Consider the following 57,671-nt stretch of genomic DNA (forward strand, 5'->3'; position numbering starts at 1 on the left):
CAGTAGTCCGAACAATCCCTTGCCTCTGAAGTTAAAACCTTAGAAGGGTGAACGGCGCACTTGAGATAAAAGTTATTGTTAAAAAAATGACACTTAGTGCAGGGAACTTGGCGATCGCGTTTTGCAGTCGTTGATTGTTCGTCAAACGCTTTTAAAAACATCAATCGTTTGAGTAAGACCGCGACTAACGCAATGGTAAAAACAATCGAGATGGCTAACAAGCCGCTAGAAATCAATAAGATTCCGCTATTATTAGTGCGATCGGCGCTTGGTTTTCCATTAGTCGGAATCTCAGTTTGTAGTGACTGATTTGAGTAAGCATCACCTCGATAGGCAGCTAAAAAGTTTTGTTCTTTCACCACTGGTTGATATAAGTATTCTTCAGCATCCATATCATTTATCTCCGAGCAGAAACTCCTGAAAAGTTCAACGCTAGGCAAGCTTCGAGCGAGAGGATCGTTCTCAACTGAGACTTGCACCTACGCTTCGCTCCACTCCACAAGGGAATTCATTCCCTTGCTCGGTTGCAACAGTCCTCGCCTATAGAACTAAATGATGACTAGATAAGACTTTCAGTCCATTTTAATGGACTTATGCTCTTAGCCAAGAAATTGATTTCTTGGCGAGATTTTAATGTTTACTGGTTCTGGTTCTGATGCAAGATCTAAGTCAATCAATACTGAATCGGCAGACTCGATCGCCAGTGATTCTCCTTCGCTTGTCTTCTTTTTTTAAGCTCGTGCTGCCGCTACTCCTGCAATCTTGCGATATTCTTCTGCTGCTTGACGACAAGCTCTTGCGCATTTCTGGCAATGTTCGTCTTTGTGTTTTTCGCATTCTTTTGCACAAGCATCGCAAATTTCGGCACAAGCTTTGGCTAGATGGGGAATAAAGCGCGAGCCGCGTACCATATAAATTGCGATCGTGCGGCAAGTTTCTACACAGTCGAGACAAGTGCGAGCGCACCCTAACATTTCTGGATCTCCCATGCAGGCTTTGGCGCAATGTTCGCACTCGACGACACAATACATGGCAGTATCAAAACTGGATTGATATTCTTTGCTAACTAAAAGCATTGGAATTTTCCTCTCTTTTATTTTTAATATGTAAAAATTTTCTGAACAAAATATCATCTCTCTGTTGAAAGAAAGCGGATTTCTTGCTATAGACAGAGCAAGATTTCATCTCAATTCCGTTTTTTAGTAGTTCGTAAGTAATAGTTACTAAAAAAATATCTACTAACCACTAACTATTAACTATCTATTAACTATTAACTTTCTATGCAGGTCGAACTACTGGCAAATTGGCAGCCTTCCAAACTATCTAATAGCCAGGAATTATTGATGACGCGCGCGATCGCATTCATACTTTAGCAAAAAACTGGCGGCAATGGAGACGCGATAGCCGCTGTTACGCCTGCTCGATTGTCGTCCGCTAGGTTTGTTCTAATCTTCTAATAATATCTAATATTAGTACCATTGCTAAGGTTTTTTTCTATGATAGTTTTTCTTTAAAAACCTAGCAATAAAACTAATAATTTTTCTTCACTCCTTAGTAATACCTTTAGCTGACAAGACTGGCTTTATCTTCTATCTTAAGATAGAGTTAATTTTAGGATTTCAAAACAACTGTTTTTTTTGTAAATATTTACATACCGATCGACTTATCTAGAAACTGTTAGTAAAATCAAGAAAAATTCTCTCGTGGACAACTAGGCTCTTAATTTTGCCGATCGGCAGAGAAAAATAAGACTGGAAACCAACTGCGACGTAGCAAGTCTCTCGCAAAACAGGGAACGGCTAACTCTAGCCAATCGGGTTGACGGTCAGTTGCGATCGCGATCGCGCTGATATCAAAATACAGCGCAGCATCGAGAATTTCTAGCAAAGGATTTCCCTGTCGTACCTCAGTATTGACTTCCAATCCCAGTGCTTCTAATTCAGCTTTGACGGATTCTAGTTTTTTCTGAGCTTCTTGCAGGCGATTAGTTATCAGCACCTTTTCGCGCAATCCATCGCTAACAACCCAAACGAGCATGCATTGTTTTAGATGCTTTTCTGGTTGTTTCTTGGCATACTCTTTGATTCGTTCGATTAAATAGCGAGCCGCTTTCCCATCATTGTAAGGAATTAACAAATAACGCCAAAGATGCCGACAGCGCAAGGATAATTCTTCGCGAGTATAAGTGGTAATTAGTTCGGGACGGAGAACGATGAGGGGTGTTGACATCAATTTCGTCAATGCCGCGCTCGTACTGCCCAAGATTTTTTCTTCCAGCAAACTGCGAATTGGCGTGCCCACAAAAACGACATCGATTTGATAGGTTTCTACTGCTCGAAGGATTTTTTCAACCGGACGACCTAACGCAACTTCTACCTTGACTTCTACTCCTTCTGGCACGGAGGTGAGAGCGGCTGAGAGGCGTTCTTTAGCTGCTGCGACTTGCTCTTCGTCTATTCTAGAACCTCTTCCGTCTTGCCAAACCGAAATAATATGTAAAAAAACAATCCGTTTTAGACCGCTACTTGCTAAATCGGGAACAAAATCAGTCAATCGATGCAAGCCGTCGGAAAAGTTCGTGCAGATTAAACAGTGTTGAAACATAACTTAAAATCGTCGCTCGCGCCAATATTAGTATATTTAAAAACATCTACGTTCCGTAAAGTATGAAATAGCGATCGCTGTCGGTTTTAGATTGTTGGGCTACGCTTCGATCGACTCATAAATAGCAAGACTTATGTCGAACTAACCGTCGATCGGGCAAATCAACTTCTGATTCGGTCTCAATGAACTTGATACATTTATACATATCAGCAAAGTATTATTCTCTGCCGTTGGAAAGATTTCTTCTAAACCAACCCTATTTCACTAACCCCGTTTGGCGTAATAAGTCGATCGCTTTTTCTTTGTGTTTTGCTTCAATTTCTATCCAATCGATGTTGCGATAGGCACTGGGCATTGCGGTAATCAAATCGCTATGTTTGGGATCGCGAAAAGAGGTGCTTCCATTAGAAATGTGAACTAGCTGCCATTCGGGAGGTTTCCGAGTCGTGCGAGCTGCCAAAACCATTTCTGCAATGCTAGGGTCTTCATAACTATCAAGCTGTTCGTGAATGACGTGGTGATGGGCATCAAACACCATCGGAATTTCCGCAGCCTGGCAGATTTCTAAAATGTCGCTCGCACTGTAAGTGTATTCGTCATTCTCCAATGTTAAACGCAGTCGAATCGACTCTGGCAAATTGCGGATCGTATCGATTAGGTGCATGGAACGATCGCCCCTGCCGCCATGTATATTTATTAATGCCCAAGGCGATTGCAGTAATCTTAGCATATCAAAAATACGAGCGTGAGTAGCAAGAATTTTAATGCTGTTTTCGATAACTTCTGGGCGATCCGAATTTAACACTACCTATCGATCCGGATGCACGACTAAGCAAATTCCTAACTCTGTCGCGCGAGTTCCTATTTTTGAAATCGGTTCGGCAAGCTCACCTAAAACTTCTTCAAACAATACTTTTCTACTTACCTTCTATTTTTTTACGGAAAGCCCATCGAACACATCTGTTTCTGACTTTCGATTGGCAAATCTCCAACTTGGTTTGAGAAACAGCCAGCAAACGAACAAAAAAGCAGCGATCGCGATTTGCATAAGATCGATTGCAGATACATAGCCATCGGCAAAAGCAGCGAGGCTTCGGTCAATCGTTCCAAATAACCAAGCAGCAATTCCTAAAAACCAAGCTAAAGTTCGGTAAATGTGAGAAAACTCTTCAGATTGTGATTTTTTTCTGAGATGCCCTGATAAGTCGCTGTTAGCCATAGTTATCTATTCCTAAGAAATGCGAACCGAAAAATTTAGCTCCGACCTACATACATCGTAACAATTCTTTACAGATCGGTTGAATGATTACTGGGCTGAGGATGGAGGCAGTTGAGCAGAGAGTTCGCTCGAACCATATAAATCGACAAATCTTTTATATAACCAGAGGGTGTTGCAATCTGAACCCTTATGCGACTTGAATAAGCGATCGATATTTCTTTGGGCTAGTTTGCGCAGATAAGGCAAATCTTCAAACAGAGTCACAATGGCAGCGATATGCAAAGGGAATTGCAATAAAGGTTTAGGCCACTCTAACTCGGTGTAAATATCGATAAAGAACTTATGTGCGCCTTGATTGAGAGGAACGGCATTAAACAAGACAATTATATGTTTGCCGTTATAAACTGGGATGCTGAGTTCGACTGTATAGGGAGTAAGCAGGGTTAAGTTGACATCGACTAGCGGTTGTCGCCAAATTCTTAAAACATTGAATGGCGAATCCAAAACGGTTTGAAACCTAATTTTTCCTCCATTATGCGTAGACTCGAACTGACTGACTCCAACAATTTTTAAGTTATTGAGGCTGAAACTGTGAATGGTTTCCAAATGCTTCAAATTGAGCAAATGATAGATTTGGCAGAGATAGGGAAAAGATAAAGTATACTCTTGACTAATCGCGTGTTGTTCTTGCAACTGAAGCATTCGGTTGGCAACGATACCTTTGTAAACTTCAAGCCGCTCCGCATCGATATCGAGCTGATGGTTTTGCTTGTCTTCATCGGCGCTTTCCGAACTCGGTTCTGGCTTTAAATAAAGCCAAGTAACAAAGAAAAACACGATTGTCAGGATTTGTACGAATTCTAGGACAGATAAATGACCTTTGGTAAAAATAGCAAGGGCGCGATCGCAAATTGCAAACAGCCAAGCGGGAATCCCAACAAACCAAATAAGGCTTTTGACTGCATGTAGAAAAGATGTAGTTTTGCTCGTTTGCTCTTTCTGTTGTGGGATAACTTGGTAATCTTTTATCGCCACTGTTTTGTTAGACATAGGCACTCAACCCTCGCCTGTAAAGACGTATACATTTGCATAAATTTTTCAAGTTACTAAAAATTAAATTTAGTTGACTGAGGACATTCTTTATGCTTATAGCTAATATAACAACCCAAAAAATTTTTTTCTTCTATCACAAGTTCAAGTTAAACTCTCTACCCAAATGATGAGAGGAACGAACGCAGCAAAGCCGAATCCATAAAGGTTTTCCCGCGCGATCGAGAAGTCCTGAGAAAGCGATCGCCATCTTTAGAGAAAACACGCTAAAATAAGAGTGAAACCCGCTCCGAATCAATACTCTTCATTCAATCTAGCGCGAGTGAGAATAGAGATAAGTCAAAGAAAAATGCTTTGTTAAATGAGAATACAGCCATCGGTTCTAGTACATCTGGGCTTTGGTAAGTATGTGCGCTCAGACCAAGTAACAGCAGTTATCCCCATCGAGGAAGGTCGCGGACCGGGACGGCGTACTTTGATATACCTACAAGGACAAACCGAACCTATCGTTGCCTCTCGTGCTGAAGACTCAATCGCGCGCGACCTCCTACAAGAGCCGCGCGAGATCGTTCAGGCACGGCAACAGCAGGAGATTCTAAGCGATTTACTCATGGATTTGCACAACGTCAATCCAACTATCCGTCGGATCGTTCGCGACGAAAGCGGTCTCGATCTCGAACGTTTGGAGCAGCGTATCCGCGAAGTAATCGAGGATGAGTTAGTAGCGAGAGCGTAACGCTAATGTAGGAGACGTTCCAGGGAAAGTCTCTAGCAACCTTCCCTAATTACTTCCTAAGATTGATGAGCCAAAAAGATCTTTCCAATCAGCTCGACTTCCGAATTCAACTATGAAGTGAGTTGGCGATCGAGACATTGTACTTCTTCAGGCGACAGTCGAACCTCGATCGCCCTTACAGAATCTTCAATACTAGAAATTTTACTAGCGCCGGGGATGGGGATGATGCAAGGAGATTTAGCAACTAACCACGCCAACACGATCTGATAGACAGACGCGCCTTTTTCTTTGGCTAGCTGGGCAATAGTCGGAATATCTTGCAGGCGACTAACGCGACTACTCCCTCCCAGAGGACTCCAAGGCAAGAAAGTTAGCCCCTCTCGTTCGCAATATTCTAGTACCCCATCAAATTCAGGCTGACGGTACCAAGGATTGTACTGATTTTGGACGGAGACAATCTCAACTACGTCGCGAGCGCGTTTAATCTGTTCTACCGAAAAATTAGAAACGCCTACAAATCGAATTAACCCTGCTGCGACAGCTTCTTTGGCTGGGGCGAGTGACTCCTCAATCGTATAGTTAGGATCGGGCGCATGGTATTGCCAAACATCGATGGGTTTTTCGCCCCCAAGCGCTTCATAACTTTGGCGAATCGTCTGGCGCAGATGGTCGGGATTGCCATTGCGAATCCAGTTGCCATTGGGACGCATTAAGCCTCCTTTAGTAGCAACAATAACATGGCTCGTATCCTCATGGTATTTTTGAAGTGCAGTAGCAATCAGGCGCTCGTTGTGGTGTTTGTCGGATTCATCTTGACAGTAGAATCAGCCGTGTCAATCAGGGTGACTCCAAGATCGATCGCTCTATGAATGACTTCAATTGCCACCGATTGAGGCGGACGACCGTTTAAAGACATTGGCATTCCTCCCAAACCAATGGCGCTGACGGTCGTATCGGTATTGCCAAGTTTTTTGGTTTTCATGAATAAGCTGGGTTGTTGCATTATCTTTTGCTTTCTCTCTATTTAGCCAAAAAAATGAGAGAAGGGTCGTCTATCTAGAGACAAGTTAATTTTTTCCTCGTAAAGCCTCGATAATTTTGGTATTGGCTTTCGGAAAGGGAAAGCGATCGATTTCTTCTAATGTTACCCAGCGAATTTCTTCGCATTGAATGGGTTTTGGTTCGCCTCCTAAATAGCGGCAATAGTGAACGATTAGAGTCACCCGAAAATGGGTGTAGGCATGATCGATGCTGATGAGATGGTCTTCGACTTCGATATCGATGCCGATTTCTTCTAAGATTTCGCGCCGGATACAGTCTTCGACGGTTTCATTGGGTTCGATTTTGCCGCCAGGAAATTCCCACAATCCTCCCAGCAATCCATTAGCAGGTCTGCGATCAATTAAAATCAGTCCCTCGTCATTGCGGATAACGGCGACACCAATTCGTTTATGAGGGAGGGGAGAAGAACTTTCGCGCATGGGGAGTTGAGCTTGCATGCCTTGACTATACGCCTGACAGTATGGCATCCACGGGCATCGATCGCAACTGGGACGCGATCGCGTACAAACTATTGCCCCTAAATCCATTAAAGCTTGGTTGAAATCTCTCGGATGCTGGGGATCGATTAGCGTATCCGACAACTGCCACAATTGCTCAATTGCCCTAGCAGGCGGCACGGGTAAAGCAACTAAGCGAGATAACACTCGCTTGACATTGCCATCCAAAATAGACCAAGGCTGGTTAAAAGCAGCACTGAGAATGCTGCCTGCTGTAGTGCGACCGATTCCAGCTAGAGTTAAAACCTCGTCTAGCCGTTGGGGAAAGACTCCATTATAGTCTCGCACGATTTGCCCTGCCGCTTTGTGGAGATTGCGGGCGCGAGCATAGTATCCTAAGCCTTCCCAAGCTTTGAGAACGGTTTGCAGATCGGCGACTGCAAGGTCTTTAATGGTAGGAAATCGATCTAGCCACCGTTGATAGTAGGGAATGACAGTCTTAACCTGAGTTTGTTGGAGCATAATCTCCGAAACCCATATAGTATAAGGATCGCTTTGATGGCGCCAGGGTAAATCCCGTCCCTGTCGTCCGTACCACTCAAGCAGCGATCGCCTCAGTTCAGTTATTGGCGAACTAATGGCAAATGAGGAATAACGAATGACCAACTACTATTATTCCTGTTCCTGTTCTGGGAGGGAGCTGTTGAGAGCTTTAATAGACTTCTCAAGATTCATTCTTTGTTCCGCATTTCGTAGGAAATATCCACTCATCATCGCCGAGGCTAACAACCGTCCTAAGTTTTCCTTGCTAGTACTAATGGTAATGTCAAAGTTTTCTGAAGGCAGATTTCCTAACAAGCCAATAATACTGCGTTCCATCACTTGAAGAACTTCAGGAGAATCCGGTCTAGAAAGGCGAGCTATTGTTTCTGGAGTTAGAGATTGAACGTATTGCCACAATCCTTCTCCCGACTCCCTTTCGCTACCAAATAAATTTTGAGAACGATTTAATTCGTTGTTCACTGTTTGCCTCCTGTGACTTCTTCTGTAGTCTCAATCTACTGTCGAACGAGTAAATATTTTTGGCGTTTTTATCGGTTTTGCTTTTCTTTAATGTAGCAAGGTTGAATCTTGTCGGTCATTGGGTAGAACCGAACTCTAAACGTGTCGTTTTCCCTCCCAAAGATGAAGAGATGGGGAGACGGGGAAGACGGGGAGTGTGGGGAGACAAGGGAGAAAACTAATCACCAACCACTAACTACTAACTAATCCCCAATCCAAAATCCCAAATCGAACAATCCCCAACCGTCAGTTCCCAAAAAATTCTCTGTACCTCGGACGTAAATTGCGAAATAATTAAGTTTAAAAATCAGTCAATTCTTGGGAAAGGAGTCGAGGAATGCTGGAAACCATCGGTTTCGCACTAGGCGGTTTGCTGATGGACATACTAGGACAAAAACCTGCAACGAGTATGACGGCAACAGCATTATCAGTAGCGTGGCAAGAAGCAAAGGTTTTTGACATTCCTACTCAGCCAGATCCCATGGTAGAGACAATCGTTAAAGATTATCTAAAAAGGTTAGCCTCTCTAGGCTACTCTAAAGATCGACAGGGAGTTTGGATACAGTCGGAATGGGCAGAATTAGCACGACACCAAGATAGTATCCCTGCATCGGCAGCGTCTCTGACCAAAATTGCTACGACGATCGCGGCGTTAGAAACTTGGGATCTCAACCATCGATTTGAAACTCGTATTTATCAAACGGGCGTTATTCATAATGGAATTTTAGAAGGGGATTTGCTCGTTGAGGGAAGTGGCGATCCGTTGTTTGTCTGGGAGGAAGCGATCGCGATCGGCAATGCACTCAACGAACTCGGAATTCGACAAATCAAAGGTAATTTAATTGTTACGAGCAATTTTAAAATGAATTTTCAGTCCGATCCTCGAAAATCGGGCGAACTCTTTAAACAGGGATTGGATTCTCGTCGTTGGTCGTCTGAGGTGCAAAAACAATATCAAACTCTGCCGAAAGGAACGTTGCGTCCTCAAATCGCGATCGCAGGTACAATCCAAGTCCAACCAAGCATCCCCGACACTGCTCAATTGCTCCTGCGCCATCAGTCTTTAACCTTAACCCAACTCCTCAAACAGATGAATATTTACAGCAATAACGTCATGGCAGAAATGTTAGGGGAAACTATCGGCGGTGCAGCAGTCGTCTCCCAGATAGCCGCTAAAGCAGCTCATGTTTCTCCTGAAGAAATTCGCCTGATTAACACGTCTGGGTTGGGAGTCGATAACCAGATTTCTCCCCGTGCCGCCAGTAAAATGTTAATCGCTCTCGATCGCAAATTAGATTCTCAACCGATAAGTATATCGGATTTATTCCCACTCAGCGGACGCGATCGCCACGGGACGATGCAGTGGCGTGCCATTCCCTCTGGCGTTGCCATTAAAACTGGCACTCTCGCGCAAGTGAGCGCTTTAGCGGGCGTTATTCCTACCAAAGAACGCGGTTTAGTCTGGTTTGCCATTATCAATCATGGCAACAACATTGAAAGATTGCGAGCAGAACAAGACCGATTATTACAAAATTTATCCCAACATTGGCAAATCATCCCCGCTACAACTACGATTGGCACTGATAATGCTTATTTAGGCGATCCCAGTCGCAATCTAAAAGTTAAAGGATGAGAGCGAACGATCGTTTCACAGTCAATTTCAAGCAGCTCGATCGCACAAAAATAAAACCAATCTCAATCTTATAAACCATCGTATTAAGATTTAATACTCAGCAACAATCTGCGCCTTTTTCTCCTGATATAACTAGAAAATAGAGCCAGTTTTATTGGCATCTCAAACCGAGATAAATCTCTGCAAAAAATTGCCAGTCACTTGCTTGCCGAACCGGAGGATTGACTATGACCAACGAATTTGTTTATGGAATTGCAGGATCGACTGCTTTATTAGGTTTATTAATTGGAGGAGCAATAACTTACCTACAACTCCGTAGGAGTCAAAGCAAGCAAGCGGCAGAATTTTTGTCTAAACAAAAAGAATTAGAGCAAGAAAAAGAGAAAATCTTAGAAAATCTCACTCAGGCGGAAGATTCTAATCAATCTCTTGGCGAACAAAATGCCCAACTGCAAAATAAGATTAGCCAGCTAGAAGAGAATACCAGTCAGTTACAACAGGCGATCGCGACTTTGGAAAAAACTAAAAGTAACCTCGAAGCAGAGTTAAAACGCGATCGAGAAAAAGCTAACGATCTACAACGACAGTTAGGCGATCTCGAACGAGAAACTGAACGTGTGGCAGTTGCTCTTAAGCAAAAAACGGAAAAAGTTTCCGAGCTAGAAAAACAAATTGGCAACCTAAGAAAGGAAAAAGAACGTATAGAAACGAGCTTAAAACAGGAGACAGAAAAAACTAAGTCTCTGCAACAACAATTGCAAAAAATAAATCAAGAGAAACAGCAGATTCAAGAAGAATTACAAAAACAAATTAACAACCTTAAAAAAGAAACAGAAAAAGTAAGCTTACTCCAACAGGAATTACAAAAAAATACTCAAGAAAATCAAAAAAATCAGGAGAAATTACAGCTTCAAATTAGTACAATTCAAAAACAAAATTCTGAGCTGGAGCGAGAAAAAGAAAGAATCGAAGCAGCTTTGAAAAAGGAAACAGAAAAAGCGACTTCTCTAGAAAACCAATTACAACAAATAACGCAAGAAAAACAGCAAACTCAAGAAAGTTTACAAATCCGGATCGACGACCTTCAAAAACAAAATTCTGACCTAGCTAAAGAAAGAGAAAGAATCGAAGCAGCTTTGAAAGAAGAAACAGAACGGTTTGCTTCGTTAAAGAAACAGTTGCAGCAATTAAACCAAGAGAATCAAAAAACTCAAGAGAGATTGCAAGAACAAATTACTAATCTCTCTCAAGAAAAAGAAAAAGTAGAAGTTACCTTAAAACAAGAAACAGAAAAAGTTGACTCTCTAGAAAAAGAATTACGTCAGCTAACTCAAGAAACTCAAAAAGATCGAGAAGAAGCTAATAACCGAATTGAGTTGTTACAAAAACAGCTCGAAGAACTAAAACAAGAAAAAGCAACTTTACTGGAACAACAACAAGCCAAAGATGAATGGCAAAAGCAAGTCGGTCAACTTCAAAAAGAAATAGCTAGCCTCAGACAAGAAAAAGAACAAGTAGAAAGTGCTTTAAAGCAAGAAACCGAGAAAGCAGAAGACCTGCAAAAACAGTTAAAGCAACTTGCCCAAAAAACCTCGTTAAAGGAAGCTGAAAAAACCACTCCAATAGTCACACCCCAACAGCCTACTCATCCTCCAAAACAAGAAGAAGAAATAAAATCGGAACTCCAACAAATTTCCTCACCAGAACCAGAAAAGAAAACGACAGCAACTCAAAAGAAACAAAAACCACTAGAAGGAAAAAAAGTTGTTATTCTGGGAACTTTAACCCAAGTCAATCGCGATGAAGCTAGAACTCTGATTCAAAATGCAGGTGGAAGCGTTATGAGTTCCCCTGGCGCCAAAACCGACTATATCATAGTAGGCAAAGCGCCAGGAGAAAAACTCAAAAAAGCACAAAAATTAGGAATTCCTCAACTTTCGGAATCGCAGTTTCTAGAGTTACTCAAAACCTCTCAAGAATCTGCCTGAGTAATTAGGGATAAATACAGGGCTATTTCATTCTCGAAAGAAAGCCAGAGAATAAATTCTCTGTCTAATCTCTTAAGTCCTATAAGACGGACTTAAATTTTGAGCCAACTCGCGCTACCAGATGTGCCTAACGGCGGCGCGGGGTCGCTCGTCAAATTCATTTCTTGGTTAACTGCAATCAGAATGAAATAATCCTGGGATAAATTTTATATCCTGAATCGATCTATTTCCGGCTTATCAATGAACGATCTTCTTCAAAGCGGGCAAAAAGCACCAGATTTTTCTGCCAAAGACCAAAATGGTAATTTAGTAACTTTAAGCGATTTTTCTTCTCAATGGCTGGTGCTTTATTTTTATCCAAAAGATAATACGCCAGGTTGTACGACGCAAGCACAAGACTTTACAGCTTCCTCGTCGGAATTCAATGCTTTAGGCGCTAAAATTCTTGGCGCGAGTCCCGATTCAGAAACTTCCCACTGTAAATTTATCGAAAAACATAATTTATCAATTCAACTGTTAAGCGATCGCGACCATAAAATCGCCCAAGCTTATGGTGCATGGGGATTGAAGAAATTTATGGGCAAAGAATACATGGGCATTATTCGCTCGACTTTCCTAATTAATCCCGAAGGCGCGATCGCGCATGCTTGGTATAATGTACGTGCCAAAGGTCATGCTCAAGTCGTTTTGAAGAAATTAAAAGAGTTAAGGAGCCTCTGAAACGGTTTTCCTGTCTTTCCTAGAACAGCAATCTTTTGCCAGCAAAAACCTGGGGAAAGTAACACTAACTCAGGCGGCAAACAATTCGATCTAAAAAAAGGGTAAAGGATGAACGGCAAACCGACCCTTTATCGCTTATGCTTGCGATTATATTCTAATCTTTAATTAAGATGGCGCACGAGAAACGTTTGAGAACTAATGACTATGGAAAAAACTGACATTTTAAAGACGGATAGCGTATCGGTTAATCCTGTAGAGGCGATCAAAATTCAGGTGGAAGACGATCGCACCGGGATGAGCCTGGAGACTCTCAAACGGGCTTTTCTCGACAATCTTTTTTACTTACAAGGAATCGGTCGGACTGAAGCAACACTCTACGATTATTATGTCGCACTTGCTTATACAGTGCGAGACAGGCTCTTGCACCGCTTTCTGAAAACATTAGAAACTTACAAGAAAAACCAGTCTAAATTGGTTTGCTATCTCTCAGCAGAGTTTCTGATGGGTCGTCACCTGGGTAACAATCTGATCAATCTGGGGATCTATGACAAAGTGCGCCAGATGATGGAAGATTTGGGGATCGACCTCGATGAAATACTCGAACAAGAACCCGACCCCGGCTTGGGGAATGGCGGGTTAGGAAGACTGGCAGCGTGTTTTTTGGATTCTCTTGCCTCCTTAGAAATTCCTGCGATTGGCTATGGCATTCGCTACGAATTCGGCATCTTTCACCAGAAGATTCAAGATGGCTGGCAAGTAGAAGTCCCCGATAACTGGCTGCGTTTTGGTAACCCCTGGGAAATTGCCCGTCCCGACGATACCGTCGAGGTAATGTTAGGCGGACATACCGAGGTTTTTCACGACGAACGAGGATATGCTAAAGTAGTTTGGATTCCCGATCGCACCATTATCGCCATTCCCCACGATACTCCCGTACCGGGATACAATACCAATACCGTCAATCCCCTGCGCTTGTGGAAAGCTGAGGCAAGCCAAGACTTCGACTTCGATGCATTCAATGCCGGACACTACGATCGCGCCGTGGCAGAGAAAATAGACGCGGAGACGATCTCGAAAGTTCTCTATCCCAACGATAATACCCCAGCCGGACGAGAACTTCGCTTGGCACAGCAATATTTCTTCGTCTCGGCATCGCTACAAGATCTCGTTCGCTTGCACTTGCGTAGCAATAAAAATTTGGACAATTTCCACGAGAAATTTTCCATCCAACTCAACGATACTCACCCAGCCGTCGCGATCGCAGAATTCATGCGACTCCTAGTCGATAAATATGGCTACTATTGGGATACGGCTTGGAAAATCACCCAAAAAACTTTTGCCTACACCAACCATACTCTCATGCCAGAAGCCCTAGAGCGCTGGTCGGTGAGTCTGTTTGCCAAACTCCTCCCCAGACACCTAGAAATCATCTACGAAATCAACCATCGTTTTCTCGAAGACGTGCGAACCTGGTTCCCCGGCGACGACGAACTGGTCAGTCGCCTCTCTCTGATTGAGGAAGGATACCACAAGCAGATTCGCATGGCTCATTTAGCCTGCGTGGGCAGCCATGCTATTAATGGCGTTGCCGCACTGCATACGGAACTTCTTAAAAAAGACACTCTCAAAGATTTTGCCAAACTCTGGCCCGAAAAGTTCTATAACAAAACGAACGGCGTTACCCCGCGTCGTTGGATCTTGCTCAGCAACCCCAAGTTGGCTAAGCTAATTGCCGAGAAAATCGACAATGGCTGGCTCAAAAATCTCGACGAACTTAGAAAGCTAGAGGAGTTCGCAGACGATTCTGACTTTTGTCGGCGCTGGCGAGAAATTAAGCAGGAAAACAAGCGCGATCTGGCTGCTTATATCCTCAAGCACAGAGGTGTCGAGGTAGAGATCGATTCGCTCTTTGACGTGCAGGTCAAGCGCATCCACGAGTACAAGCGCCAGCATTTAGCCGTGCTGCACGTGATTAGCCTCTACAACCGCATCAAGCAAAATCCCAGTATCGATGTCTTGCCTCGGACGTTTATTTTTGGCGGGAAGGCAGCTCCAGGCTACTTTATGGCAAAGTTGATTATCAAGCTGATCAACTCGGTCGCCGAAGTCGTCAACAAAGATCCAGACGTGCGCGGTCGCCTGAAAGTGGTCTTCTTGCCCAACTTTAGCGTTTCTTTGGGGCAGCGAATTTATCCGTCAGCAGATTTGTCCGAGCAAATTTCTACGGCAGGCAAGGAAGCGTCGGGTACTGGTAACATGAAATTTGCTATGAACGGTGCTCTGACGATTGGGACGCTCGATGGAGCCAATATCGAGATCCGCCAAGAGGCGGGATCGGAAAATTTCTTCCTCTTTGGTTTGACAGCCGAACAAGTCTACGAACTCAAATCTAAGGGGTATAGCCCGATGCATTACTATGAAAATAACGCCGATCTCAAAGCCGTCCTCGATCGCATTGCTAATGGCTATTTTAGTCACGGCGATCGCGAGCTGTTCAAACCGATCGTAGACTCGCTGCTCTACGACGACCAGTACATGCTCCTAGCCGACTATCAAGCTTACATCGACTGTCAGGAGCAAGTGAGCCAAGCTTACCGCGATCGGGAAAAATGGACGCGCATGTCTATTCTCAATGCAGCACGCATGGGCAAGTTTTCTAGCGATCGCACCATTTGGGAATATTGCAAGGAAATTTGGGACGTAAAACCCGTTCGGATCGCTCTGGAACCCTATCATCAACCTGTGTAAGGAGAAGAGGCGCGATCGCTAAAACTCGTAGGGGCAGGTTTTCAAACCTGCCCCTACCAATATTGTGGGCGTTTATCCAGTAGTGCGAACATCCCGCTCGCGCGAGCAAGATGCTCGCACTACATGTATTCAAGTCTCTGCCTACCCACTTATAACTTTCAAGAAGCTTCTCGCTCTAATAACAACGTCACGGGACCGTCATTTTCGATGCTAACCTGCATCATTGCGCCAAACTTCCCCGTTTCCACTCGCAAGCCGCTGCTTCTTAATTTAGAGACAAATTGCTTGTATAAATCTTCTGCTTGTTGCCCAGAAGCCGAATTGCTAAAAGATGGGCGACGACCTTTGCGACAATCTCCATAAAGGGTAAACTGACTTACTACCAAAAGTTCGCCCTCGATCTCTCGTACCGATTTTTCCCAGCGATCCCCGTTTTCGCCGTCTGGAAACAATCTCAATTCCAAACATTTGCGTGCCATCCAGTCGAGTTCAGCCTCTGTATCGGTGGGGGCAATCCCAACCAATAGGTTTAATCCCCGTCCGATCTGGCCGACAATCTCTCCATTAACCGTAACTTGAGACGATTTAACTCGCTGGATGACAACGCGCATAGTTTGGTTATTGGTTCTTAGTTGTTTGTTAGTGGTTATTCGATCTTTACCACTAACAACTAACCGCTAACAACAATAACTATTTCCCAAACCCTTGACCGCGACTGGTAGGAGGCATACAGAGACAATTTTCGATTTGCTCGCGTAATTTCTCGTGGTCTAGATTTTGACCGATGAGAACTAACTGATTTTTCGGTTGTCCTTTCCAATCGTCGTCTTCAAGGGTGAATCGCTCGCCGCTTAAATGGAAAATGTGACGCTTGGGACTTTCCTCAAACCAGAGAATTCCTTTGGCGCGGAAAACGTTTTCTGGCAATTGATTGTCTAAGAAATACTGAAACTTCCGAATTGCCAAGGGTTTGTCGCTCTCAAACGACAAAGAAGTAAAGCCATCATTTTCCAGGTGATTGGAGTAATGATGATGGTGTTCGTGGTTGTGGTCGCGATCGTGACTGCAATCGTGATGGTCGTGGTCGTGATGGTGCTCGTGCTTAGCTTCTGACGGATTAAAATACCTATCCGACTCAAATAGTCCAACGCTAAGAATCAGAGGTAAAGGAACTTTTGCTTTTTGCGTGCGCAGAATTCTCGCCCCTTTATGTTTGTGAACCTCTTTGAGGATATCTCTAATTCTTATTTCTAAAGCGTCTACGTCAGCTTCGTCCACTAAGTCGGTTTTGTTGAGAATAATAACATCCCCGTAGGCAATTTGACTGTAGGCAGCTTGGCTGTCGAACAAGTCAAGACTAAAATTCGCGCAGTCTACCATAGTGATGATAGAATCCAATCGCGTCATCTCTCGCAATTCCGTTCCCAAAAAGGTTAGGGCAACGGGTAAGGGATCGGCTAAACCCGTTGTTTCTACTACTAGATAATCTATTTTCTCTGGACGTTCTAGAACTTGGTAGACTGCTTGTACTAAATCTTCGTTGATGGTGCAGCATACACAACCGTTGTTGAGTGCCACCATATTGTCTTCAGTGGAGACGATCAGTTCATTATCGATGCCAATTTCGCCAAATTCATTGACGAGAACTGCGGTCTTGAGTCCTTGCTCGTTGGTCAGAATATGATTGAGAAGGGTTGTTTTGCCACTCCCTAAGAAGCCAGTAATGATAGTTACGGGTAAGCCATGTTTCGGGGCATCCATGACCTTAGAGGTACCTGGCTGATTATCGACTGTTTGCATAATAGTCCCGCTTGGAAAACGTCAAAATCGAGTAAGCTTTTCTGAAACTAGAGAAGGGCTGTAGATTGATTTGCCTTCCTTTCCCTATTATTGCTCATCCCTCGCGATCGCTTCGAGCCATTCCTGAATTATTGGGTTACAAGTTTCGCACAAAGAGCGATCTCTCTACGCTCGATTCCTAAAACGCTTGCTTGGGAAGCTTTCTAAAAAATCTTTAGTTTATCACCGAATCAATTCTTAATATTTTAGAAAGCTTTTCTCGTTGGTATAAATTTTGGAGAATTAAATGGGCCGAAGAAGCAGCGATCGCTTTTAGTCTTCTTTTCTTATTAATTTCAGCAGTAACAAGTAGTAAAAAATATTAATAATCGCTCCAAAGTAAAGTTATAAAATTTCCGATAACTCTAAAATAAAACCCGGTAAAACATCCTCGCCAGATAAAAATCGAGGCGATCGCAAAATTTCTACCTCTCGATTGGGGCGATAAATTTCTACAACTTTCCTTTGGGGGTCGATTAACCAACCCAATCTAGCCCCATTTTCCATGTATTCTTGCATTTTGGCTTGGAGTTTTGTTAAAACATCGCTAGGAGAGCGTAATTCAACGACAAAATCGGGACACAAAGGAACGAATGTTTCCTGTTGTTCGCGAGTTAATGCATTCCACCGTTCTATTGCCAACCAAGAAGCATCGGGACTTCTATTCGAACCATTGGGAAGTTTAAAACCAGTAGAAGAGTCGAAAGATTTACCAAGATTATTTTGACGGCTCCACGCTCTTAGTTGATAAGTTAACTCAGCATTGCGATCGCCCGTGGTTCCCCCCGTCGGTGGCATAATAATTAATTCTCCCGTCGCCGTGCGCTCGAATCTTAAATCCCGGTTGTTGTGACAAAGCTGAAAAAATTGTTCGTCTGTTAATTGAATCGTTAATTCCAAAGGCACGGGCAAATGTAGAGTTCCGGTGTCTTCCATTGTCATTGGTTTAGGATAAGATCGCGGCAGGGTTACTCTTTATACCCTATTATTGCTTATTGGCTTGAATCTGAATCTATCTACAATCCCATGACTTTAAAGCTTTACAATACGCTTACCCGTCGCGAAGAACCCTTTGAACCGCTAGAACCTGGAAAGGTGCGGATGTATTGCTGCGGCATCACGGTTTATGACTACTGCCACTTGGGTCACGCGCGGACTTGTATCGTCTGGGATGTGGTGCGCCGTTATTTGGAATGGCGAGGCTATGAAGTCAAGTACGTTCAGAATTTTACCGATATTGACGACAAAATTCTCAATCGAGCCAGACAAGAAGGAATCTCGATGGAAGAAGTCTCAGAACGCTTCATTCAGGCATATTTCGAGGATATGGAACGGCTAAAAGTCAAGAAAGCTGATGACTATCCCCGCGCGACGCATACAATTGATGGAATTGAGCGACTCGTCTGTGAGTTGGAGCAGAAAGGTTATGCCTATCGAACTAATGGAGACGTATATTATTGCGTCTGCCGATTTCCCTCCTACGGTAAGCTCTCAGGACGCAAATTAGAAGATTTACAAGCCGGAGCAAGCGGACGAGTGGATCTCGAAGATCCTGAAAACCAGAAAAAGAAAAATCCCGCTGATTTTGCTCTCTGGAAAGCTGCTAAACCAGGAGAACCGTCTTGGGATTCTCCTTGGGGCAAAGGTCGTCCGGGATGGCACATCGAATGTTCGGCGATGGTGCGGGAGAAACTCGGCGAAACTATCGATATCCACGTTGGTGGAAGCGATCTGATTTTTCCGCACCACGAAAATGAAATTGCTCAATCTGAAGCAGTAACTGGAAAACCGCTGGCACGTTATTGGATGCATAACGGCATGGTCAAGGTGGAAGGCGAAAAGATGTCTAAATCGCTGGGCAATTTCATTACCATCCGCGATTTACTAGAGAGAGTCGAACCAATGGCAGTGCGCTTATTTATTTTGCAGGCGCATTACCGCAAACCCCTCGATTTCACTGACGAAGCCTTAGAAGCAGCAACTAATGGCTGGCATACGCTTAGGGAAGGTTTGCTATTTGGACATCGCTATGGAGAGCAATTGGGTTGGGATCCAATCCAAGAGAATTCCCAGTCCAAAATTCAAAATCTCCTAGAACAGCGTTTTCAGGAAGCCGTCGATAATGACTTCAATTTTGCCGGTGGATTAGCGGTTTTATTTGAAATTACTAAAAAGTTAGTCAAGGAAGGCAATTTGCTCGTCCATGAGGGCAAAACAGAAACGCCACCGCAGGAGTTAGAGCAACAGTGGCGGACTCTGGTGGAATTGGCGCAGGTTCTGGGACTAGAAGCCGAAGCAATCGAACAGGAGGCTACAGGCGGTTTAAGCGATGCCGAGATCGAAGACCTGATCCAAAAACGTGCCGAAGCGCGAAAAGCCAAGAATTGGGCGGAAAGCGATCGCATTCGCGACCAATTAAAAGCCCAAGGCATCGTTCTTATCGACCAACCAGGCGGCGTAACCCGTTGGCATCGTCAGTAACCAAAACGCAATCGCTATCGTTCGGACATCAGTGGGGTTAAATTGAGGTGTTCGTCAACCAAATCGGCGATTGCGTCGAGGATCGCTTCTCTCTGTTCCCGATAGTTAGCAATGCCAGTCGGCAGGGAATATAGTCCTCGTCGCTGTCTGAGATAATTCAACCAGGCACGTCGCCAAGGTCCATTGTCAAACAAACCATGAAGATAGCATCCCCAGATCGATTGGGATTCATTAACCATTCCCAGGTTGGAATCGTTAAATAACGGGTAGTAACTGGGCTTTGTCGATTTCTTAGCGGGTTCGACTATCCGCGTCATTCCCTGATGAATTTCATAGCCCACAATCGGCAAACCCGACTGGGGATAGTTAGATACCGCTTGTCGCTGGCGGGCAGTTTTATCGCGGGAAATAATGGTCTCGACTGGCAAGAGATTCAATCCTGGATATTCGTCCTCATCGCTCTCAACTCGTTCTGGATCGAACACCGATTGCCCCAGCATTTGAAAACCGCCACAAATTCCCAAAACGATCCCGCCTGCATCGGCATAATCTCGGATTTTATCTGCCATGCCGCTTTCGCACAGAGCCATTAGGTCGGTAATCGTCGTCTTGGAACCGGGAATAATCACTGCATCTGGATGTCCTAACGGTTCCTGAAGATTGACGTATTTAATCGAAACCGTCGGTTCGGCATCCAAGGGATCGAAATCGGTAAAGTTGGAAATGCGAGGCAGGCGAACGATCGCGATTTTGACTTCTGAATTCTGCTTATAGGAACGTCTCTCCAACAAATCTAGCGAATCTTCTGCCGGAAACATCGCCTCCCTCCAGGGAATAACGCCAATAACAGGAATCTGCGTCCGTTTTTCCAGCCAGCTGATGCCAGGATCTAAGAGCGATTTAATCCCGCGAAATTTATTAATGACAATTCCTTTGATTAAAGCGCGTTCTTCGGGTTCTAGTAATTCAAGCGTGCCGACGACATGGGCAAAAGCGCCGCCGCGATCGATATCCACTACCAATAAGGTCGGCGCGTTTAAATGCTTGGCTACTCGCATGTTGGTCAGATCGCGGTGTTTGAGATTGATTTCTGCTGGGCTTCCTGCCCCTTCGCATATCAGCAAGTCATATTCTGCGCTTAACTTAGCCAAAGCGCTGGTAATGGCTTCCCAGCCCCGCTCGAAGTAATTTTCGTAGTACTCTGCGGCAGTGGTTTTTCCCGCGGCTTTGCCCATCATAATCACTTGGGAAGTCATATTTCCTTGCGGTTTGAGCAAGATTGGGTTCATTTCTACTCTTGGGGTCGTTCCCGCTGCCCAAGCTTGTACCGCTTGAGCATAGCCGATTTCTCCGCCTGTTGGCGTTACGTAGGCATTCAGTGCCATGTTTTGCCCTTTAAAGGGTGCTACGTGCCAACCTCGTCGAGAGAGAATTCGGCATAAAGCTGCCGTCAGGAATGATTTTCCTGCATGGGAGGTCGTCCCCACCACCATAATCGCTTTCATTAGATCGCGCTCGAATCTACCTCAATCTATAGTACCCTTGAATTTAGTCTTCAGAAAGGTAGGCGCAACCAGCGATTAAAGGTATCGATGAGACGATCTATCCAGGAAGGTTGCGGTAAAATCCCGCCCTGTTTTTGCCATTTGTCCGTCAGTTGCCGTCCTAGCGGCGTGAGGCGAAAACTATCCGTAATGCCTTGACCGTCTACTTCCCGTCGCAGCAAACCCACATCGATCAGCCACATGAGATCTCTTTCGGCGCGTCTTTCTGAAAGCGGTTTTTGAGTATATCCCCGCCGCACGCCACTTGGAAGCGCGATCGCGCTAAGGGGTACGCTTTGATTTTGCATGGCGACAAACAAAGCCAATTTAAAGGTAGAACAGCACAACGCCCGTTCCGCCCGCTTGAACGTAGGATTTGTATATGAGATGGATTGAATTTCTCTAGTAGATGTCATTTGAGATTTTTAACTATCTGCTTGTTGTTGAAGATATTGTAAAGTTTTACGATCTAAACTAATCGACTTGAGTTGAGGAAGAAAAATTATGGCTCTATCAGTTGGCACGATGGCACCCAACTTTACCACTATTGACGACGAGGGGAAAACGGTTTCCCTGTCTGATTTCAAAGGTAAAGTGGTAGTTCTCTATTTCTATCCTAAAGACGATACGCCTGGTTGCACCAAAGAAGCGCAAAGCTTCCGGGACAACTACGAACAATATCAAGGCAAAGACATGGTAGTACTAGGTGTCAGCATGGACGACCAAGCTTCCCACAAAATGTTTAAAGAGAAATACGGGCTGCCGTTCCAGTTGCTGGTCGATAGCGATGGCACAATCACTAAAGCTTACGATGTCGATGGGGGTGGCTACTCCAAGCGCGTCACCTATATTATCGATGGCGACGGCAAGATTACTTATGTTGATGAGAAAGTGAAAACTGACACCCACGCCCAAGATATTCTTGCAGCCGCTGGCTTGTAGTTAGACTTAACTTAATAGTAGGGCGCACAAAACTGCGCCCTACTATTAAATAAGAAATCAGACTTCTTGCTTTTATTCAGGTAAGGGGAAAGTTGCTCCGCTTTTCCCTGCATCTATAGCGATGAGTTTTTCCGAGGTTGAAGATTCCCATAACTCATGGTTCGGAAAACTTCATCAAAGCTTTACACAGCAGAGCTTTGAGCTAGGGCATAATAGAATATAGTATAGTAGAAGACTACTTAGACAATATTAGACAATACAAGAATCCAGATTAACAGCAAGCCAATAAGAAAAATTTAGATATAGATTGGTTTTATATAAAGATTTAAATTATAAAAAATTTAGATATAGAGACACCAAAAATCTCTCTAACACTTGCTCATAATCAATAAACCTCGACCTTTTATATCCCGCTCAAAGTCTTATTGGCTGGAAAATAGATCGATTGGCGTTCTCATCGAGCGATCGCGTCGGCTACTTAAGTATTATTTAGTAAGGTTAAGTAGGCAAGTCCAATCGGGATTCGATGAATTAATGAATTAATTAAAAATTGCTTGCTCTAGATACCAATTTTTCCGAAAAGCGGAGAAAGACATATTATTTTTCTTTATCCGAGGCAGAAATGTCGTTTGAATTCCTGATACATGTAAGTAACAAAAAAATGAAGCGCAAGTATTAATTGCGTTGCCGTCTTTCGTATCTAAATAGTAGAGTCTTGGTAATTCTTCTCTATTCCAGTAATTGTCATTAGGCAACTTTCCTTGCGGTCTGGTCAAGCTTTCATTGCGAAAAAAAGGTAGCTGTAAGCTTTTAGTCAAAATACGCATCAGAAACTCGTGCTGAATCGTCACGTAAAACTGAATGTCTAAAGCTCGACTTAATATCTGCGTCCCCAAAATAAGCATCATCATGATTGGTCGTCTAATTTCGGAGGGTAATTCTTGGTCGAGCGCTAGAGCAGAAAGCTCGGCTACGTTAGTAGGAGCACCAAAAAAATAATCTTGCCAGTGCTCTCTACCAAAGAAAGTTTCGCTCTTGAGGGATTTTTGCTCAGATCTGAGTTGGACATTCATGTTGCCAACTACGGAACCTTGGCGCGAAACGACGACTGCATAGTCATTGCCATCGATTAAATGCTCGGTATTCCAGACTTTACGATATACTTCTTCTGCCAGAAGCCGTCCTTTCTTGTAGAAAATATCATTCTTATCTACTAAATGGATTTCTACTTTATCGGTTAATGAGTTTTGACTTAAACCAGTCTGTTGCAGTAAATTCGCTACCGAAGATTCCATGCATTCTCTCCTTGCTACTTGACAACACAAATTACCGGAAAATCTATAGCTAAAATAGCTTTGCCTCGTGCGAATCGCTCGAATGAATCGTCTATCTCCTTAATCTTTCTCATTAAATATGCCATAAACCATCTAGCGATTGGTAAATTTTCCAACTAAATCAATCATTTTTTTCTAACGATTTTTCTCAAAAAACCCTTGACCGAGCGACAACTTTGTGATTAGCAAGTCCTATGCCGAGGAAAATTTGCTTCTTCTCTCTAAAGCAATGAGAGCGAATCCTTAAAATGTCAGCAATTTAATAACATACATACTTCAACATAACTCTTCGTTCTATGACAATCTTTTTGATTGTTTTTTTGATGTTTAAGTTTGTTCTTTTTGGCATCGCCAATCGACTTTAAGACAGAAATTCGTCAATGTCAACCTAAAAACAAAAAGTAAAAAAATCGATTAGAGCATAGCAGAATCGGGCAGACCCTATTTAGTAAATTTGCAATTCTTAGAGTTGTTTTTTAAAATAAAAGGTTTGTTCGAGCCAGACCTAGAATGAGTTGCTCGACCGCAACAGGCTCGATTAAAAATCAACATAAAAAAACACAATTTATACATAGTATCGAACATTGGCAGACGCGATCGCAAACATGAAGCGACGAGCGAAGATTATTATTTACGATCGCCAACGATCGCGGAGGACTCTACAAGCTATCATAATCGTCAGACGCTAGCATAACCCTCCTGACTCCTTTACAATAACCAATCATGAACTCATCGAATGACAAACCACCCAGCGCTAATAATCGGTTCAAAAAACGCCTGCTGGTAGTCGATGGAAAAAACGGGAGACCAGACGACAGCAAAACTGCATGGGAAGAAGCAACAACCCAGGAAACTTTTGAAACCGACGATAGCGAACGACGCGCTTCCAAAAACCGGAAACGAGAAGCAGAGCAAGTAGGGTCGAAGGATTCGCAACGACGATCGTTCGATAGCTTGAGGATAATCGTCTGGACGCTAGTCAGCATTGCCACCCTGAGCACAGCATGGGCAACGCTCGCTCACGAGCTTCAAGTCGAACAAGCGATCTCTGCCACGGGTCAGCTAATGACTCGCGAAACGATTAAAGAAATGCAAGTTCCCGAAAATAAGGTAGTCAAAGCGGTTTTTGTCAAAGAAGGAGACCGAGTTAAGAAGGGACAGCCATTGGTAGCGTTTGACTCGTTAACTTCCTACAAGAAACTCAAATCCCTAGAAACCGAGCGCCAGTTGCTCGTGCAACAGAATCGATTCTATCGTCGCGCGATCGAGCAATCGATTGAGATGGCTCAAGTAGAAGGCGCGATCTTGGGTCTGAAACTTCCTAGAGAAGCTGCCTTTTTAGTAAGAAATCGCACGGCACTGATAGCAGCCAATCAGCAGTATCGAGCTCAGACGCTCGAACCCCCGACAGACAGTGCAGAAAATCCCCAAGCGCCGCAAGTCAATCCCCAAAAAGTGCTAGCCGAGCTAGCCGTCAGACAACTGCAAGAGCAATTAGAGCAAAATCAATCGCAGCAACAACAGGCGCAAGAGCGCTTAATTGCCGCTCGGCAAAGGCTCGCTCAAATTCAAGCCTTAGTGAGCGAGGGAGCGATCGCTCGCGTTGAATCCAGCGAGCAGGGACAAGCAGTTCGTTCGAGTGCAGACGAGCTAGAACGATTGCGTATGGAACAACAACGCTTGCAATTGTCGCTCGAACAGGCAAGAAAGCAATTAGCCAATGTGTCGGTTGCCATGAGCAACGAGAGCCAAAAGCCAGCGATCGATTATCAAAAACAAATTACAGACAATAAAAAGCAGATTGCCGAAATCGACAGTCAGCTTACCAAGATCGTCACAGAAAACGAGCGGCAGATTGCCGAACTAGAGCGCCAGATCGCTCGCGTTAAGCCTACCTCAAATTCATATATCCTGAAAGCTCCGGCAGACGGAAAAGTATTTGCACTCAAAGCCGCTCTCGGCTTCGGTTCTCAGCCAGACGACGAGAAAACCCTCTTCAAATTAAAGTCAGACGGACAATATTTAGTCGTTGAAGTCATAATTCCCAAAGAAAATATCGATTTCATTCAAGACGGGATGCCAGCAGAGATAAAAATTGATGCGTCTTCTTTTAGCCAGTTGGGAAACCTTCGAGGACAGGTACTTGCTGTTGGTTCGGATGCCTTGCCACCCGATGCTGTCCATCATTTTTATGGCATTCCCGCAAAAATCGGTTTAGAGCGACAAGCTTTGGCAGTGGAGCCTCAGAAGATGTCTTCGCGATCGGGAATTTCTGCAACCGTTACGATTAAAATCAACAAGAAGCAAACGCTGGGAGAGGCAATCTGGCAGAAGCTTTTACCAACCAATCGCCTTTAGTTGGATTCTATTGAAAACCTGTAGAAGTTCGTGAAAAAATAGGTAATTTTCGCTACAGAAAAAATTTTAAGATAAAGGTATGTCACGGAAATATAAACCTTAAACTGCTCTAACTTCCGCAAGGGGGTGAAAGAGATGGCAAGACTGACAATGCGAGAGCGGCGAGAATTACTCAGTTATTATCTGCAACAAGTAGCTGATGGCGCAACCAACTATTCCATCAGCGATTGGGCAGTCAATCACCTGCTGTTAGAGATAATCCAGCTGGGAAAGCGAGATCTGTCTATATTTGAGGTAGTAGCGAGCGATCGCGATAAATCCAAACTCCCTTTGTCCGTGAAAGAAATAGAAGAGGAATTAAAGCAAGAAAGCGTATTTACCTAATCAATCTGAAATTTGTAGATCTAAGTTGACGGAACGGGCATATCCTCTTTCATAACGCGCCACGCTGTCTGTGCGCCCTCTTTGCCAACTTTAACGAAAATCCAGCAGCCTCGCTGATAAGAATTTTGACTGGGCTGACAGTGGGGTTTTACGCCGATCAATCGCTCTACCTCTTCAGTCGTCAAGATCCAGTTAGAACTATGGGCGCGTTCTAATACGCTCATGTACCAGAGAGGATCGGCGGGTTGAAAGCGAGCGGTCAAGATTTCACCCAGTTTCGCTAGTGACTCCGCGATCGCGGCCAGGCGAGCATCTATTTGCTGGGCAAGCGTCGTGTCGAGTGGGGGGGAAGACAGTTTAGCTTCAAGCCCAAGCATAGCATCCGGCTTGGGTGGAGGTGGAACGACCTTTTCCGGGTGAATCGGTTCTTTAATCGCTAAGTTAGCCTTCAACTGCGACAATAATTCCTTAAGTTTCTCAAGCTGCTGAGATTGCTCGCTAGCTCTCGGAGTCGTTTCTTGGATTTCTTGCTCTTGGGAAGGCTGAAAAGCACCGACTTGTTTTAAATCCCGACTCAGTTCTGCTGCCAGATTTCCCAAAAAATGAGCGGTTTCCTGTTCTCCTCTGGCTGCCATCTGAGCGGCGACTTGTTTCATCACCTTCACTAACTCAGGATCGATTAACTCTTTGTTAGCTGCCAAAAGCTCTGCTTCCATTCCCTTGGGACAATTAAGTAGCGCCTGAATGAGCTGGAGATAGGCTTGAGTCTTCTCGTCAAGGTTTTGGGGACGAGCAGCTTGCGATAGGACGTGGGCTAATTGTGCCTCCCAATGGCGCAAAAATTTAGCTGCTTGCGAGTTGCCCTCTGCTGTCAGTTGGGAAGAGACTTGTTCCATGACCTGCAACAATTCGGGATTTACCAGGTCTTCATGTTGCTGTAGTAGCGTCCACTCTTCTCCTTTAGGACAATTTAGCAGCTCTTGAATCAAATTCAGATAAGCTTTGAGGCTTTGTTGGTTCATTGGTGCGATGCTTCCGTAGTGCTGCTATTATTATTTTCTCTTGACATCGACGCGACTGGGCAGTCACCGTTATATATGTATAAGTTGGAGTCCATCTGCGGCAAATGGCTCGAATTTAAGGTAAGATTATGAGTTTGCAGGACGACAATACTTAGAAGAAGGAGACAGCCTCATGCCTCGGATGTATTACGACGAAGATGCCAATTTAGACCTACTTGCTGGGAAAACGATCGCGATTATCGGCTACGGTTCTCAAGGTCACGCCCACGCCCTCAATCTCAGAGATAGCGGCATGAACGTCATCGTGGGGCTGTATGCCGGCAGTAAATCCGCCAAAAAAGCTGAAGCTGAAGGATTAACGGTTTATAATGTCGCTCACGCAGCTTCATCGGCTGACTATATTATGATTTTGCTGCCCGATGAGGTGCAGAAAACGATTTACAAACAAGAAATCGAACCTTATTTAACTGACGGCAAAGTCTTGTTATTTGCTCACGGCTTTAATATTCATTTTGGGCAAATCGTTCCGCCACCGGGAGTAGACGTGGTGATGGTTGCGCCGAAAGGACCCGGACATCTGGTACGGCGCACTTACGAACAAGGAGAAGGCGTTCCTTGTTTGTTTGCCGTTTATCAAGATGCTTCCGGTCAAGCTCGCGATCGCGCTATGGCATATGCTAAAGGAATCGGCGGCACCCGTGCGGGCATTCTCGAAACTACCTTCCGAGAAGAAACCGAAACCGATTTATTTGGCGAGCAAGCAGTTCTATGCGGCGGCTTGACGGCTTTAATTAAAGCCGGATTTGAAACTCTCGTCGCTGCTGGCTATCAACCGGAATTAGCCTATTTTGAATGTCTTCATGAAGTCAAACTGATTGTCGATCTGATTGTCGAAGGCGGTTTGGCAAAAATGCGCGATAGCATTTCCAATACCGCAGAGTACGGCGATTATACCAGAGGTTCTCGTATCATCACCGACGAAACCCGCGCCGAAATGCGGAAAATCTTACAAGAAATTCAATCCGGTCAGTTTGCCCGCGAATTCGTCTTAGAAAATCAAGCAGGCAAACCGGGATTTACCGCCATGCGCCGCCAAGAAGCCGAACATCCTATCGAAGAAGTCGGTAGAGACTTGCGTGCTATGTTCAGTTGGCTCAGAGAAAAATAATTGAATTGGCGATTGGGAATTGGTAAGCTCATCCCCTTTTGTCCTTTGTCTTTTGTACCAATGACTAATGACAAATTATTTTAGGGACAAGGGAAAAAGGGAAGGGGGAAAGGAGTATGAGGATTCAGCATGCATCCCTTTTCCCTTTACCCCAAGCGAAATTTACCCTTTTCCCCTGCATTGCTTTTCCCCTTTCTCCCAATTCTAATGACAGATGACTAATGACTAATGACAAAGGACTAATCATCTAGGATTGCCATATCATCTACGAGAAAGCCACTGCAAGATCGCTTGATTGACTATTTCAGGCTTTTCATCTTGAGGACAGTGACCTGCATTCGCAATGGGGTAAACTTCTACATCACCTCCATTTTGAGCGAATTCTTGGTAAATTTTTGCGCCTGAGATGGGAGTCCAGGGATCGTTTTCTCCCCACAACACCAGTAGAGGCTGCTGCACCCGTGGCAATAATTCTCTTGGAGTCGGACCCGCAGGTGCAGTTAAAACGGCAGCAAACACCTGTTGAGCGCCGGGGTCGCACGAGGGTTCGTAGAGCATATCTACCAGTTCGTCTGTTACTGCCGCGCGATCGCTATAGACTTGGAACAGAGTGTTGCGAATGCGATGTTTTTGACGAATATTGTCAAAAATAAACTTGCCCGTCAGCGGCGAACTCACTAGCTTTGTAAAAATTCCCATCACCAATCGCAAGGGAGGATTTAATTCGTCTGGACGGTGATTGAGTCCTCCCGCACTATTAATTAACACGCCACCTGCTGCAATTTCTGGATATTCTGCCATGACCTGCAAACAGAGCAAACCGCCAATAGAGTTTCCTACTAATACCGTCGGTTCTTGGATGTGCGCTTCCCAAAAATCTCGAATTTGTTGTCCCCAAAGTTCTACCGTATATTCTCGTGCTGGTTTATCCGAACCCCCAAATCCTAATAAATCGAGGGCAAATACGCGATAACCTGCCTCAGCGAGGACGGGAAGATTTTTCCGCCAATGTCCGATAGAGGCACCAAAGCCATGAATCAGCAGCAATGGCTGTCCGTCTCCCATGACAGTATATCGAATTTTGTTTCCTTCCCAAATCCAAGTCAGCTTTTCAAAAGCAGTAGGTGATAGGTGTTGAGCGATCGTTTGCATTTTGAATTTTGAATTGACCGATTGACTGTTAAGTTTCTTAAACTCTCTTTGATGATACAAGAATTCACGGGGGATGCTATCTGTCGATAGAAAAGAGCAGTAATGGTAGAGATGGCATTAGGGGTCAAGAGAGCAATAATACGATCGTTTTTACCGACAGTTCTCCCGTAACACTCAATTTATCGGGTCAAGCTGGAAAGTATGATGGTAAACCTCTCGTTATTGTTCAAAGTCAGCAAGCAAGCCATCATCTGGGTTACGATAGCAGTTAGCTCCTACGACCCAGATTTCTTTACAACGCAGTCGCTCTCTGAGAGCTTGAAGGACGCTAATTTCATATTGCAACAAAACTCTAGAACACCGAGCAGTTTTGGGACTAAGCGGCGATAGTGACGGCTATAAGAGGAGCAAATAATGGGATGGACTTTCTTATGAAATTTTTCACCTAAGCTTGAGTGTAACAAATGTCAGTAACCGTCGAACAAGACTTAAAAGAAGTCCTAGCTAGGATCGACTCTAAGCTAGATAAATTAGATTCAAAGCTAGAGCAAAAGATTGACAATCTACAAAAAGATGTCAGTGACATTAAGCTCGAGCTGGCTACGACTAAGGGCAATGCCAAAGCGAGTGAAGAAAAATTGTCAGGACAAATAAAAGCATTGGATGAAAAGTTATCGGGACAAATCAAAGCTTTAAGCGAAAAAACAGACGGATTGAGCAAAAGGTTAGATTCAACCGAATTTATCAATCGTGGGATTTTTGTCGGGCTTATTCTTGCCATACTCGGCGGTTTTGCCAAATTATTCGGTTTGGTCGGCAATCCTTAGTCGCGCCTGAGCAAGCGACGATTCACCGATCGTCTGTAGCGTTCTTTTTTAACGTGAGTTCGACGGAAAAATCTAGGCAAAAGAAAAGCTGAGATGTAAACTCAAAATGCTTACTCTATAGACATCTCAGCTATGACAGATATTGTATCTCGTCTCGATATTACTCAAATATTTTGTGAGGTAGACGACTTCTATCAAACTTTTGAACGACATTGGCTTTCAATCCCTCTATTGACGGCTCAGAGTGGGGAACGATTGTGTCGCTCTCGTTTAAGCTTGAGTGAAGTAATGACGATTGTGATTGCTTTTCATGGCTCTGGCTATCGTACCTTCAAAGAATTTTACCTACGACAAGTTCTACCGGGCTGGCGCAAAGCTTTTCCTCATCTGGTCAGTTATACTCGTTTTGTGGAATTGATGCCTTGGTCGTTGATGCTGTTGTGCTACTTTGTACAGACCCGTCGAGGAGAAGTAACTGGCATTTCATTCATTGATTCGACCCCAATCGAGGTATGTCATCCTTGCCGTTCCAAGAGCCATCGTGTGTTTGAAGGTTTGGTGGGCTGGGGCAAAAACTCTGTCGGTTGGCACTATGGGTTTAAGCTGCACCTAATTATTAACCAACGAGGCGAGTTGCTGGCTTTTAAGTTAACCCCAGGTAATACTGACGACCGTAAGCCTGTACCTGACTTAACTCAAGATCTGATTGGTAAGTTATTTGGCGATCGCGGTTATATTTCTCAAGAGCTATTTGAGCAACTTTACCAGCGAGGACTCGAACTGATTACACGACGCAAGAAAAAGATGAAACAGCAGTTAGTGCGGTTAATCGACAAAATTTTGTTGCGTAAACGAGCCTTGATTGAAACCGTCAATGACCAACTCAAGAACATTTCTCAAATCGAGCATTCGAGACACCGAAGTGTTTGGAATTTTCTAGTCAATCTCTTAGCTGGATTGATAGCTTACACTTACCTACCCAAAAAACCTTCTCTCGATTTAGAACCCTCAGGCTTACCAGCCCTTCCTCCTGCCGTCTTTTAACCTTATCGAACTCACGTTTTTTTAGAAATAGTATTAGGTCGGGAATGGGTGTAGAAGTCGATTTAGTTGCCGTTTGCTCTTTTACTGGCTATACTGCCGAGCAGAGGGCAACTTTTAAACGAGCGAATTTATAGTGAATGCAGTTAATTATTCTCATTGCTGCCCTTATCGTTAGTTGGCTGATATTTACCTGGTTGGTTAAGGTATTGAAAGCCAGTATCGGTACGGCATTTTCTATTGCGATCGTCGTTCTGATTTTACAGCTAGCCTTTGGGATCGCTCCCCAAGAACTTTGGCAACAAATCATTGACCTTCCGCAAGCGATTCAACAGGTTTTTAGCAAGTAAGGCGACGGGTTTGTCAAAATAGGGAGAAGAGAAGACACACGCTAAGGAGCTAAAGATCGACTCATGCGAGTTCTACACACCATGTTGCGCGTTGGCAACCTAGAAGAGTCCCTAAAGTTCTATTGCGACGTTCTGGGGATGAAATTGCTGCGTCAGAAAGACTATCCAGGCGGACAGTTTACCTTAGCTTTTGTGGGGTACGGCGACGAAGCAGACACTGCGGTCATCGAATTGACCTATAACTGGGGAGTTGATAAGTATGACCTGGGGAATGCTTACGGTCATATCGCGATCGGAGTTGATGATATTTACGCAACCTGCGAGAAAATTAAAGAGCGTGGCGGTAAAGTGACGCGGGAACCCGGTCCGATGAAACATGGTTCGACGGTAATTGCCTTTGTAGAAGACCCTAATGGTTATAAGATCGAGCTAATTCAATTAGGCACCCAAGGTTCGGCTCAACAGCAAGAAGCATTGAGTTCGCCAGTCAGCGATTGAAATCGCCGCCCCATATCTAAAGTCGTCTAAAGACGACTGGATAAGCGTTTAAGTCAATTTTAACTGCGATCTTGCACCATTCTCAACAACTGCTGTTGTCATTAATTTCCTGGCCGAGCGAAAAAGTCTTCTAGAGAAGACCCGATCGGAATTTCAGTCGATTTTAATCGAGTTGAGCTTTGAGCCTAGAACTAAAGTTCTAGGCGTTGATGCTTAAAGTTTTACCTAGTAATCATTTAGTCTTATAGGCAATAACTTTTGCGATCGCGCAAGAAAATTCATTCCCTCATAGCTCACTTGAGATTTAAATCCTGAGGGAGTTTTCGCGTTCCTACTCTCCTAGAGGGTAGTGCTAAACAACTCTAAGACTTGTTTCCAAGCATCTTCTGCTGCTTGTTGGTTGTAGCTTGCCCGCTGGTCGCAGAAAAAGCCATGATCGGCTCCAGGATAGCGAAAGACGCGGTGGGGAATATTGTATTTTTGTAATGCGGCTTCGATTTTGTCTACCTCTTCGATGGGAATGCTAGCATCTTCCATGCCGAAGAAAGCATAGATCGTTCCTTTAATCTCTGGCGTTCGGGTTACGGTAGGTTCTCCGTCTCCAGGCGACCAAGTGGTAATTCCTGCGCCATAAAAGGAGGCTGTTGCTTTAATATCGGCTAAGGTTGCTGCTAAATAGGCAACGTGTCCCCCAAAGCAAAAGCCGATGCAGCCAACGCCAGTACGCTTGACTTGGGGTAAGGTGTAAAGATAGTCGATTGCGGCTTGGATATCGTTCAGCAATTCTGAAGCTTTGGTTTGATTTTTGTAGACTCTGCCGATTTCGATGTCTTTTTCGGTATATCCCGTTTCAAAACCGGGTGCTTGACGCTGATAGATGGCAGGCGCGATCGCAACGTACCCTTCTTTAGCAAATCGTCGGGTAATATCGCGGATATGATCGTTAACTCCGAATATTTCTTGAATGACGACTACGGCAGGAAAGGTACCTTCGCCTTGTGGGGTAGCGAGATAGGCATCGATGGCTAGATCCTCATTTTTGATTTGTACGCGCTCGGTTTGAATTTCCAACATTGTCAATCTCGGTTTCTCCAAACTATATTTTAATTAATTACTAATCGGCAAACCTAACCAATCGCTCAATTCATAAGCAATCCAGTCCAATTCCGGTTCGGATAAAGGAAAATCCAGTCGATATTTCTGGGTTCCTGCCCAAATAATCAGAGATGGGGGAATGCTAACGCGATCGCCATCTGAGTCTTTTGTGTACGAAAGATTTGTCCGCTGCAATTTGTTAATAGCTTGGCGTGGAAAAGAACGAGATTGCCGATATCTAAAACCAAAAAGCTCTTTTGCCAGAGAAATTTTTTCGCGATCGATATGGAGTATATTTCGTCCAAATAAACTAAAGAGAATTTTAAGGATCATACTGATACCCGCTGCCCAAAAAGGAAGAGAAAATAAAGCAAAAAATAGATTGCCTGGAGATGGGGCTGTGAGTGCCATAGATGTCCAGAAAAAAATGAATGAATTCCAGGCGATCGCGAATGCTCCTAGAAATACTAATCCTGGATGAAATCCTTCTGCTGGAACGATTAATTCAAATTTTTCACTATCCTTATACAGTATAATTTTACTTCCAAAAGGTTGGCTAATTTCTGAGGGAGTCAGGGGAACTAGCTGAGAGCTTTCTAGGGCTTCTAAAGCTTGCAAAGCTTGCTCTGCCGATTGAAAACGTCTTTCTAAACTTGGTTCGGTCATTCGCCGCAACCAATTCCTTAAAGCAGGACTTAGATTAGTAAATTTTTCAAATTCAATCCGTAAATCTTTTTGCGGTAAATCGGCAGGAGGAGTGCCTGTAAATAGATAAATTAATGTTGCTCCTAAACTATAAAGATCGGAAGCAGGAACGGCACGCCCGCCAAATTGCTCTGGTGGCATATAGCCATAAGTTCCTACTAAAGTCATCGTTGCCCCTTCTCTTGCAGCAAGCGTTTGTACGGCTCCAAAATCAACTAAATAAACTTGACCGACGCTATGCCCCGAACGATTAGTCAATAAAATATTACTAGGCTTAATATCTCGGTGAATGACAGGAGGATTTTGTCCGTGTAAATAAATGAGAATCTCTAATAAAGATTTTGCTAATTCTTTAACTTCTTCTTGATTAAAAGTTCGTCCCGAATTAAGCTGTTCTTCTAAGGATTTGGCATCGATATAAGTTTGAACTAAAGCAAATCCTTTAAAGTTTGGCAAATTAACATCAAAATGGTTTAAATAACGAGGGATAGCAGGGTGAGAAAGATTGCGGAGGGTTTGTGCTTCTCTTTCAAAAAGTTCGAGATGTTTCCATTCAAAATCTTCGCCAAAGGTTAGGAGTTTAATGACAACTAACTCTTGAGTTTGTAAATCGCGAGCCAAAAAAGTTTGTCTTCCAGCTTTTTTGCCCAATTGTTTCTGAATTTCGTAGCGATCGCTGATTATTTGACCGATCATAGTTTGACTCCTAGGTGTATTTCTGTAAATTTAAGTTAGTGGTTAGTAGCCTACTACCTACTAATTACTAACCACATTTATTTTTCCCATGAAAAAAATTGATTAAACGCGATCGCACTCCATTGCAATACTATTTTAAAGCAAGGACTATAAAGATAGCTTATCTATATAGAGTTCGCATATTGCTTTGTACAATAAAAGCGATCGCTCCACGAGGTGAATGACAATGCGCTACAAACTGCTAGGTCACAGCGGACTGCGAGTTTCTGAACTTTGTTTGGGAACCATGACTTTTGGTGAAGACTGGGGATGGGGAGGTTCCTACGACGAGAGTCGCAAAATCTTCGATCTCTTTGCTGAAGCAGGTGGAAATTTCCTTGACACTGCCAATTTATATACCAATGGCACGAGTGAAAAATATGTCGGCGAATTCGTTGCTGCTGACCGAGAAAAGTGGGTCGTCGCGACAAAATATTCCCTTAATACCGGACAAGGCGAAGTTAATGCAGGTGGCAACCACCGGAAAAATATGGTGCAGTCAGTCGAAGCTAGTTTGAAGCGTCTGAGGATGGAATACATCGACTTGCTATGGCTGCACGCTTGGGATTTTACCACGCCCGTTGAAGAAGTCATGCGAGCGTTTGACGATTTAGTCAGAGCCGGAAAAGTTCTCTACATCGGCGTTTCCGACACGCCTGCTTGGATTATTTCCCAAGCTAACACCATTGCCACGCTGCGCGGTTGGACTCCTTTTGTCGGTTTGCAGATCGAATATTCCTTGAGAGAACGCACGCCAGAGCGAGATTTACTGCCGATGGCGCGTGCCTTCGATATCGGAGTGACGGCATGGAGTCCCCTTGGTGGAGGCGTTTTGACAGGTAAATACAATCGTCCTGCCGATGAGTCTGGAGAAACCGGACGACTCAGCGATCCAATGTTTAAAATTAGCGAACGGGATTTGAAAATTGCAGAAACAGTTGTCAGCATCGCTAACGAACTAGGACGATCGCCCGCTCAAGTGGCTCTCAACTGGCTGCGGCAACAACCTGGCGACATCATTCCTATCATCGGTTCGCGCAAGGTTTCTCAGATCCAAGATAACCTGGCTTGTCTGGATTTTCAATTGAGTCCAGAACAGATGCAACGGTTGGATGAAGTCAGCGAGATCGAACTCGGTTTCCCCCATGATTTCTTGAAGAGTCCGATGGTTCAAGATTTCGCTTTTGCTGGATCGCTGGCAAAGATTGACTATCGTCGATTATAGGGAGCAAAGTAAACATTAAAATCTCACCAAGAAATCAATTTCTTGGCTAAGAGCGTAAGTCCATTAAATAACAGGGCGATATTTGGGAACTCTAAACAGAGAGTTCTTTTGTATCGTTCATGTCGCGTCTCAACCGGAAAGCTTGGAAAATCCTGCGTGCCGAGATGGAAAAATGTACTGCTAGCGATCGCATCGTAGGAGAGGCATGGATCGTAACTACACAGAAGCGATCGATCGCCAACGTCGAACAAGCAAAACAATTAATCCCTCGATCGCAACTATGTCATCGCTCAGTTACAAAATCGCAAAAGAATTATTGGCTTCTCAATCGCAAAAGAATTATTGGCTTCAGCACGGCAAAGACAGAAACAGTTAGAGTAATCTCCCAAATGCAATTTAGATAAATTATTACGTTTTTTTGCTATGTAGTACTTATTTTTTTAAGTATTATAAAAGTTTAAATTCACTCACTCCAAAACAACTTACTATGGCTCGCAAATCATAAATTTTCGATGGCTAAATCGTTATTGGAGAAAAAAATAATGACAGAAAAATCTAATACAGATACAATTCCTTCAGGAGTAGTCGTTCTAGTGCTGGTTTTAGCCTTTATTCTTTTACTTTCAGGAGTTCTTTATTCACTTTCTGCTGTTGGTACGATTTAAGCGAAAAAATAGTTGAGTTTTTGTAGATTGAAGACGATCGCTTTATGATTGAAGGATAGACAATTATTTTATCCTTCAATTAATTATATTCTTGATGCGATTAAACGAGGCAAAATAAGAGACGCAGCGATCGCGTCTCTAACAATTTTTTAGGAGCCAAACAGAAATTTAACTATACTACGGCAGGTTCGAGCAACTTGACATTAGAAAAACCGAATTCTCTGGTCACTGTTTGACCGTTTTCTTCGGTTTGGATAACTCGGCTAGTCAAGATGTAATATTTGCCGATTTTTTCGTAATTGTCTTCAAACTCGCTTCGTCCCGCTTTGACTTCGCCCGTCTTGGAGTCTCGGTAGATAGAATCGTAGCGATGGGAGAGATAACCTTCTCCCGTATCGTGGCTGCTAAAAGTATCGATCGTCACGACAACCCCGTGAATGTGGCGATGGACGTGACAAACTTCATTATTGCGAACCTTATAGCGATCGCCTTGCGACTTCCCGCCAACCAGAATTTCTACTGCCCCAGTTTCATCGGTATCGCCGTAGCTAAATGTATTTTTGCCATGAGTCTCTTCAAAGGTTCGGCGGATGCGGTGGATGGCGGTTTCCCATAACTGTCCGTGAATTTCTTTTTTCGCCTGTTCGTCCGCTACCTCGAATACTTCACCACTCAAGTCTGGATTGACGCGAACTTTACCGCGAAAAACCTCGTCTCCTCGCCTGAAGGTGACATCAGCCGTGTATCCGGGGAAATTTTTCTCCCAAGTATAGCGGTTTTCATAGGCGGCGCGAAATAGATCGCGGGCTTCGATTCTTTCAGTCATGCGACTCTCCTTACTTTACTATCTCTAGTTTGACCGATCGAGCTACTTAGAAAAACTATTAGCAGTTTTCACTTTTTCTTTTAAGTTTTTGGAGCGACGATCGCGCCCATAAATACAATAGTTCCCGTTTGCTCGTCTCGAATTGCGCAGAAGAAAGGGCGTTCGACAACCATTGAAAACGGGTTGCTAGGATCGGCCGAGGTAACTTGCATGCCAGCGGAAGTGACAGCCGAAGCTTCAGTCCCCTCTTCATTAACTTCTACCAAAGTTTTGTGTTTGACGCGATCGACCCTCACCGGTTCGGAAGTCAGAGCAGTAAATTCGGCTTTGGTGCCGTCGAACATTGTCTTCATCCCTAAAGCAGCCAGAGCATTTTTAAGTTCGATTTCGTATTCGAGCTTAAAGCGGGGAATTTTTACTACTCCTTTTTGATTTTGAAACTGAGATAGCCATTGATTCCAATTTTGAGCGTTTAACTGTCCTAAAAAAGCATTCAAGTTACTGTTCTGTTTGGGCAGAAAAACGTACAAGCTCAATCGTCCGCTACCGTAGGGCAAGCTAACTGCTTGAAATTGTTGGTTTTCGTAATAGCGATAATTCCCCTGACGATACATCAGGGGATGCTGTTTGGATGTCCCGTCGGAAAGATAAAACGGCTGTTGGGCAGTCTGAGTTTTATCAAACGGCTTTGTCCAGGTACCTTTGAAATAAATGGCATTAATTAAAAACATTGCGTCGTCGGGGTTGATGCGATCGACAATCTGAGCGATTTTGCCTTGCGTACTTTCTTCTACCCAAAGATTAATGATTCCTACTGCGTCGGGACTGGCAAAATCTAAGTTGGTGACTTGTGCCTGGTAGAATTGCCGAGTGTTTTTGAGAAATTGATGTCGAAAGGAAAAGCCCTGTCTTGCCCACAGAGAATTGGCGATGGAGAGCTGGACTTTGGTATCGGCGTTTTGCAAAGATCCGCGTAAAGATTGATTGGCAGCATTAATGGCTCCGAGATCTATCCCACCCAAAGCCATTGCCGTTGACATTTCCTGTTGGGTTGCGCCGCTTGCGCCATTGTAGAGCATCGATAGAGCGATCGCGACGCTAGCAGGCGAGAAAAAGACATTTTGATTTTTACTGGTTTTGACCATTTCTGAGAATAGCCTAAAGCCAAATTGGGTATTGGCACTGACCAGTTTTCCGTTGGGATTGGCTTGCTTGGGGGCTAGGGCCATGTCGCTAAATTTGAAGGAGGAATCGGGGTGGGTAGCTAGAGCCATGTTGTTTAGGCGGGAACTCAATCCGATCGAAAACGTTAATAAAGTTATCGTCCAAGTCGCGATCGCCGTTTTTTGTTTCATCGGGGGGGTTTTAAGTTGCAATATTGTTCGCTATCTCAATAATGACGCTATGGGGTAACTTTCTGACGAGAGGCTACCTTAGCAAACCTTGCCTAAGTTGGCATTTTGTCGAAAAATTCACGAAGTTAGAGGAGGACGCGATGGGACGGCGGAGTATCTCTAACCCGTACTGAAGCTATACTCGATCGCGACTCAATTCAATCGTAAACTGTTAGGAGGAAGCAACGGAGGTTATCGAAACTGTGAACTTACCGGACATTATTCAAAAAGGCGGGCCAGCTATGTGGCCCTTGCTGTTTTTATCTATTCTGGCGCTCAGTACCATTCTCGAACGCCTTTGGTTTTGGGCAAGAATGCTTCTCAAAGAAGGAGAGGTTTCTACTCGCATTCTCGAAACCGCAGCCCGCAATTGGGATCTGGCATCCAAGGTCGCGCGGGAAAACCGCAAACATCCAATCGGAGAATTGCTCTATGCGCCCCTACGCCTTTCCGAACCCGACCCAGATGTTTTTCATCTGGCGCTAGAAGCTGCCGCTGACGAACAGCTAGCCACAATGCGACGGGGAGATAAGATCTTAGAAGCAACGATTGCCATTGCTCCTCTGCTGGGGCTGCTCGGTACGGTATTGGGTCTGATTTATTCTTTAGGGGACCTACGGATTGGCGACTTGGGAACGGCTTCTACAGCTGATGTTCCCATCGGTATCGGTCAAGCTTTGTATTCCACGGCAGCAGGGCTGATCGTTGCCATTTTCAGTTTGATCTTTTATCGACTCTTTCAAGCCTTTTGGTCCAATCAAGTAAGAGTGTTTCGCAAAGCCGCAAGCGAGTTGGAATTAATTTATCGGCAGCGCTGGATGGAGATCCAGGAGCAATCTTATGCTTTCGATGTCAATGATGTTAATCTGGAAACGTCAGACCCCCTCGATAGCTAAGATATAAGGCAATATCTATAGACGATATTCTAAGAGCGAATGAAAGAATCACATTCTCGAACAAACGCGAGCCGTACTGGGGCTACCCCAATAGCCTTACGTTACTTTAGGCTGTGGCACGATCGCACGGATAATCAAGAGGTACGGATTGAAATCGTACCGCTAATTGACGTTGTTTTTTGTATCTTAATCTTCTTTATTTTGGCTGCTGTTAGTTTTTCTCGCCAGCAAGCGATCGGCTTAGATTTACCCAAAGCCAGTACCGGCAAGCCTCAGATGCGAGAAATGCTAGTCGTCAGCCTCGACGATTTGGGACAAGTCTATGTCGAACAACAACTCGTGACTAGCAATCAGCTGTTTCAAGCCCTCAAAAACTATCATCAGTATAATCCCAACGGATTAATAGTTCTTCACGCCTCCAGAAATGCTAGCTACAACGAAGTGGTTCGAGTCTTGGACATGCTGCGGGAGGTAGGCGGCAATCGCGTGGCGCTAGCGACTTTACCTGGTGAATCGGAAGCATCGGAAGCAATACAAGGAAATTTGACTCCTAACTTCAACAACAACTTGCCTTCGGGAACGAATTTGCCCGGAGGTTCTCCCTATTCTCTGCCGCCGAACTTGCCTCCTTCTACGCCCAATTCTGGGTTGGGCAACTCTCAATCCAATCCCTATGCTCCCTCCGTTCCTAGCTTACCCAGTCCCCCCAATACGACTCACGGCAGAAACAATTAATTTGGGAGCCGGGGAAAAACAGTCGCTAAGAATTGATCCGACAAGCCAGTAATTGTTCTTCTAAAGCAGCAATGCGATTGTAGGCAGCCGTCAACTGGGCTGTCAGCCGTCGGATCTGAATATCCGAGGACAAGGTTTGCCCGCTTTCGGAATTGAGACGGAGTCGCTCTTCGCCATCATCAACGAGAATATCTTTGTGATCCGTCAGCGACTGAAAGTGTCCGTTAGTTTGAGATAACGAACTTCTGAGAGAATTTTTGCTCGGAAAATTCGCCAGTTCGTTCTCTGGCAATTGTTGCCTCTCCAGAATTAGAGTAGAGATGCGATCGCTAATGCGTTCGACAAGTTCGTGCAGTCGATCGACTTTACGATCTAGATCGAAAATTTGTTGTTGTAGCGTATCCATAAAATTACCTGGCTATATTAAGTTCTTTGTTTCCCATCCTATGAGCATCACAAAAAAAACTGATAGGATTCCCGATTCATTTAACTATTGCTTCACCACTCTTAATTAAAGGCTTCAAATTCTATGGAAATCAGTCGTATTCTTCGATCGTTTTTGGCAATTAACTGCCAACGGAGTTTTTGGAGTTATTGAAGAAGAACGGGAATTTTGCTTATATAGCAATAATGGTCAAAATATATTTATTTTTTCGCTTTTTTCAACGCATAACCGCTTTGTTGTCTGGCAATTTACCAAGTGTTTTTTTGAGTAGTAAAAATCGATCGCATTGGGTCTATGCTTAGCCGTCGCTCCTTTTTAGTCGGTACGGGAACAATAGCACTCGCGCAATGCTTGGCTGGATGTAACAATCGGCAAACAGCCTTGCAAATTTTGCTGCTACAAGGAACTATCCCGCCGCAGCTAATTGGGTCATTTCATGGGCAAATAGATCGCGAAAAAGCATTTTCCTTCAAACCAGAGGCTCAACTCAAAGATCTCTTTGATTTGCTAAGAATTTGGCAGCAAAAACCTCAAAATCAGTCAGCGTGGTACGATAGAATGCCTGTGATTGGCAAGGAGACACCTACTAGCGCCGATTTAGTAACTTTGGGGGACTATTGGCTGGAGAAGGCAATTGTTGAACAATTAATTCGACCGTTAAATGTCAACGATCTAACCGGATGGCAGCGATTACCTACTCGCTGGCAGGCATTGGTAAGGCGAAACGAGCAAGGGATGCCCGACGAACGAGGTCAAATTTGGGGCGCGCCCTATCGTTGGGGCAGCACTCTGATTGCCTATCGCCAGGAGGAGTTTGAGAAGTTAGGTTGGTTGCCCACGGATTGGGGAGATTTGTGGCGAGAGGAATTGCGCGATCGCATTTCTCTTTTAGACCAACCGCGAGAAGTTATCGGTCTGACGCTCAAAAAACTCAAGCATTCCTACAACAGCCAAGATTTGAACAAAATTCCCAACCTAAAATCGGAGCTATTGTCGCTGCACCGACAGGTAAAATTCTACAGTTCAGATCGCTATCTCCAGCCTTTGATTTTAGGCGACACTTGGCTTGCCGTGGGGTGGTCTAGCGATATCCTCGCCCTAACAGAGCGCTATCGAACTATTAAAGCAGTCATTCCGCGATCGGGTACCTCTCTTTGGGCAGATATATGGGTACAGCCTGCCTCTGTACAAGAAACTAGCGATCGCACTTCTCTATTAAAGCAGTGGATTGATTTCTGTTGGCAAACTCAGTCAGCCAATCAAATTTCTCTGTTTACCAATGCTGCCTCCCCAATCGTACTCAACCTTAAAGCCGACGAATTGTCTAAAGACATCCGTAAAAATCCTTTGCTGCTAATCGAACCTCAAATTTTAGACAAGTGCGAGTTTCTCTATCCCCTTCCCGCTCAAGTCCAGAAGGAATACGAGACTCTCTGGCGGCAGGTGCGGGAGACTGGAAGACAAGGAGACAGGGGATCGGGCAAATCTGACTGATAACGATATTAGTAGTGCGAGCATCTTGCTCGCGAAGTGCTTAAAAGCAAGCAAGACGCAAAGAGCCAAGAAGCTTTCGCGATCGCAAATATCAATTAAAATTACTGCATGGTGCCGAAACCCAATCGCCAATTAGAAACTTTTTGTGCTACAGATCGTCATTCTTGGCGAGAATGGTTGGAGAGAAACCATCGCACCTCTGTCGGTGCATGGCTAATCTACTACAAAGTAAAAAGTGGAAAGCCGAGCGTTCGATATAGCGAAGCGGTAAAAGAAGCCTTATGCTTTGGCTGGATTGACAGTAAAGTCAAATCCCTCGATCGAGAACGCTATATGCAAGTATTTACACCCCGAAAACCAAAAAGCGTCTGGTCAAAATTAAATAAATAAGCAATATATTGAAGAACTTATAGAACAAGGGTTGATGACTGAGGCTGGTCTTGAAAAAATTGAGGCGGCAAAACAAGATGACTCGTGGAACGAGTTAGATGCGCTCGAAGCGTTAATTATTCCGGCAGACTTAAAGCAAGCCTTAGAAGCTAACAAAACCGCTAACAGGTATTTTGAGGCATTGAGTAACTCATCGAAAAAAAAATATACTCTTTTGGATTGAAAGTGCTAAACGTCCGCAGACGAGGTTGAAAAGAATTGAGCAAACCATAAACTCGGCAGCGCAGAACCAAAATCCATTGACACGATGACAGCGATCGCAACTTCTTCAGAAATTTTGCGATCGCGACTCAAGGTAATCTTGATAATAGGTTTGCAGCAAGTTTTCCAATTGCTCTTGGGGGCAGCACTCGATTAGCGCTTCAAAAGCCTCTAGCAATTTTGCCGCACTGTCTCCCAAAAACGGACTCAATCCCCAAACATCCTGTACCCAGTCCTGTGGGTTTTCCTCCTCAAAAATCAAACGTTCTAGGAGCTGCTTTGCTTCTGCTTTCGAGATCGACATAGCGCTTATCCGTTGCTAGAGAAAAAGGCTTTCGTAGTGGTATCCTATCAAATCCTCAATGGGATTCGTCCGAACTGGTAATCGGCAAAGCCGAGGCAGAAGCTGCCTCCAGCTGGCGGGAGAACGTCGGTAACTCGTCACTGATAACTGGTTCGGGTAAATAGTCACGGAGTACTTTCTGCGTCTCGGCTAGATCGCTTGCTAAACCAATCTGATGTCGTTCGACCACTCCCAATACCTTGCGAAGATTATCTCGTTCTACCACGGGCAGCAAATACAGCCCCCTCGCTTCCATTCTTACCAAAACTTCATTAACGGGTTCGTCCTCGTGAGCGTAGAGAACTTCCTCGATACAAATCTCTCGGAGTGGTTGCTCGATAATGCGATCGATTGGATGGAGTTCTGCGGACGGCTCTTTGATTGGGAGAACGAGCCTGCGCTTGATATCAGCCAGCGAGATAATTCCTGCGAGCTGCTGCATCTCATCAAGCACTAAAGCCGTATGACATTTATTCTGACACATGATCTGACCTGCCTCTAATAAAGACATAGAAGCGGGCAAGCCTAAATAAGAGTGCCCCATAACTAAGGCAGTCGGTAAATGCTCTAAAGGCTCTTGTTCTTCCTGCTTTTCCAAGTTCACTCCCATTTGTTGCAGTTTGAGATCTGGGAGCGACTGGCTCGATTTCAAGCGCTCGACTATCCAAACGCTAACTCCCACCGCAGTCATCAAAGGAAGAATGATGAGGTAGTTTTGGGTCAACTCAAATAGGAGAATAATCGCCGTCAGAGGAGCTTTGGCGCTGCTAGCTAACACGGCTGCCATTCCCACCATCGCATAGGCAGCGGTCGGGGCAATCTCAACTGGTAGTGCTAGCGTCAAGATATTGCCATAAATCGCTCCCAAACAAGCTCCCAAAAACATGGCGGGAGCAAAAATTCCTCCCACCAAACCACTGCCCAAACAAATTCCCGTCAGGAGCAATTTGAAGAGTAACAGCAGGCACAGCAGCGGCAACGAATAGGATTCTTTTCCTTTGAGAATGACCTCTATCGTTCCATAACCAACGCCGAGAACTTGAGAAAATTGTAGGGCTACCAAACCGACACAAGCTCCTCCAATAACGGGTTTTATCGCCTCAGGAAGTTTTCCCAACCAAACCAAGCCAGGAACTTTTCCTTGAAAACTCGCTTGAAAAAATTGAATTCCCCATACGAAAAGCATAGAAACAAGACTAGCCAATAAGCCCAATCCCAAGTAAAGGAGCCATTCCCAGTTACTCAAAACCTGATAGGGAGGGAGATCGAAAGCCGGACGCGCCCCCATACAGATCCGAGCAATGACTGCCGAGACGACGGCTGATAAGAGAATTAGACTGGCGGCTGGGGTGGTGAAGGTGGTTCCCAATACGACTTCTAGAGCAAAGAAAACCCCAGCAATGGGCGCGTTGAATCCTGCCGCTAACCCTGCGGCTGCCCCGGCACCGAGCAGAAGTCGATAGCGTTCTTTAGAGACTTGAAAGACCTGTCCTAAGATGATGCCGACGTTAGCACCAATTTCGACACTGGGACCTTCCGGTCCTAGAGAAGCGCCCGTTCCTAGCGAAACGGCTGCTGCTAGCATCTCGATCGCGGGTCGTAGGGGGGAGAGCGGCTGCACCCTCGTGTCGCTCAGCAAAGCTAATAATCCCTGCCCGAAGAACTCTGAAAACTGCCATCGCATCAACCCGACCAAGCATCCGCCTAAGATGGGAATGAAGGCTACCATCCAAGCTCCCCAGGGCGAAATATAATCGAGTAGCTCGTTAAAAGCTAGGGTTTGAAACAGAGCGATTAGATGATGGAAGAGGATCAGCGCCAGTCCCGTGCTGCCGCCAATAAACAGAGCAGAAATCAACACCAGGACTTCTGGCGACGGTTGCAAGCGATTGAGAAAACTGGTTAAGCGATCGGATAGGGAAACTGGCTTGGGCGTTGGCGGGAGAAGAACTTTGGATTCGGGCAGGGCAGTAGTCATTTAAAGTAAAGAAGGCAGGCAGCTTGGAATTCAAATTTGTCCGAGGGGAGATGGGAATTATCCGATCGTAGAGAACCACCGCGCGATCGCCGGGTTTCTCATTTTAAATTTTGCAATATTTAGATTGAACCTTAAAAGTTTCAGTCTTAGAAATCCTAATGACTTCGCGCTCGACTTTGGGGGTAGCTTGACGCACCCGCATCGTCAGATTTCGAGCGATCGCTCTGGGCAGGCATTAAATTTCCTAGTCTTTTTCTACTGTACCCGGTTTTTCCGCGATCGGTAAACGGTTACAACTTTTGCAGGGATTGCTAAATGTCTAAGCCGTATACTCTATCACCAATTGATTCTTACCCTGTCGGCACAAATTTGAGTCTCGATTGTCTTTTTCATAAGCTCTCAAGTTCCGGGATCTCTATTATTCCCTCGCTAACTAACACTGAAGATCCCCCAACTCGAATTTCTTTGATTTGGTTATTTTCTTTATCAGCCTCCACTTGAAGAATGCTAGGTCTTCCCATCTCGAAACCTTGCTCGACAACCCATTTTAAAGTTCCATCGGTTAGGGGATGACGAGTTCCTAAATAACCTGCCAGCGCAGTTGCAGCCGAACCTGTAGCGGGATCTTCTTGGATCCCAAATCCCGGATCGAACATTCGCGCCCTAATGTCCGATCCCTCTAGCTCTGGATCGTAGCAAAAGGGATAGACTGAGGATGTCCAGTAGTTCGACAGCAATTGTTGCCAGCGTTCTCGATTCAGTTTCACTCGTCCTAGTGCCTCGCGATCGCGCAAGGGAATAAACAGAAACGGTAAGCCACAGGAAACCGCTTGCGGATAATCTTCTCCATTGAGCAAATCAGAGATTTCTAGAGACAGCATTGAGGCAAGTTCGGCAATAGGAGGCGATTCGGAACCAAATTGGGGCAATTGTGAGGCAGTCAGTTCGCTATAGATAGGTTTACCTGCTTCGGCACGAATTTTCACCGGAACCATACCGATGCCTTCTTCAAAGATGACTGTTGTCACTTCGCCTTGCAGCGCGATTTCTCCAATGGCACTGAGAATGTAAGCCGTTCCTACGGTAGGATGACCTGCAAAAGGAATTTCAGTAGCAGGCGTAAAAATTCGCAGGCGGCGAGTGCCTTGGGAAGTTTCGGCAGGAAGGACAAATACGGTTTCTGAGAGGTTAAATCCCTTCGCTACCCGTTGCATTTGCTGGGCGTTCAATCCTTGTGCATTGGGAAGAACGGCTAAAGGATTGCCGCCAAAGATGCGATCGGTAAAAACATCGGCTGTGTAAAATTTATGGCGCATAACTTTCTCCTGTCACTTTATCTCGTTTTGGAGAAGTGAGTAACTTAAATAAATGTTCGTAGAGCTATATGCTCGACTGACAAGAGGAATAAAGTTTTATTGTAAGTCAAATTTTCACAAAAAATCGCAGAGATTAGGGAATTTGCTGTAATTAATAAAAAAATCTGTGAAAATATAAATGTTAATCGATCTTGCTTCTTCTTGTTTTTAACCGATAACTTCCAAGCTAACCTTACCGTTACCTGTAACCGAGCGCAGTCTCATGTCTTCGATCGAGTTTTCTGCCAGAAAGCAGACTGAGTTATTTGACCTATTAAAGCAGCGTCAATTTAGCGGTCAACTATTGCTAGCTGACTCGAAACAACGACGATGGACTTTTTATCTATCCGCAGGTCGTATCATCTACGTTGGTGGAGGCATCCATCCTACCAGGCGATGGCAAAGAAATTTAGTCCTAGCCGCTTCGCATATCCCTGAGATTCCCGCTCATCCTTCGATCTGGCAAAGAGTTTTAGAAAAAAATGCTCCCGAAAGCCTTCGGTTTGGCTGGGAGTATCAGCTATTATGCTTTTGGGTAGATCGACAAGAGCTGACTTTCGAGCAAGCCACCAAGACAATCTGGTTCGATCTAGTAGAAGTCTTATTCGATCTAAATCAGGTAGGGGAAGTTTCGTTCAAATTGCGCGAGGATAAGTTGCTTTCTGCTAGATTAGTAGCTATTGAAGCTCAAGATGCGATCGCGATTGCCGAGAAACTTTGGCTGGCTTGGCAAGCAGCTAGCGCCACAGAGTATTCTCCTCACATGGCATTGGCAATCGAACATCCAGAAAAACTTAGGCAATATTTTTCAGATCGCCAATATCAATCACTGCTCGAACTGGGTAACGGACAAAATACTCTACACGATTTAGCCGTTCGACTCAAGCGAGAAGTCGTTACTATCATCCGTTTATTTTTGCCCTACATCGCCTCGGATTTGATGAAACTAATCGACATTCCCGATTTACCCCCACCAGTTTGCCTACCCATGTTGCCACAATTTGTCTCATCGGCAACACCAACTCAACAGCCGTTGATTGCCTGCGTCGATGATAGTCCTCTGATTTGTTATTTTATGGAAACGATCGTCAAACAAACCAATTGTCGGTTTATCGCGATCGATGATTCCCAGCAAGCCATCAAGATTTTGTCAAATTGCCGACCGGATCTCATTTTCTTAGATTTAGTCATGCCCAAAGCCGACGGCTATGAAATTTGCACTCAGTTACGCAAGCTTCCCATGTTTCGCCGCACTCCTATTGTCATTCTGACTGGCAACGATGGAATTATCGATCGCGTTAAAGCTAGGCTTGTAGGCGCTTCGGGTTTCATCAATAAACCAGTCAAGTCAGAGATAGTTATAGGCATCCTCCGCAAGTATTTCAAAACAATTGTCGGGCAATCGCTCCTCGATCCGGACGACGAAGTTAAATATAGAGGTCGTCCGGTGAGATAGTAGGGAAGCACAGCCGCGCGCCCGTACAGTTATGAGTACAGTTATAAAATGTAGTGCGGGTATCCTACCCGCGCCCGCTTCTCTTGACAATCGCATTCGGGCTATGGTAGTAACCTTGCAATCGGGTTGGGTGTGAAATCCTCTGTACGGGACAAAAAACAGGGTGAAGGTTGCCAACCGTTACAGAAAAAGGGTTTCATAGAAAGCTATTAGACAATTCCTGAAACCCTATGAACCAGATTAACCCAATGCGACAAACTTTAAAACCCCATCTTGACTAGCATGGCGCGCGTCTGAACTTATCCGCTGGTCCCGATATTTTTGTATTTTTTATGAAAAGGCGATCGCTTGTTAACTCAAAACTCGAAGTTGTGAAGTTGAGCGAAGAAGTAGCAAGGCGCATCATCAGTAGAAATAGTGGTTAAAGAACTAGCGAGTACCTAAATTGCCTAATCAAAAACCAGAATAATGGTAAAGCCGATTTCAATTGTTGCCTATTCTCAATGTCTTTTGATAACCTCTGCAAGCTGCTATCGGAAAAATATCCTGCTAACTTCGCCAATTGGATTTTAGGTACACCCCAAACAACCGTCCAAGTCCTCAAAACCGAATTGAGTATTGAACCGATACGCGCTGATTCGGTTACCTTTTTGCAACTACAAGAACGGCTCTTTTACACCTGGAATTTCAAACCAAACTGGAATCAACGCCGCCCTTACCTTTACGGATGCTGGATTACTGGGTGCGATTGTATCGCTTATATCGTCTACCAGTTACCCAGGTTGTTGTCTTATTACTTCTCCCCCGCCAGAAACAGTCATCGAAACATCCTTTCACATTGAAACCACCCATCACGAATATAGGGTAATGCGCATGTGGGAGGAAAACCCAGAAATCTTCTTCAACGAGGAGGTATTGTTACCATTAGCACCGCTTGCAGCGACCAAGCAACCGCCAATTTTGCTGCAACAAGTTGCACAACGAATTAATCAACTTGCCGTGGAGAAGCGGGCAAAAATTTCCGCTGCTAAAACTTCGGATAACATAATTTTTTTGCTCTGTCTGCGTTCTTCTCTCTGCGTCTTTGCACGCTGCGTCTTTGCACGAGATATTATTCTTTTGATATTATTCTTTTGCCTGCAATCGCCTCACTAAATCGTAAAATGGTTCCCAATTATCTTCATAAGCAATGGGTTCCCATACTGATTCGATCGCGGGTCTGAGCAAAGCCGTTTTGGGATTATAATATCGCAAGCGATCGCCGATTTTTTTCATCTCATCAACAGGCAATTGATTTAAAGTCTGATGATATAATCTTCGCCAATTTTCCCAGTCTGCTTTTGGCAATTTAAGATTTTCTAAAATGAGCGAACTATCCTCTCGCCATCCATAATTAAACTGCTGGGATAGCTCAAAAAAGAAATCATGATAACCTATTTCAGTTTCTTTGAGAATCTCAATGGTTTTCTCTAATAACTCTTTTGATTCTGGCGTCGATAAATTATCGAATCCTAATTTATTCATCATCAACTGATGATAATAAATGTAATAATACTCATCAAATAATGCTAAACCCTTCTCTAACTCAGAAAGTGGAATTACCATCGATAAAGAGACTTGAAGCATTTCGAGATTTAACCGACAAATATAGGGTTGATTGCCGTAACTATAGCGTCCGCCATAATCGAAATAGGCAGCAGTAAACAATGGATTATAGGTGGGAATAAATGCATAGGGACCGTAGTCAAAACTTTCCCCGGTAATCGACATATTATCTGTATTCAATACCCCATGACAAAATCCTGCTGCCATCCATTGCGCAACTAATTTTGCTACTCGCTTAACTAATGCTGCATAAAATTCAACATAGCGATTCTCTGAGTTAGCAACTTCTGGATAGTAACAATCGATGACGCGATCGAGTAGTGTATGCATTAAATCGCGACGTTGGATGTAACGCAATCGTTCAAAAGTACCAAATCGAATGTGAGAACGACTCATGCGAACCATCACTGACGAACGAGTCGGAGACGGTTCGTCTCCTCGCCATAATGCCTCTCCCGTTTCAACCAAACTTAAACAGCGAGACGTATCTACGCCGAGATAATGCAATGCTTCTGCCGCCAAAACCTCTCGAATGCCACCTTTGAGAGTTAATCTACCATCGCCATTTCTCGAATAGGGAGTTCTCCCCGAACCTTTCGTCCCAAAATCATATAATTGACCGTCAATGCCACGTACTTGTCCGTAGAGAAATCCCCTGCCGTCTCCTAGAAAGGGATTATATTCCCCAAACTGATAGCCATGGTAGCGCAGTGCCAAAAAAGGACGAATCCCCTGAAATTTTCCAAATGCTTCAATAAAGTGAGAATCATGAACGGACTCGGGATTTAATCCCAACTTAGGTAATAATTGGTCGTTGCGGAAGCGAAGAATGTGCTGGGGAAATTCTGCGGCAGAAACTTCATCAAAGTAGTCGTCTCCCAGCAATTCTAAGGCAGGTTCGTAATCGAGATTGAGAAAAGGATTGGGGGATGTTTGCGTCATCTGATGAGTTAAGAAAGTTAGCAACCTTTATATACCCTAACCCAGACGCGATCGAAAAAAATTATTTCCTTAATTCCTCTGCAACCTCTCAGTGTCAATCCAGAATTGTTGCACTGCATCATTAAAAGAACAACTAGCCTTTCAAAAAATAATGGGGGACAAATTCACAAAAAACACTCGCCCGTCGGAAGTTTTAACTTCCTGATTCGGTTCGACAATTGGATCGCCGATTTGCCAAGGGCGCTCTCGATTGGCCACGATCGAGAGATGGCGTTCGCTCCGGTTCGTATCTGAGGAATTCGGTTTCGGAATCTCGATGGCAGCTCCCGAGCGATCGAACCCAGAATTAGGACTCAAAGGAAGCCCGCCAGACCCGACATAGGTTAAAGTCTCCCTTCCCCTGGCATTGGTACGATTGAAACAACTGGTAGCGACACAAGGTACGAACAAGGTACGAAAAAGTATAATCCCGTGCCCAATTTTAAAAGCCAAAGCCAAGATCGATTTGCTTTGCGTTTAGGAGTGGTGGATAAGACAACGAACTCTTGAGAGGGCATGCGCTCGTACTCTCTAACCCGACTCTAACCAGACTCAACAACTTCAGATCTCCCATGTCTTCTCCCAAGTCTTATAATGTCATTGCCACCCCGTCAGATGAAATAGCCCTGCGTAGCGACTATGGATTACCAACAAAACCAAATAGTTTGGCAAAGCCGCCCAGTATTGCGATGATTAGAGCGACAAATACCCCACGATTGACAAAATCGACGCTATCAATTCGTTTGCTTAATCCATCGACTTTTTCATCAAGGGCATTAATTTTTCCGGTCAATTTGCCTTCTAATCCGGTTAGCTTCTCTTCTAGTCTGGCTTGCCCTATTTCCATCTTGTTAAGCCGTTCGTCCATCTTGTCGAATTTTGCCTCGAACTTTGCATCCATCTTGTCCAGCTTCTGGTTAATTTGTTCGAGCGCTTTGCTTAGTTCGGTCGTAACCTGTATCGGTGTGTCGGACATTTTGCTAAACTCCTGTTAGATGCAAAAATCTCTAGATCTCCCCTGGCTACCACCAGGGAGTTGTCTTAAATTATCCGCGAGATTCCCTCCGGTACGCTACGCGTTCGCCACGCCGAAATGTGCCGCTGCTTCCTTCCAGCTATTTGGATACATCCATTGCAAATATTCGACTCACGGTTCGCTTAAATTAAAAATACTTAAGAAATTAAAATCATCCCATGATTGTGCAACGCCTCTTTGCAAGCTCTCATCCATTCTTCGTGTTGAAGTGGATAGAATTTTCCTTGGATTTTTTGCATTTTTTCCCATGACGATAAAGACTGTGTGCGATCGCTGTTTGGAGAACGAGCGATCGCGGTTAGATTAATCAATCAAAAACTCAGCAGGGATTTTGCCTTTAAGTTAAGCGTTAACTTTCTCAACAAACGCTTTCCCCCATGCCTTAATTTGCTTGGCAGTGTCTTGAGCCAAGTCAAATAGTCCATCAACAATGACATGATGTTCGCCATTGCGATCGGCTTTCAGTGCAGCCTTAATGTCGCTGGCGTAATCTCCTGCTAGCTTTTGAGCTTGTTGCTCGTCTTTCCCTTGACGTTCCCAACCTTCTAACTTGTCTAGCTCTTGGCAGGTTTTGTCTTTGTGCCAAAGGTAAAATGGGGTTCCGTCCTTTAAAGGAGTAGATTGGTCAATTCCATCCGATAAAGCTGCTGTAGGACTTTTGTTAATTTCCTCTTTTAACCCTAATTGAGTTAGAGCTTTTCTACTGCGATCGCGCTTTTTCCGTATATCAGCCCTAGTTCTTTTTGGTTTTTCCAATTTTCCAAGTAGCTTTAAACTTGTTTTTTGATTTGCTCATCGTCTTTTCCTTAAAATATTTGTAATCGATTACTTTTTCAAGGATCGGCAAAGGCAATCCGCGTCTTTTTTTGTGCCTTCCAGCTTTTCAATTGTCAGATTTATACATCGCTTTGGGAAGTACCCTTGCCAATCGGTGGTAAGTTGGTGGTAAGTTAATGTTTGAGAATAGCGATTGCTGTATTCAATTTTAGTTAATTTACAAGAATCGACTCAAATCGAACTCTTCGTTGGTTGCTTCTTCCTCAAATCTCTCCTCACTCAAAATTAACAACAAGCGGTCTGTATAATCTACGGCGCCTCGCAACTCGTCCCGTAATTTTTCTAATCCTCCATTGGCATATTCTTCAAAAATTTGCACTCGTTGTTCCTCTGCATTTAGGTCATGAGTTGAGAGAATTTGCGGATCTTTTGTTTGAGCGATCGCGAGTAACTTAATTACGGTATCGTATCCTCTAGAAATAAAAATTTCTAAGCTAATCGGTGCGGGTTCCGTATTAGAAATAGTTACTAAAGGCACTCGCTTATTATATTTTGCTCCTAAAGCAGCTGCAAAGATGATGGCATCGGCATAGGTTTGAAAAGGTCCCTTGGCACCATTAAAATCGACTAATGCTTTTACCAATTCTGCTTTCTCTTTTGCAATTCTAATTCTTGGTAGTGCCATTTTTTAGCTTATTATTAGCGATCGCGTTTAAAATTTATTATGGCGCGATTTTAAAGTCAGTTCTATAAAGATACGATGAAATCTCCAAAGATTCTTATTTCTAGTATCGCGATCGCACTCTTAATTTTACTCCTGGGACTTCTCAATTTTACCTACACCCCAGCAATCGTTGCTAGTAATAACCCCAGTGCTTATTATCAACAACGTGCCTTCCACAGTCGCGATGGCATTGGCAAGTTTTATCTGGGACGAGAAATTGCTAAAGTCATGGGGCACCAGGAAATGTTATGGTTAGAACGCCCTAGTAGAGAACTTCAAGAACAACCCAAGAAAGTTATCGAAGCGCTGAATTTAAAACCGACTGATGTCGTTGCAGATATCGGTGCGGGAACGGGATATTTTAGCTTTCGCATAGCATCTTTAGTTCCCCAAGGCAAAGTCTACGCCGTGGATATTCAACCCGAAATGCTGGACGTTCTTAACTTCCTAAAAACTGAGAATCGAGTGACTAATGTCGAGACAGTTTTAGGCAGCGTTAGTACCCCTAATTTATCCCCTAATAGCATCGACTTGGCGTTGATGGTCGATGCCTATCACGAATTTGAATATCCCAGAGAAATAATGGAAGAAATAGTCAAGGCACTCAAAAGGAATGGCAGAGTGGTTTTAGTCGAGTATCGCCGCGAAAATCCTTTAATTCCTATTAAAGCTCTCCATAAAATGACTCAAAATCAAGTTAAAAAAGAAATGAATGCTGTTGGTTTGTCTTGGAAAGAAACCCAAGAATTTTTACCCCAACAGCACTTTATGGTATTTAAAAAAAAAACAAAGGACAAATGACTAATGAGAAAACTAACTAGTCACCTCTGCCATTTCAATTACTCTTTCTTCGATATCTTTGACTAGAAAATTAAGCGGTTTTTCTCGGCGTACTTTAAATTTTAAACGTCTCGACTGTACGCGCAATAAAATTTGTTCTAAACAATCGCGATCGAAACAAACGTGCCGTTGACAATTTTTCTTGCCGTAACTCGCACCAGAGATAATATGTAATTGAGTATTTTTTTTCAATTGATACCAGAGTCCTTCCGTACTATTGTAGCGGGGACTATTCGTCGTTCTAGTAGGGCTGCTGGAAAAATAGAGCGGGTCAGCGCCTGCGGTGCCTAAAGTTTGTTCGTAATTATAGTAATAATGTAAAGGAACGTCTGCCACGGGCAAATTTAACAACCCTTCGTAAAACTCCTTAGCAACATCGAGGTCGGAAACCATGATCGTGTGAACTTTTGGCGCGCTAGTGAGAAACATCCACATCGCGATCGCATATGCCACTAAGAGCATTACCATGATGCCCTGAGTAGAAAAAACACTATCGATGGGCAGAAAAGCACCGAAATAAGGAGAAACAAACATAATAGCAGTCATTCGATCTGAGACTTTTTATCCTAGAGTTTAGACTAACCTCATGGTAGCTAACAGAGATCTAATTATAGATTAGCTTATCTAAATAGCTCCATAAACTGGCACTGCTGCGCCGCGAATGTCTTTAGCTGCATCTGAAGCCAGAAAGCAGATTGTTTCTGCCAGCGATTCTGCCTTGACCCATTGTGACGCTTGTGTTTCTCCCATTGCTTCGCGGTTGGCAGGCGTGTCGATAACGCTAGGAAGAACGACATTTGCGGTAATATTCGTCTCCTTGGTTTCTTGCGCGATCGCTTGCGTCAGCGCCACAACCCCGGCTTTAGAGGCACAGTACGCCGCCAATTGAGCACCTGGTTGCACAGCTCCCCTCGATCCGATCGTAATGATTCTCCCGTAACCGTGTCTCCGCATTGCTTTCAAGCAGTGCTTGCAAACGAGAAAAGTAGTATTGAGATTGAGATCGAAAGAAGCTTTCCAATCATCAAAGCTAAATTCGTCTGTCCTTCCCATCGAGAAACCGCCAACGAGATGAATCAAGACATCAACTCGTCCGAGATCGTTGACTAGCTTGGCTACGACGGATTCGTCATTTAAGTTGGCTTTGACAAAACGAATGCGATCGAAATCAGCAGCAGACATTCTTTCCTTAAGACGAGCAACGCCGCTTTCACTGCGATAGGGAATCGTAACCTGTGCCCCAGAAGCAACTACGGTTGGCGTTACTCCCAGTCCCAAACCGCCAGTGCCGCCCGTGAGTAAAACTTGTTTGCCTCTCATGACTTAGGAATTCCAGAAATCTTTATATCGACAGAACATGAGATAAAAGAGAAAATAGAAGTTAAACCAGGTTAATTTAACTATAGACTATTAGATTAGCTTTTTAAGGAATACATTGTCATTGACATGCAGTCAATACAGTTTATTAAAGGGTAAGAGTACTGCATTTAAGAAGATTCCATCAAAAGTATTTCATCATGCTTGTCTGTCCCCAATGTCAGTTTGAAAATCCAAACAACAACAAGTTTTGCCAAAGATGCGGAACCTCTCTAACGCATAAATCCTGTCATGAATGCGGCACGGGCGTTTCGTTTAGCGCCCAGACCTGCCACAAGTGCGGTGCTTTTACTGGAACGGTATGGTTGGTAATTATTGTAGAACGAGGGGAACAGAAGCAACAAAATCTTGGCGAGTATCTGGATTTAGGGAGGCGCTATCGACTGATGTCGGGCGAGGGAGGCGCTTTGAGTCAAGTAAGTAACTCAAAATCTCTCCATAAGCGGTTTCAAGGCAAAGTCCTAGACTGCCAGCCCTTGCAAAAATCTGTCTTGGGCATTCTCCTGGAGCAGCAAGCAGAATTTTTAGAAAATTCTCAAGAGAATTCTACAGGCGAGCGGGTATCGGAAGCGGCTCTTTGGCAGCGAATCGGCATTCCAGAACTGGCTCTGCCTTATTTGACCCTCAAAGACTCTATCGCCGCCGTACCTACTATTCACGATGCTTGGCACGAAGAAAAGAAAGAGGTAATTTTGCTATCGGATCGTTCCGATTGGCAGTTACTTTCCGAACAGTGGCGGGAGGGACGACTCCCTTTAGAAGAAACGATTTCTCGGCTGACGGAAATGGCAACCCTTTGGGAACTTCTGTCTCAAGTCAATTGCCAGCAAAGTTTGTTAGTCGAGAGCAATTTACGGAGCGCTAAAGAGCAAACATTTGGATTGGAGCAACTCTACCAAACTCCTCAAAATACCCAACTAACGCTGCAAGATTTGGGCGGAGTGTGGCAGAAGCTATTGCAGCAATCCGAGTTAACCAAGTTCGAGCCGCTAACTCAACTGTTAAACGAACTCGCTAGCGGCGCGATCGCGACCATAGAGCAACTTCAACTCAAACTTCAGGCGTTGCATCGACATGCCACCGAAGCTAGGGGTCGGAGACGTACCCCTCCTCGACAGCCTTTACCGGTTAAGAGAAGGAATGGAGATAAGGTTTCGGCATCGGGCGATCGCTCTCAAAATAACGACGCAGATTTGTCAGTTATCCCCTCTAGTTCCCAAACTGCCCCTAGCGGCGATCGCGAACTGGAGGAGGCGGTTGAACGCTCTTCTACCATGGCGCCAAGGGGTTCGTCATCGGGCGATCGCGAACCGACGTTTTCCGGCACTCAAGCCGCCGTACAAGCTCAAACGACGGTTAAATCTCCCCTCCAAAGCGCTTCATTGGATGAACCAACGACCGATGAACTGGTACTCGCCTCTGACGAAGACGAGGATAGCTTCGATAGCGCTTCGATGAGATCGGTCGGACAAATGACCGAAGGAGAAGATTTATCGACTGCCGTTCTGCCAATGGAGTTGCAGAGCCTTGCCGATGCAGGATATACCGATCGCGGTCGCCAACGACACCACAATGAAGATTTCTTCGGGTTGAAGTCGCAAGTCAAGAAACAACTGAGCAGCCGAGGCAAGAAATGTCAGGCTCGCGGTTTATACATTGTCTGCGACGGGATGGGAGGACATGCAGCCGGAGAAGTGGCCAGCGCCATGGCAGTTGAAACCCTACAACGCTATTTTATCGCTAATTGGCAAGACGATTTGCCCGATCGCGAAACGATAGAGAAAGGCGTGTTGCTTGCCAACCAAGCGATTTTTAACGTCAATCAAAAAAATGCTCGTTCTGGCAACGGACGCATGGGGACGACGCTGGTTATGGCATTGGTACAAGATACGAAAGTAGCGATCGCTCATGTCGGAGACAGTCGCATCTATCGCGTCAGTCGCAAAGGAGGTCTAGAACAATTAACAGTCGATCACGAAGTCGGACAACGAGCCATTCAAGGGGGGGTCGATCCTAACATTGCCTATGCGCGTCCCGATGCCTACCAGTTAACCCAAGCCCTCGGTCCCCATGGCAGTAAATTTATTCAACCCGATATTCGCTACCTCGATCTCCAGGAAGATACGTTATTGCT

The 57,671-nt window shown here is 44.4% G+C and carries 55 protein-coding genes and 3 pseudogenes (2 of these 58 cut by a window edge); 25 read left to right on the plus strand and 33 right to left on the minus strand.

Annotated features, from left to right (window positions below):
- From PLE7327_RS21260 to PLE7327_RS21285, 6 genes are all read right to left on the minus strand, one after another.
- Nucleotides 1-392: the 5' portion of a hypothetical protein gene (locus tag PLE7327_RS21260; protein ID WP_015145825.1), read on the minus strand. The gene continues 13 nt to the left of window position 1, outside the view; 392 of the gene's 405 nt are visible here — the first part of the coding sequence; it begins with the start codon at nt 390-392; its stop codon lies off the left edge, out of view.
- 339 nt (nt 393-731) lie between these two features.
- Nucleotides 732-1,076, minus strand: coding sequence for a four-helix bundle copper-binding protein (locus tag PLE7327_RS21265; RefSeq protein WP_015145826.1), 345 nt, complete (start codon nt 1,074-1,076; stop codon nt 732-734).
- A 643-nt stretch (nt 1,077-1,719) separates the two neighbouring features.
- Entirely contained in the window at nt 1,720-2,604 is an 885-nt protein-coding gene (locus PLE7327_RS21270) for a universal stress protein (protein WP_015145827.1), read from the minus strand.
- A 256-nt stretch (nt 2,605-2,860) separates the two neighbouring features.
- Entirely contained in the window at nt 2,861-3,409 is a 549-nt protein-coding gene (locus tag PLE7327_RS21275) for a hypothetical protein (protein WP_051036497.1), read from the minus strand.
- Between the two features lie 123 nt (nt 3,410-3,532).
- Nucleotides 3,533-3,823 carry a hypothetical protein gene (locus PLE7327_RS21280; protein ID WP_015145828.1) on the minus strand — a complete coding sequence of 97 codons (291 nt, stop codon included), beginning with the start codon at nt 3,821-3,823 and terminating at the stop codon, nt 3,533-3,535.
- A gap of 87 nt (nt 3,824-3,910) precedes the next feature.
- Nucleotides 3,911-4,873: a hypothetical protein gene (locus tag PLE7327_RS21285; protein ID WP_015145829.1), complete on the minus strand. Its 963-nt coding sequence runs from the start codon at nt 4,871-4,873 to the stop codon at nt 3,911-3,913.
- A gap of 361 nt (nt 4,874-5,234) precedes the next feature.
- Here PLE7327_RS21285 and PLE7327_RS21290 point away from each other — a divergent pair, with 361 nt between their 5' ends.
- Nucleotides 5,235-5,609 carry a hypothetical protein gene (locus PLE7327_RS21290; protein ID WP_015145830.1) on the plus strand — a complete coding sequence of 125 codons (375 nt, stop codon included), beginning with the start codon at nt 5,235-5,237 and terminating at the stop codon, nt 5,607-5,609.
- Nucleotides 5,610-5,719: 110 nt separating this feature from the next.
- Here PLE7327_RS21290 and PLE7327_RS21295 read toward each other — a convergent pair.
- The 3 genes and pseudogenes from PLE7327_RS21295 to PLE7327_RS21305 form a co-directional block, all read right to left on the minus strand.
- Nucleotides 5,720-6,591: pseudogene (locus PLE7327_RS21295) on the minus strand (aldo/keto reductase).
- A gap of 85 nt (nt 6,592-6,676) precedes the next feature.
- On the minus strand, nt 6,677-7,774 hold the full coding sequence (mutY, locus tag PLE7327_RS21300) for an A/G-specific adenine glycosylase (RefSeq protein WP_015145831.1): 1,098 nt from the start codon (nt 7,772-7,774) through the stop codon (nt 6,677-6,679).
- A 6-nt stretch (nt 7,775-7,780) separates the two neighbouring features.
- On the minus strand, nt 7,781-8,131 hold the full coding sequence (locus PLE7327_RS21305) for a DUF760 domain-containing protein (protein WP_015145832.1): 351 nt from the start codon (nt 8,129-8,131) through the stop codon (nt 7,781-7,783).
- A gap of 376 nt (nt 8,132-8,507) precedes the next feature.
- Here PLE7327_RS21305 and PLE7327_RS21310 point away from each other — a divergent pair, with 376 nt between their 5' ends.
- The 4 genes from PLE7327_RS21310 (at nt 8,508) to PLE7327_RS21325 (ending at nt 15,259) form a co-directional block, all read left to right on the plus strand.
- Nucleotides 8,508-9,803, plus strand: a complete 1,296-nt coding sequence (locus tag PLE7327_RS21310) for a D-alanyl-D-alanine carboxypeptidase (protein WP_015145833.1) — start codon at nt 8,508-8,510, stop codon at nt 9,801-9,803.
- A 227-nt stretch (nt 9,804-10,030) separates the two neighbouring features.
- Nucleotides 10,031-11,791 carry a BRCT domain-containing protein gene (locus PLE7327_RS21315; RefSeq protein ID WP_015145834.1) on the plus strand — a complete coding sequence of 587 codons (1,761 nt, stop codon included), beginning with the start codon at nt 10,031-10,033 and terminating at the stop codon, nt 11,789-11,791.
- Nucleotides 11,792-12,031: 240 nt separating this feature from the next.
- Nucleotides 12,032-12,511, plus strand: coding sequence for a thioredoxin-dependent thiol peroxidase (gene bcp / locus PLE7327_RS21320; protein ID WP_015145835.1), 480 nt, complete (start codon nt 12,032-12,034; stop codon nt 12,509-12,511).
- Nucleotides 12,512-12,709: 198 nt separating this feature from the next.
- The gene (locus PLE7327_RS21325; protein WP_015145836.1) at nt 12,710-15,259 is read left to right on the plus strand and encodes a glycogen/starch/alpha-glucan phosphorylase; all 2,550 of its coding nucleotides are present in this window, start codon (nt 12,710-12,712) and stop codon (nt 15,257-15,259) included.
- Between the two features lie 158 nt (nt 15,260-15,417).
- Here PLE7327_RS21325 and dtd read toward each other — a convergent pair whose 3' ends face one another.
- The 3 genes from dtd to PLE7327_RS21340 form a co-directional block, all read right to left on the minus strand.
- A complete protein-coding gene (dtd, locus tag PLE7327_RS21330) occupies nt 15,418-15,870 on the minus strand; it encodes a D-aminoacyl-tRNA deacylase (RefSeq protein ID WP_015145837.1) in 453 nt (150 codons plus the stop codon).
- A gap of 79 nt (nt 15,871-15,949) precedes the next feature.
- Nucleotides 15,950-17,059 (minus strand): GTP-binding protein, encoded by a 1,110-nt coding sequence (locus tag PLE7327_RS21335; protein ID WP_015145838.1) that lies wholly within the window; start codon nt 17,057-17,059, stop codon nt 15,950-15,952.
- Between the two features lie 384 nt (nt 17,060-17,443).
- Nucleotides 17,444-18,034, minus strand: a complete 591-nt coding sequence (locus tag PLE7327_RS21340) for a Uma2 family endonuclease (protein ID WP_015145839.1) — start codon at nt 18,032-18,034, stop codon at nt 17,444-17,446.
- Between the two features lie 90 nt (nt 18,035-18,124).
- Between PLE7327_RS21340 and cysS the strand changes: the two genes are divergently transcribed.
- On the plus strand, nt 18,125-19,579 hold the full coding sequence (cysS, locus tag PLE7327_RS21345) for a cysteine--tRNA ligase (protein ID WP_015145840.1): 1,455 nt from the start codon (nt 18,125-18,127) through the stop codon (nt 19,577-19,579).
- A 14-nt stretch (nt 19,580-19,593) separates the two neighbouring features.
- On the opposite strand, the gene cobQ is transcribed toward cysS, so the two are convergent.
- Nucleotides 19,594-21,084 carry a cobyric acid synthase CobQ gene (gene cobQ / locus PLE7327_RS21350; RefSeq protein ID WP_015145841.1) on the minus strand — a complete coding sequence of 497 codons (1,491 nt, stop codon included), beginning with the start codon at nt 21,082-21,084 and terminating at the stop codon, nt 19,594-19,596.
- Between the two features lie 50 nt (nt 21,085-21,134).
- On the minus strand, nt 21,135-21,539 hold the full coding sequence (locus PLE7327_RS21355) for an Npun_F0494 family protein (protein ID WP_015145842.1): 405 nt from the start codon (nt 21,537-21,539) through the stop codon (nt 21,135-21,137).
- A gap of 88 nt (nt 21,540-21,627) precedes the next feature.
- Here PLE7327_RS21355 and PLE7327_RS21360 point away from each other — a divergent pair, with 88 nt between their 5' ends.
- Nucleotides 21,628-22,065, plus strand: coding sequence for a peroxiredoxin (locus PLE7327_RS21360; protein ID WP_015145843.1), 438 nt, complete (start codon nt 21,628-21,630; stop codon nt 22,063-22,065).
- 539 nt (nt 22,066-22,604) lie between these two features.
- Here the strand turns inward: PLE7327_RS21360 and PLE7327_RS21365 are convergent.
- Nucleotides 22,605-23,360, minus strand: a complete 756-nt coding sequence (locus tag PLE7327_RS21365) for a hypothetical protein (protein ID WP_015145844.1) — start codon at nt 23,358-23,360, stop codon at nt 22,605-22,607.
- 762 nt (nt 23,361-24,122) lie between these two features.
- On the opposite strand from PLE7327_RS21365, the gene PLE7327_RS21370 reads away from it, so the two are divergent.
- Both PLE7327_RS21370 and PLE7327_RS21375 read left to right on the plus strand, forming a co-directional pair.
- A complete protein-coding gene (locus tag PLE7327_RS21370; RefSeq protein ID WP_015145845.1) occupies nt 24,123-25,757 on the plus strand; it encodes a biotin/lipoyl-binding protein in 1,635 nt (544 codons plus the stop codon).
- A gap of 135 nt (nt 25,758-25,892) precedes the next feature.
- Nucleotides 25,893-26,141, plus strand: coding sequence for a hypothetical protein (locus tag PLE7327_RS21375; protein ID WP_015145846.1), 249 nt, complete (start codon nt 25,893-25,895; stop codon nt 26,139-26,141).
- Between the two features lie 20 nt (nt 26,142-26,161).
- Here the strand turns inward: PLE7327_RS21375 and PLE7327_RS21380 are convergent, their stop codons facing one another.
- Complete coding sequence (locus PLE7327_RS21380; protein WP_015145847.1) at nt 26,162-27,163, minus strand: hypothetical protein; 1,002 nt, start codon at nt 27,161-27,163, stop codon at nt 26,162-26,164.
- A gap of 172 nt (nt 27,164-27,335) precedes the next feature.
- On the opposite strand from PLE7327_RS21380, the gene ilvC reads away from it, so the two are divergent.
- On the plus strand, nt 27,336-28,331 hold the full coding sequence (gene ilvC / locus PLE7327_RS21385; protein WP_015145848.1) for a ketol-acid reductoisomerase: 996 nt from the start codon (nt 27,336-27,338) through the stop codon (nt 28,329-28,331).
- 261 nt (nt 28,332-28,592) lie between these two features.
- Here ilvC and PLE7327_RS21390 read toward each other — a convergent pair whose 3' ends face one another.
- Nucleotides 28,593-29,483: an alpha/beta fold hydrolase gene (locus tag PLE7327_RS21390; RefSeq protein WP_015145849.1), complete on the minus strand. Its 891-nt coding sequence runs from the start codon at nt 29,481-29,483 to the stop codon at nt 28,593-28,595.
- A 464-nt stretch (nt 29,484-29,947) separates the two neighbouring features.
- On the opposite strand from PLE7327_RS21390, the gene PLE7327_RS21395 reads away from it, so the two are divergent.
- The 4 genes from PLE7327_RS21395 (at nt 29,948) to gloA (ending at nt 32,199) form a co-directional block, all read left to right on the plus strand.
- Entirely contained in the window at nt 29,948-30,310 is a 363-nt protein-coding gene (locus PLE7327_RS21395) for a DUF1640 domain-containing protein (protein ID WP_015145850.1), read from the plus strand.
- Between the two features lie 132 nt (nt 30,311-30,442).
- Nucleotides 30,443-31,354 (plus strand): IS982 family transposase, encoded by a 912-nt coding sequence (locus PLE7327_RS21400; protein WP_015143165.1) that lies wholly within the window; start codon nt 30,443-30,445, stop codon nt 31,352-31,354.
- A 137-nt stretch (nt 31,355-31,491) separates the two neighbouring features.
- On the plus strand, nt 31,492-31,701 hold the full coding sequence (locus PLE7327_RS21405; RefSeq protein ID WP_015145852.1) for a hypothetical protein: 210 nt from the start codon (nt 31,492-31,494) through the stop codon (nt 31,699-31,701).
- 63 nt (nt 31,702-31,764) lie between these two features.
- Nucleotides 31,765-32,199 (plus strand): lactoylglutathione lyase, encoded by a 435-nt coding sequence (gene gloA / locus PLE7327_RS21410; protein ID WP_015145853.1) that lies wholly within the window; start codon nt 31,765-31,767, stop codon nt 32,197-32,199.
- Nucleotides 32,200-32,538: 339 nt separating this feature from the next.
- Here the strand turns inward: gloA and PLE7327_RS21415 are convergent, their stop codons facing one another.
- Together PLE7327_RS21415 and PLE7327_RS21420 are read right to left on the minus strand one after the other, a co-directional pair.
- Complete coding sequence (locus PLE7327_RS21415; protein WP_015145854.1) at nt 32,539-33,273, minus strand: dienelactone hydrolase family protein; 735 nt, start codon at nt 33,271-33,273, stop codon at nt 32,539-32,541.
- A gap of 33 nt (nt 33,274-33,306) precedes the next feature.
- Complete coding sequence (locus PLE7327_RS21420) at nt 33,307-34,695, minus strand: serine/threonine-protein kinase (protein ID WP_015145855.1); 1,389 nt, start codon at nt 34,693-34,695, stop codon at nt 33,307-33,309.
- 226 nt (nt 34,696-34,921) lie between these two features.
- Here PLE7327_RS21420 and PLE7327_RS21425 point away from each other — a divergent pair, with 226 nt between their 5' ends.
- From PLE7327_RS21425 to PLE7327_RS26210, 3 genes are all read left to right on the plus strand, one after another.
- Entirely contained in the window at nt 34,922-35,959 is a 1,038-nt protein-coding gene (locus PLE7327_RS21425; RefSeq protein ID WP_015145856.1) for an aldo/keto reductase, read from the plus strand.
- Nucleotides 35,960-36,078: 119 nt separating this feature from the next.
- Nucleotides 36,079-36,363, plus strand: a complete 285-nt coding sequence (locus PLE7327_RS21430) for a hypothetical protein (protein ID WP_041392473.1) — start codon at nt 36,079-36,081, stop codon at nt 36,361-36,363.
- A gap of 138 nt (nt 36,364-36,501) precedes the next feature.
- Nucleotides 36,502-36,624: a hypothetical protein gene (locus PLE7327_RS26210; RefSeq protein ID WP_015145857.1), complete on the plus strand. Its 123-nt coding sequence runs from the start codon at nt 36,502-36,504 to the stop codon at nt 36,622-36,624.
- A gap of 172 nt (nt 36,625-36,796) precedes the next feature.
- On the opposite strand, the gene PLE7327_RS21435 is transcribed toward PLE7327_RS26210, so the two are convergent.
- Nucleotides 36,797-37,450, minus strand: a complete 654-nt coding sequence (locus PLE7327_RS21435) for a DUF3386 domain-containing protein (RefSeq protein ID WP_015145858.1) — start codon at nt 37,448-37,450, stop codon at nt 36,797-36,799.
- Between the two features lie 80 nt (nt 37,451-37,530).
- On the minus strand, nt 37,531-38,826 hold the full coding sequence (locus PLE7327_RS21440) for a serpin family protein (protein ID WP_217523256.1): 1,296 nt from the start codon (nt 38,824-38,826) through the stop codon (nt 37,531-37,533).
- Nucleotides 38,827-39,047: 221 nt separating this feature from the next.
- Between PLE7327_RS21440 and PLE7327_RS21445 the strand changes: the two genes are divergently transcribed.
- The gene (locus PLE7327_RS21445) at nt 39,048-39,740 is read left to right on the plus strand and encodes a MotA/TolQ/ExbB proton channel family protein (protein WP_015145860.1); all 693 of its coding nucleotides are present in this window, start codon (nt 39,048-39,050) and stop codon (nt 39,738-39,740) included.
- 39 nt (nt 39,741-39,779) lie between these two features.
- Entirely contained in the window at nt 39,780-40,475 is a 696-nt protein-coding gene (locus tag PLE7327_RS21450; protein WP_015145861.1) for a biopolymer transporter ExbD, read from the plus strand.
- A 25-nt stretch (nt 40,476-40,500) separates the two neighbouring features.
- Here PLE7327_RS21450 and PLE7327_RS21455 read toward each other — a convergent pair whose 3' ends face one another.
- Nucleotides 40,501-40,881, minus strand: coding sequence for a hypothetical protein (locus PLE7327_RS21455; RefSeq protein WP_015145862.1), 381 nt, complete (start codon nt 40,879-40,881; stop codon nt 40,501-40,503).
- 333 nt (nt 40,882-41,214) lie between these two features.
- Here PLE7327_RS21455 and PLE7327_RS21460 point away from each other — a divergent pair, with 333 nt between their 5' ends.
- On the plus strand, nt 41,215-42,414 hold the full coding sequence (locus PLE7327_RS21460; protein ID WP_015145863.1) for an extracellular solute-binding protein: 1,200 nt from the start codon (nt 41,215-41,217) through the stop codon (nt 42,412-42,414).
- 108 nt (nt 42,415-42,522) lie between these two features.
- Nucleotides 42,523-43,115, plus strand: a pseudogene (locus tag PLE7327_RS26785) (YdeI family protein).
- A 17-nt stretch (nt 43,116-43,132) separates the two neighbouring features.
- Here PLE7327_RS26785 and PLE7327_RS21470 read toward each other — a convergent pair.
- From PLE7327_RS21470 to PLE7327_RS21480, 3 genes are all read right to left on the minus strand, one after another.
- Nucleotides 43,133-43,369 carry a hypothetical protein gene (locus tag PLE7327_RS21470; RefSeq protein WP_015145864.1) on the minus strand — a complete coding sequence of 79 codons (237 nt, stop codon included), beginning with the start codon at nt 43,367-43,369 and terminating at the stop codon, nt 43,133-43,135.
- 55 nt (nt 43,370-43,424) lie between these two features.
- A complete protein-coding gene (locus tag PLE7327_RS21475; protein WP_015145865.1) occupies nt 43,425-45,386 on the minus strand; it encodes a chloride channel protein in 1,962 nt (653 codons plus the stop codon).
- A gap of 389 nt (nt 45,387-45,775) precedes the next feature.
- Nucleotides 45,776-46,702, minus strand: coding sequence for a PhzF family phenazine biosynthesis protein (locus PLE7327_RS21480; protein ID WP_015145866.1), 927 nt, complete (start codon nt 46,700-46,702; stop codon nt 45,776-45,778).
- A gap of 262 nt (nt 46,703-46,964) precedes the next feature.
- On the opposite strand from PLE7327_RS21480, the gene PLE7327_RS21485 reads away from it, so the two are divergent.
- Both PLE7327_RS21485 and PLE7327_RS26790 read left to right on the plus strand, forming a co-directional pair.
- Nucleotides 46,965-48,197: a response regulator gene (locus tag PLE7327_RS21485; RefSeq protein WP_015145867.1), complete on the plus strand. Its 1,233-nt coding sequence runs from the start codon at nt 46,965-46,967 to the stop codon at nt 48,195-48,197.
- Between the two features lie 503 nt (nt 48,198-48,700).
- A pseudogene (locus PLE7327_RS26790) lies at nt 48,701-49,223 on the plus strand (hypothetical protein); the annotation flags it as partial.
- 99 nt (nt 49,224-49,322) lie between these two features.
- Here the strand turns inward: PLE7327_RS26790 and PLE7327_RS21495 are convergent.
- From PLE7327_RS21495 to PLE7327_RS21515, 6 genes are all read right to left on the minus strand, one after another.
- Nucleotides 49,323-50,744, minus strand: coding sequence for a YdiU family protein (locus tag PLE7327_RS21495; RefSeq protein WP_015145868.1), 1,422 nt, complete (start codon nt 50,742-50,744; stop codon nt 49,323-49,325).
- 141 nt (nt 50,745-50,885) lie between these two features.
- Nucleotides 50,886-51,242, minus strand: a complete 357-nt coding sequence (locus PLE7327_RS21500; RefSeq protein WP_041392475.1) for a hypothetical protein — start codon at nt 51,240-51,242, stop codon at nt 50,886-50,888.
- A gap of 178 nt (nt 51,243-51,420) precedes the next feature.
- Nucleotides 51,421-51,759 (minus strand): hypothetical protein, encoded by a 339-nt coding sequence (locus PLE7327_RS21505; RefSeq protein ID WP_015145869.1) that lies wholly within the window; start codon nt 51,757-51,759, stop codon nt 51,421-51,423.
- 197 nt (nt 51,760-51,956) lie between these two features.
- Complete coding sequence (locus PLE7327_RS25040; protein ID WP_186005348.1) at nt 51,957-52,130, minus strand: hypothetical protein; 174 nt, start codon at nt 52,128-52,130, stop codon at nt 51,957-51,959.
- A gap of 31 nt (nt 52,131-52,161) precedes the next feature.
- Nucleotides 52,162-52,575, minus strand: coding sequence for a hypothetical protein (locus tag PLE7327_RS21510; RefSeq protein ID WP_015145870.1), 414 nt, complete (start codon nt 52,573-52,575; stop codon nt 52,162-52,164).
- Nucleotides 52,576-52,813: 238 nt separating this feature from the next.
- Complete coding sequence (locus tag PLE7327_RS21515) at nt 52,814-53,281, minus strand: DNA phosphorothioation-associated protein 4 (protein WP_015145871.1); 468 nt, start codon at nt 53,279-53,281, stop codon at nt 52,814-52,816.
- A 75-nt stretch (nt 53,282-53,356) separates the two neighbouring features.
- Between PLE7327_RS21515 and PLE7327_RS21520 the strand changes: the two genes are divergently transcribed.
- Nucleotides 53,357-54,121, plus strand: coding sequence for a class I SAM-dependent methyltransferase (locus PLE7327_RS21520; RefSeq protein WP_015145872.1), 765 nt, complete (start codon nt 53,357-53,359; stop codon nt 54,119-54,121).
- Nucleotides 54,122-54,133: 12 nt separating this feature from the next.
- Here the strand turns inward: PLE7327_RS21520 and PLE7327_RS21525 are convergent, their stop codons facing one another.
- Both PLE7327_RS21525 and fabG read right to left on the minus strand, forming a co-directional pair.
- Entirely contained in the window at nt 54,134-54,706 is a 573-nt protein-coding gene (locus PLE7327_RS21525) for a hypothetical protein (protein WP_015145873.1), read from the minus strand.
- A gap of 78 nt (nt 54,707-54,784) precedes the next feature.
- Nucleotides 54,785-55,480, minus strand: coding sequence for a 3-oxoacyl-ACP reductase FabG (gene fabG / locus PLE7327_RS21530; RefSeq protein WP_015145874.1), 696 nt, complete (start codon nt 55,478-55,480; stop codon nt 54,785-54,787).
- A 197-nt stretch (nt 55,481-55,677) separates the two neighbouring features.
- Between fabG and PLE7327_RS21535 the strand changes: the two genes are divergently transcribed.
- A protein-coding gene (locus tag PLE7327_RS21535; RefSeq protein ID WP_015145875.1) for a serine/threonine phosphatase crosses the window boundary here: on the plus strand, nt 55,678-57,671 show its 5' portion. It continues 208 nt past the right edge of the window; only the first 1,994 of its 2,202 coding nucleotides appear in the window; its start codon is at nt 55,678-55,680; the stop codon falls past the right edge of the window.

This window comes from Pleurocapsa sp. PCC 7327 (assembly GCF_000317025.1).
Lineage (GTDB): Bacteria > Cyanobacteriota > Cyanobacteriia > Cyanobacteriales > Microcystaceae > Hydrococcus.

Bases quoted from the DNA above. Each gene is read 5' to 3' on its own strand.
- PLE7327_RS21455 (WP_015145862.1), bottom strand. From the start codon at position 40,881: ATGGATACGCTACAACAACAAATTTTCGATCTAGATCGTAAAGTCGAT.
- PLE7327_RS21315 (WP_015145834.1), top strand. From the start codon at position 10,031: ATGACCAACGAATTTGTTTATGGAATTGCAGGATCGACTGCTTTATTA.
- PLE7327_RS21520 (WP_015145872.1), top strand. From the start codon at position 53,357: ATGAAATCTCCAAAGATTCTTATTTCTAGTATCGCGATCGCACTCTTA.
- PLE7327_RS21420 (WP_015145855.1), bottom strand. From the start codon at position 34,695: ATGATCGGTCAAATAATCAGCGATCGCTACGAAATTCAGAAACAATTG.
- PLE7327_RS21430 (WP_041392473.1), top strand. From the start codon at position 36,079: ATGTCGCGTCTCAACCGGAAAGCTTGGAAAATCCTGCGTGCCGAGATG.
- PLE7327_RS21310 (WP_015145833.1), top strand. From the start codon at position 8,508: ATGCTGGAAACCATCGGTTTCGCACTAGGCGGTTTGCTGATGGACATA.
- PLE7327_RS21495 (WP_015145868.1), bottom strand. From the start codon at position 50,744: ATGACGCAAACATCCCCCAATCCTTTTCTCAATCTCGATTACGAACCT.
- PLE7327_RS21450 (WP_015145861.1), top strand. From the start codon at position 39,780: ATGAAAGAATCACATTCTCGAACAAACGCGAGCCGTACTGGGGCTACC.
- PLE7327_RS21325 (WP_015145836.1), top strand. From the start codon at position 12,710: ATGACTATGGAAAAAACTGACATTTTAAAGACGGATAGCGTATCGGTT.
- PLE7327_RS21400 (WP_015143165.1), top strand. From the start codon at position 30,443: ATGACAGATATTGTATCTCGTCTCGATATTACTCAAATATTTTGTGAG.
- PLE7327_RS21505 (WP_015145869.1), bottom strand. From the start codon at position 51,759: ATGTCCGACACACCGATACAGGTTACGACCGAACTAAGCAAAGCGCTC.
- PLE7327_RS21280 (WP_015145828.1), bottom strand. From the start codon at position 3,823: ATGGCTAACAGCGACTTATCAGGGCATCTCAGAAAAAAATCACAATCT.
- PLE7327_RS21470 (WP_015145864.1), bottom strand. From the start codon at position 43,369: ATGTCGATCTCGAAAGCAGAAGCAAAGCAGCTCCTAGAACGTTTGATT.
- PLE7327_RS21270 (WP_015145827.1), bottom strand. From the start codon at position 2,604: ATGTTTCAACACTGTTTAATCTGCACGAACTTTTCCGACGGCTTGCAT.
- PLE7327_RS21265 (WP_015145826.1), bottom strand. From the start codon at position 1,076: ATGCTTTTAGTTAGCAAAGAATATCAATCCAGTTTTGATACTGCCATG.
- PLE7327_RS21335 (WP_015145838.1), bottom strand. From the start codon at position 17,059: ATGCAAACAGTCGATAATCAGCCAGGTACCTCTAAGGTCATGGATGCC.
- PLE7327_RS21525 (WP_015145873.1), bottom strand. From the start codon at position 54,706: ATGACTGCTATTATGTTTGTTTCTCCTTATTTCGGTGCTTTTCTGCCC.
- gloA (WP_015145853.1), top strand. From the start codon at position 31,765: ATGCGAGTTCTACACACCATGTTGCGCGTTGGCAACCTAGAAGAGTCC.
- PLE7327_RS21375 (WP_015145846.1), top strand. From the start codon at position 25,893: ATGGCAAGACTGACAATGCGAGAGCGGCGAGAATTACTCAGTTATTAT.
- PLE7327_RS21285 (WP_015145829.1), bottom strand. From the start codon at position 4,873: ATGTCTAACAAAACAGTGGCGATAAAAGATTACCAAGTTATCCCACAA.
- PLE7327_RS21480 (WP_015145866.1), bottom strand. From the start codon at position 46,702: ATGCGCCATAAATTTTACACAGCCGATGTTTTTACCGATCGCATCTTT.
- PLE7327_RS21380 (WP_015145847.1), bottom strand. From the start codon at position 27,163: ATGAACCAACAAAGCCTCAAAGCTTATCTGAATTTGATTCAAGAGCTG.
- PLE7327_RS21475 (WP_015145865.1), bottom strand. From the start codon at position 45,386: ATGACTACTGCCCTGCCCGAATCCAAAGTTCTTCTCCCGCCAACGCCC.
- PLE7327_RS21485 (WP_015145867.1), top strand. From the start codon at position 46,965: ATGTCTTCGATCGAGTTTTCTGCCAGAAAGCAGACTGAGTTATTTGAC.
- PLE7327_RS21370 (WP_015145845.1), top strand. From the start codon at position 24,123: ATGAACTCATCGAATGACAAACCACCCAGCGCTAATAATCGGTTCAAA.
- PLE7327_RS21390 (WP_015145849.1), bottom strand. From the start codon at position 29,483: ATGCAAACGATCGCTCAACACCTATCACCTACTGCTTTTGAAAAGCTG.
- PLE7327_RS21365 (WP_015145844.1), bottom strand. From the start codon at position 23,360: ATGGAATCTTCGGTAGCGAATTTACTGCAACAGACTGGTTTAAGTCAA.
- dtd (WP_015145837.1), bottom strand. From the start codon at position 15,870: ATGCGCGTTGTCATCCAGCGAGTTAAATCGTCTCAAGTTACGGTTAAT.
- PLE7327_RS21355 (WP_015145842.1), bottom strand. From the start codon at position 21,539: ATGACATCTACTAGAGAAATTCAATCCATCTCATATACAAATCCTACG.
- PLE7327_RS21405 (WP_015145852.1), top strand. From the start codon at position 31,492: ATGCAGTTAATTATTCTCATTGCTGCCCTTATCGTTAGTTGGCTGATA.
- PLE7327_RS21395 (WP_015145850.1), top strand. From the start codon at position 29,948: ATGTCAGTAACCGTCGAACAAGACTTAAAAGAAGTCCTAGCTAGGATC.
- PLE7327_RS21515 (WP_015145871.1), bottom strand. From the start codon at position 53,281: ATGGCACTACCAAGAATTAGAATTGCAAAAGAGAAAGCAGAATTGGTA.
- ilvC (WP_015145848.1), top strand. From the start codon at position 27,336: ATGCCTCGGATGTATTACGACGAAGATGCCAATTTAGACCTACTTGCT.
- PLE7327_RS21340 (WP_015145839.1), bottom strand. From the start codon at position 18,034: ATGGAAGACACCGGAACTCTACATTTGCCCGTGCCTTTGGAATTAACG.
- fabG (WP_015145874.1), bottom strand. From the start codon at position 55,480: ATGAGAGGCAAACAAGTTTTACTCACGGGCGGCACTGGCGGTTTGGGA.
- PLE7327_RS21415 (WP_015145854.1), bottom strand. From the start codon at position 33,273: ATGTTGGAAATTCAAACCGAGCGCGTACAAATCAAAAATGAGGATCTA.
- PLE7327_RS21460 (WP_015145863.1), top strand. From the start codon at position 41,215: ATGCTTAGCCGTCGCTCCTTTTTAGTCGGTACGGGAACAATAGCACTC.
- cobQ (WP_015145841.1), bottom strand. From the start codon at position 21,084: ATGAAAGCGATTATGGTGGTGGGGACGACCTCCCATGCAGGAAAATCA.
- PLE7327_RS21425 (WP_015145856.1), top strand. From the start codon at position 34,922: ATGCGCTACAAACTGCTAGGTCACAGCGGACTGCGAGTTTCTGAACTT.
- PLE7327_RS21290 (WP_015145830.1), top strand. From the start codon at position 5,235: ATGAGAATACAGCCATCGGTTCTAGTACATCTGGGCTTTGGTAAGTAT.
- cysS (WP_015145840.1), top strand. From the start codon at position 18,125: ATGACTTTAAAGCTTTACAATACGCTTACCCGTCGCGAAGAACCCTTT.
- PLE7327_RS21435 (WP_015145858.1), bottom strand. From the start codon at position 37,450: ATGACTGAAAGAATCGAAGCCCGCGATCTATTTCGCGCCGCCTATGAA.
- PLE7327_RS26210 (WP_015145857.1), top strand. From the start codon at position 36,502: ATGACAGAAAAATCTAATACAGATACAATTCCTTCAGGAGTAGTCGTT.
- PLE7327_RS21360 (WP_015145843.1), top strand. From the start codon at position 21,628: ATGGCTCTATCAGTTGGCACGATGGCACCCAACTTTACCACTATTGAC.
- bcp (WP_015145835.1), top strand. From the start codon at position 12,032: ATGAACGATCTTCTTCAAAGCGGGCAAAAAGCACCAGATTTTTCTGCC.